This is a genomic window from Pseudomonas sp. PS01298, from assembly GCF_029959745.1.
Lineage (GTDB): Bacteria > Pseudomonadota > Gammaproteobacteria > Pseudomonadales > Pseudomonadaceae > Aquipseudomonas > Aquipseudomonas aylmerensis.
Map to the genome: position 1 here is coordinate 1 of NZ_JASCPP010000044.1, position 50,277 is coordinate 50,277.

A 50,277-nucleotide genomic window follows, 5' to 3' on the forward strand; every position below is an offset into this window, starting at 1 on the left:
GCGCAGCAGCCCCAAAACAGGCACCGCGTGATAACTGAAAAACCGCATTTTGCTTGATGGGGCTGCTGCGCAGCCCAACGCGGGGCAAGCCCGCTCGCCACAAGAGCCTGACCAGACACAAGAGACTGACCAGACACAAGAGACTGACCAACCACAAGAGGCTGACTTGCAACAAGAGCCTGACCTGCAACAAGAGGCTGACTTGCAACAAGAGCCTGACCTGCAACAAGAGGCTGACTTGAAACAAGAGCCTGACCAGCCACAAGAGGCTGACTTGAAACAAGAGGCTGACCAGCCACAAGAGGCTGACTTGAAACAAGAGGCTGACCAGCCACAAGAGACTGACCTGCAACAAGAGCCTGACTTGCCACAAGAGCCTGACTAGCAACAAGAACCAGGCCTGCCACGACGTCCTTCTGCCACAAGCGGTCAGCTGTTCACAGAAGGCCGATCTGCCACCTTGGATCTTTTCGCCACGACCAACCGTCGCCACAGCCATACCCACAACCACAGCACGGGGAACGCCAGGACTACGAAGGGCAGCACATAACTGGCGCGTTCCAGTGCATCGGCAGTGCCTTCGACCAGGTTGTCGCCCAGGTTGCTGAACATCCGGCTGAAGCGTGACGCCTGGTTCGCGCCGTCGGATGAGCGGAAGTTCAAGGTGACGCGGTTGGTATCGAGGCGGCGTTGCTGGCCCGCGGCGACTTGGGCCAGTGCCTGCAGTTCGTTTTCGATGCCGGCCTGCTCCTTGCTCAAGGCAATCAAGTCGCTGACGGTGATGTCCTTGCGCTTGGCCAATTCGTCGAGGCGTTGCTGCTGGACTTGGAGGCGGTCCTGGCGGCGTTGCACATCGGCGACAGCGTCGGCCAGGTCTTCGGCAGTGGTGATGCGTTGGCCGAGCTTTCCGCCTTCCGCGGCCAGGGCCACCATCGGTTCCACGCCGGTCGGCGCGATGCGCAGGATGATTTCGCCGCCGTTGCCGTCTTCGGTGATTCCGAGAATATTGCAGGCGCCAAAGCGAGCCGACTCACAGGCTTCGCGGGTGGCCTGCATGCGCGGAGCGAGCAGGGCGCCGGGCAGCGCCAGGGTCAACTCATGTTCATAGGCCAATTGTGCGCCGGCCCGGCCTTGCTCGCCGTTGATCACGTTGGCGCGGGAGTGATCCTTGGGCGAGCAGCCGACCAGGGCCAGGCCGGCCAGCAAGAGCCATAAAAGCGCGGGAGGTTTGCCGTCCAGATGGCGCATTGCAATTCCTTGGGGTGTGCGGGGAAATTGACCGCGATTAAAGCCGGTCTGGCGGATTAACGCAAAGCATCGCGAAGGATTTGCGTAGCTGATGGTGATGGCTGCTGCGCGGGCGCTGGCGTACACCTCAGGTCTTACTCCAAGGAAGAATCCGCCATGATCAGCCACGCCGTCCCCGAAGGTTTCGTCTCGTTGCCCCGCAGCAGCCCGCTGCTGGATTTGCTCGGCCCGGCATACTGCCGAGGTGAAGGCCTGCAGCTGGAAATCGGCCTGCGGGCCGACAATCGTCACGCCAATGGACGTGGCACCGTGCACGGCGGGGTGTTGGCGACCCTGGCGGATATCGGCATGGGCTACGCGATGGCATTCTCCAGTGAGCCGCCGCTGCCGCTGATTACCGCGAGCATGACCCTGGACTATCTGGGCGCGGTGCAGGTAGGGGAGTGGATTGTGGTGCGCTTGGAACATCACAAGCGTGGACGGCAGATGGCGTTTGCCACGGTGAGTCTGCAGGTTGGGGAGAAGGTGGTGGCACGGGCGAACGCGGTGTTTGCGGTGCCCCGTACGGACTGACAACCGGGGATGATGGGGAGCGCCGGCACGTCAGCGCCTACCCTTTGCATTAAAGAAAAGGCCGGGCTTTTCGTGGAGCCCGGCCGTTTCCGTGTTGCTCTTATCAGCGGGGGCTGCCGTGCAGCTCAATGGGAGCAAGCTCCCTCGCCACCGCGGGCGGTTTCCCCCGTTGCTGTTTGAATCAGCTGCGTTCGAGGGCGAGGGCTACGCCTTGGCCACCACCGATGCACAGCGTCGCCAGGCCTTTCTTGGCATCGCGCTTGATCATTTCATGCAGCAGGGTCACCAGCACGCGGCAGCCTGAGGCGCCGATCGGGTGGCCGATGGCAATGGCGCCGCCGTTGACGTTGACCTTGTCCGCGTCCCACTCCAGCTCTTTGCCCACTGCCAGCGATTGCGCGGCGAAGGCTTCGTTGGCTTCGATCAGGTCCAGGTCGCCCAGGCTCCAGCCGGCTTTGTCCAGGCAGCGGCGCGTGGCCGATACCGGGCCGATGCCCATGATCGCCGGATCGACGCCGGCATTCGCATAGCTGGCAATGCGCGCCAGCACGGGCAGGCCGAGGGCCTTGGCTTTGTCGGCACTCATCAGCAGCACCGCAGCGGCGCCGTCGTTGAGGCTGGAGGCGTTGCCGGCAGTGACGCTGCCGTCTTTCTTGAACGCCGGCTTGAGTTTGGCCAGGGACTCGGCGGTGGTACCGGCGCGCGGTTGCTCGTCCACGGCGAAGGCAATCGGGTCGCCTTTGCGCTGGGGAATCAGGATCGGCGTGATCTCATCGACAAAACGCCCGGCCTCGATGGCTGCCGCAGCTTTTTGCTGGGACGCGGCGGCAAAGGCATCCTGGGCTTCACGGCTGATGCCGTACTTGTCCACCAGGTTCTCGGCGGTGATGCCCATGTGGTAGTCGTTGAACGCATCCCACAGGCCGTCGGTGATCATGCTGTCGATCATCTTGGCGTGGCCCATGCGCAAACCGGTGCGCGCGGCAGGCAATACGTACGGGGCCAGGCTCATGTTCTCCATGCCGCCGGCGATGATCACCTCGGCATCGCCACAGCGGATAGCCTGGGCGCCCAAGTGCAGGGCCTTGAGGCCCGAACCGCAGACTTTGTTCAGGGTCAGGCTGGGTACAGCGTGTGGCAGGCCGGCGAGGATCGAGGCCTGGCGCGCCGGGTTCTGGCCGCTGCCTGCGGTGAGCACCTGGCCGAGAATCACTTCATCCACTTCTGCAGGATCCAGGCCGGTCTGCTCCAGCAGGCGACGGATCACGGCGGCGCCCAGTTCCGGAGCCGGGATGTTCGCAAGCGAACCTTGAAAGCTGCCCACGGCGGTGCGGGTGGCAGCAACAATCACGACGTCTTGCATGGAATCTGTCCTCACTGGAAGTGCATTTCTGGAACGTGGTCCGGGACGATCAGTTTACCGGCGGTCTTGCTCACAATCTCTTCAACGCTGACGCCAGGTGCGCGTTCCTTGAGGACAAAAGCGCCATTTTCGATTTCCAGGTAAGCAAGATCGGTGAGCACACGCTTGATGCAGTTGGCGCCGGTCAGCGGCAGGCTGCACTGGCTGAGCAACTTGGACTCGCCGTCCTTGGACGCGTGGGTCATGATCACGATGATGTTTTCCGCACCGGCCACCAGGTCCATGGCGCCGCCCATGCCCTTGACCAGCTTGCCGGGGATCATCCATGAGGCGATGTTGCCTTGTACGTCGACTTCAAACGCGCCAAGCACGGTGAGGTCGACGTGGCCGCCGCGGATCATGGCGAACGATTCGGCGGACGAGAAAATCGACGCGCCGATACGCGCGGTCACGGTTTGTTTGCCGGCGTTGATCATGTCGGCATCGATTGTTTCTTCGGTAGGAAACGGTCCCATGCCCAGCAGGCCGTTTTCCGATTGCAGCATCACTTCCATGCCTTCAGGAATGTAGTTAGCCACCAGGGTCGGAATGCCGATGCCCAGGTTGACGTAGAAACCGTCCTGCATTTCGCGGGCGACACGTTGAGCCATTTGTTCGCGGGTAAGTGCCATTTTCATGATTCCTTATTGTTCGGGCTGGGGCAGATTATTTGCGGACGGTGCGCTGTTCGATGCGCTTCTCGAAGGTGCCGCAGATGATCCGGTCGACGTAGATGCCAGGAGTGTGGATCTGCGCCGGGTCCAGCTCGCCCGGTTCGACGATTTCTTCCACTTCGACCACGGTGATCTTGCCGGCGGTGGCGGCCAGCGGGTTGAAGTTCTGGGCGGTGTGGCGATAGATGACGTTGCCGAAGTGGTCGGCTTTCCAGCCTTTGACGATAGCGAAGTCGCCGGTGATGGATTCTTCCATCAGGTACGGGCGGCCGTTGAATTCGCGGGTTTCCTTGCCTTCGGCAACCGGCGTGCCGACACCGGTGGCGGTGAAGAAGGCCGGGATGCCGGCACCGCCTGCGCGCATTTTTTCGGCGAGGGTGCCTTGGGGGGTCAGCACCACTTCGATTTCGCCGCTGAGCAATTGCTTCTCGAACAGCGCGTTTTCACCGACGTAGGAGGCGATGACCTTGCTGATCTGCTTTTCTTCCAGCAGTACGCCCAGGCCAAAACCATCGACGCCGCAGTTGTTGGAAACCACGGTGAGGTCGCGGGTGCCTTTGCGCTTGATCTCGGCGATGAGGTTTTCCGGAATGCCGCACAGGCCAAAACCACCGGAGAGCACGGTCATGCCGTCTTCCAGGCCTGCCAGTGCTTCCTCGTAGGACGCCACGCGTTTATCGAAACCTGCCATATGCACCTCTATTATTGTTTGTGGGCCAGCCAATGAACCGAGTGTTGCGCCGACGGATTGATTTGTTAAGTTGTTTTTTTAGGTTGATTGATTTAGAAAACAGCATAATAAGCTTCAGTCCGTAAGCTTCAAGCATAGTCAGCGGCCGCTTTCACTTGCAGCTTTCATCTCGTCACTTGGAACGTTCCTATGACCGTTAAACAAATGCGTGCGTTTCTCGCCGTGGCCCAGACCCTGAGTTTTGCCGCCGCCTGCGAGCGGTTGCACCTCTCCCAGTCGGCGCTGAGCCTGACCATCAAGGGGTTGGAAGAAGGGCTGGGCGGGCGATTGTTCAGCCGCAATACCCGTAACGTCGCGCTGACCCCGGAAGGTGAATCCCTGCTGCCCTTGGCCCGCCGATTGATTGCCGATTGGGACAATACCGAAGATGAATTGCGCCAACGCTTCACCTTGCAGCGCGGGCGCGTGACGGTGGCGGCGATGCCGTCGTTCGCCGGCAACCTGTTGCCGCCGATCCTGAAGATATTCCGCGCGCGTTACCCGCAGGTGAATGTGACGGTGCATGACCTGATCAACGAGCAGGTCCTGGAGATGGTGCGAGATCGCCAGGTGGAGTTGGGGGTGGCGTTCGAGCCTGCCGAAGAAACATCGCTGGCGTTCACGCCGTTGTACCTGGATCGCTTCATCGCCGTGGTGCCCGCCGATTCGCCCTTGGCGCATGTGGCTGACGTCGACTGGAAAACCCTTTTGCAACACCCGTTCATTACCTTGCAGCGCCCGTCCACAGTGCGCGTGATGCTGGAAGAACACTTGGGCGCCCTGCAGATGAAACTGCCCGTGGCGTTGGAAAGCCATCAACTGGCGACCGTAGGCAAGATGGTTGCCAATGGCCTGGGGGTCAGCGCCGTGCCTGCGTTATGCGCGCGGCAGATGGAAGAGGCGGGCGCCCATTGCATCACCTTGCACGGTCCGGTGATCGAGCGGCCGATTGGGGTGCTGACCAAACCGGGGCATGAACTGTCGGCGGCGGCGCAGGTGCTGTTTGATATTTTCTGCGATGAAGCGGCGAAAGGGCGATTTCCGCTATAGCCCCTGTAGCAACCGGCTTGCCGGCGGCGGTGTGATCAACAAAACATCGCCGGCACGCAGGTTCCCACAGTTAACAAGATAACGATGGCAATAAAAAAGTCCGCTCGGCGAACCGGGCGGACTTAATGTGTTAATTAGTTTTATCAGCAGTATTTATCAATCACTTTAACCTGCGATTGGCCTTTGAGGTGCTGCCATTCGGTATTAAGTGTATGGAACACTTGCTCGATAAAGTTGCGATCGGCCGCGGCTTTCTTGCCGACATAACCCTGGCCGCGGCGGTACATCTTCAGGCGCGCCGCCAGTTCACGGTTATTACGGTCGAACTCGGCTTCTTCGGTGTGGGGCGCCAGGCAGTCAATTTGCACTTCGCCCGATTTGCCAATCCACAGGATATGGTCGTCGAGTGTGTCTTTCTGCGCTGCGAACATCTCAGCCAATTCATCGATAGTTGGTTGGTTGTTCAGATTCATGTGTAAGCCCCTTGACCAGTTGGCGATCTATCAGTTGATTCCGTTAAAACTGCTTAGTTGTCTCCGGCTTCAAAAACCGGGCGTCAGTGACGGTCTGCCGAATACGGGCAGGGTCTTGAACCTGATGCATGTAGTCTTGCTGATGAACTGCTACGCAATGGTTTCATAACGAAGACAAGCAGCGTTTGAGCTCCTTGTACCGATCCTTCCGGGCCGGTCAGCTTCATCAATCTGCCTTGTGGGCAGTGCACATCCGGAAAAAACAGCTCGGCGGTCAGACGAGCTTGTTCAAAACACGTGTTACCAACGCTCCCGATCCGGGAGACGTCTAGATCATGCAAGGACAAAAACGTTACGTCAACGGTTATGTAGTGATTTTTTTAAAGCACTACATAAATCCCTGTGAGGACGGGAGAATCCCGGAAAACGTGACTTGGGCGTCATTTTTTGGAGGGGTGGGTCGTCGATCCGAGGGAATGAAATGGGTCCGCAGCCGTGTAGGTACGGGCTTGCCAGCATGGCGGTGTGTCAGCCAAGGCTTCGTACCTGACGCACCGCTTTCGCCGGCAAGCCAGCTCCTACATGTTTGATGCGGGCATAGGGGTTATCTCAAACGATCAGCCAGCAGAGGCAACAACTGCTCGCACGACGCCTCGATCTTCACCTGCAACAGCTCATCCCCACGGGTCTTGCCCAGGTTGATGGCAATCACGGGCTTGCCGTGTTCAACCATCGCCTTGCAGAGGCGAAATGCCGAATAGGCCATCAGTGACGAGCCCACTACCAGCAAGCCTTCTGCTTGCTCGACCGCCGCCATCGCCCTGGCTGCAGTTGCCGGGGCGACGTTTTCGCCAAAGAACACCACGTCCGGCTTCAGCCGTTCACCGGTGCAGTGAGGGCAGTGGGGCACCTGGAAGTGTTCTTCAAACGTCGGGTCGAGGAGGGTGTCACCGTCTGGCGCTTGTACCGCATGCACCTGCGCAAGGTAGGGGTTATCGATTTCCATCTGCCGCTGGATCACATCGCGCGTGCTGCGCAGTTGGCAATCCAGGCACAGCACCCGGTGCAGGCTGCCGTGCAGCTCGATCACGTCATGGCTGCCGGCCTGGTCATGCAGGGTGTCGACGTTTTGCGTGATCAGCCCGCTGATGCGCTGGCGTTGCTGCAGGTTCGCCAGTGCCAGGTGAGCCTTGTTCGGCTGCGCAATGCGCACCCTCGGCCAGCCCAGCATCGCCCGCGCCCAATAACGGCGTCGTGCCTGTGGGGTGGCGAGGAATTCCTGATACATCATTGGGGCCTTGCCCCGACGTACACCTTCACTGTCGCGGTAGTCGGGGATCCCCGATGAGGTGCTGATCCCCGCCCCGGTCAGTACCAGGAAACGCCGGTCGGCCATGGCCCGGTACAAGGTGTCGAGGTGGTCTTCTTGATGTTCCAGCGTGTCGAGCATGGGTTCCCCTATTCGCCGCGAATGTACTGCTCCAGCTGCTTGATCAGGTCGGCCTGTTCGGCGATGGCTTCCTTGACCAGGTCGCCGATGGACAGCAGGCCCAGCAGTTTGCCGCCTTCGACCACGGGCAGGTGGCGCAGGTGACTGTCGGTCATGATGTTCATGCATTCCTCGACACTTTTGTGGGTGTCGACCGTTATCACCGGGGAACTCATGACTTCATCGACCCGTGTGGTGACCGACGACAGGCCCTTGAGGATGAGTTTGCGTGCGTAATCGCGTTCGCTGATGATCCCGACCACCGCGCCTTCCTTGACGACCGGCAAGGCGCCGACGTTTTTCTCCGACATCCGCACCAGCGCTTCAAACACGGTGTGGTCCCATTGGATAGTGTGCACGTCCTGGTTTTTCTGATCCTTGGCTTTGAGCACTTGTGCGACGGTTTTCATGGCGGCCACTCCGGTGTTGTTGTTAGGAAGTCAGCGGGTCCCCTACAGAATCCTAGACCGCCTACGCCGGAGCAAGGTCCAAAGCGGCGTTAAACCCGTCGAAAAACGTCATTCGCCGGATTTTTTCGGTGTTTACCCGGTATTAGTCGACTTTTTGCTGCGCTTGGGGGCAGCCGTAGTCTTGCGAGGCGCGCTTTTTCGCTTCTTTTTCCACGGTGTAGCACCCCGGCCTGCCGGGCTGGCTGGCCCGGTTATGGTCATGCGCATGCCGTTGCAGCGTGCCACTTGCTTGCTCATCCAGGCCGCTTGCTTGGCAACGAATTCCTCCAGGCTCATTTCACCGCTTTGCACCATGTCCAGCGCCTGTTCCCAGATCGCGGTGGTACCAGGGTCGGCAATCGCCCGTGGCACCGCATCGATCAGGCTGAACGCAGCCGGGGTGGCAGATAGCGCCTTGCCGTTTTTCAGCAGATAACCCCGGTCCAGCAATCCCTGAATGATCCCGGCGCGGGTGGCCTCGGTGCCGATACCGGTGGTGTCCTTGAGCTTTTGCTTGAGCAGCGGGTCTTCCACCAGCTTGGCGACGTTTTTCATCGCCTTGATCAGGTCGCCTTCGGTAAAGGGCTTGGGCGGCTGGGTCCACAGGTCCTTGAGGTTGACCTTGGCCACCGCGTAGTCCTGCCCCTGCACCAGCGTCGGCAACGCCTGCGGTGCCGGTGCCTCGCGGCCCTTTGCCGGGGCCAGGGCTTCGGGCAGGGCGCGTTTCCAGCCTGGCTCGATCACCACTTTGCCCACCGCGCGTAGAGCCTGGCCGGCACAGTCAAAATCGGCCTGGGTGCGATCGTACTCATGGTTGGGCAGGAACTGCGCCAGGTAGCGCGCGCGAATCAGGGTGTAGACCGCACGGTGCTTGCCGGTCAGTTGGCCGGCATCCTTGCCCGCACCAGTGGGAATGATGCCGTGGTGCGCGCTGACCTTGGCATCGTTCCACGCCCGCGAACGGCGCTGCGGGTCGATATGCGGCATCAACGCATCCACCGCCGCATCGGCACGGCCCAGCGCGGCGAGAATCTTCGGTGCCTCGCTGTGCTGGCTGAGTGGCAGATAGCCGCAGTCGCTGCGCGGGTAGGTGATGGCCTTGTGGGTTTCGTAGAGCGACTGCGCGATATCCAGGGTTTCCTGGGCGCCGAGGCCGAGCTTCTTCGAGCAGATCTCCTGCAGGGTACCGAGGTCGAAGGGCAGGGGCGCGACCTCGCGCATGCGCTCGGTGCGCAGCTTCACCAGCCGCGCACTGGCGGCGTCGGTCATGGCGTCGGCGGCGTCGCGAGCCAATTGCGGGTTGAGGCAGCGGCCCTGGTCGTCACAGGCATCTTCGGCCGCGCGCCATTGGGCGGTGAAGGTCATGCGCTCATGGCGCAGGTCGACATCGATGGCCCAGTACGCCACCGGTACGAAGTCGGCGATGCTGCGGTCGCGGTCGACCACCAGGCGCAAGGTCGGCGTTTGCACACGGCCTACCGGCAACACACCTTGATAGCCGGACTGGCGCCCCAGCAGGGTAAACAGGCGACTCATGTTCATGCCGATCAACCAGTCGGCGCGCGAACGGCCCAGGGCCGAGTGGTACAGGCTGAAGGTTTCGGCCCCGGGCTTGAGCGCCGCCAACGCCTTGCGAATCGAGGCATCGTCGAGCGCCGACAGCCACAACCGCTGGATCGGCCCGCGATAGCGGCAATGCTCCACCAGTTCGCGGGCGATCATTTCACCCTCGCGGTCGGCGTCGGTAGCGATCACCAGTTCCTGGGCTTCCCCCAGCAGGCGCTTGACCGCCTTGAACTGGCTGGCGGTCTTGGGCTTGACCTGCATCTTCCATTTTTCCGGGACGATCGGCAGGTCAGCCAGCACCCAGCGCTTGTATTTGGCGTCGTAGGCGTCGGGCGGGGCGGTTTCCAGCAGGTGGCCGATGCACCAGGTGACTGTGACCCCGTTGCCCAGCCAGCACCCGTCGCCGCGCCGGCTGGCGCCGAGCACGGCCGCGATGTCCTTGGCCTGGGAAGGTTTTTCACAGAGGTAAAGCCGCATGCTCAGCCCATTCGTTACACAGTTGAATGGGGAGCAGGATGGGCAAAAGAAGGGATTTGATCAACTGTTATCTGGATGGATATACAGCAATTTGTGTGCGCCCCCGCCCGTCAAGGACGGGGGCACGGGTCAGTCAGTTGTTATTGATGTCCACATGCCGGGTTTCCTTGAGGCAGAACAGCCCGACAATCAAGCTCACGCCGGTCACTACCACCGGGTACCACAGCCCGTAGAAAATATCGCCGGTGTACACCACCAGCGCAAACGACACGGTTGGCAGGAACCCGCCAAACCAGCCGTTACCGATGTGGTAGGGCAGCGACATCGAGGTGTAGCGGATACGCGTCGGGAACAGCTCCACCATCAGCGCCGCCAGCGGGCCGTAGCACATGGCGGCAATCAGGATCAGCGCCACGATCAGCACCACCACCATCACTTTGTTGACCTGGGCAACATCCGCCGAAGTCGGGTAACCGGCCAGGGTCACGGCGCCACGCAGGGCCGCTTCGTCGTAACCGTCGATGCGCACTTCACCCACGCTCACCTGCACCGGGCTGCCCGCCGGGGCGGCGGCGCTGCTGTACGGCAGGCCCTGCTTGACCAGGAAGGTCTTGACCTTGTCGCACGGGCTGTCAAAACGCGCCTTGCCCACCGGGTCGAACTGGAAGGTGCAGGTGGCCGGGTCGGCCAAGACGGTGATCGGTGCCTGATGGCTGGCCTGGTCCATCGCCGGGTTGGTGTAGTGCGCCAGGCCTTTGAAGATCGGGAAATACAGCGCGGTGGCCAGCAGCAGGCCGAGCATCAGCACCGGCTTGCGCCCGACCTTGTCCGACAGCCAGCCAAACAGGATAAAGAACGGCGCGCCAATCACCACGCTGATGATCAGCAGCATGTTGGCCAGGGCCGGGTCCATTTTCAGGAATTGCGTGAGGAAGAACAGCACGTAGAACTGCGCGGCGTAGAAGGTCACGGCTTGGCCGCCGTTGATGCTGAACAGCGCAATCAGCACCACCTTGAGGTTTTCCCACTTGCCGAAGGATTCGCGGATCGGCGACTTGCTGGCCTTGCCTTCCTCTTTCATCTTCAGGAATGCCGGCGACTCGTGCAGGCTCATGCGGATCCAGGTCGAAATGCCCAGCAGCACGATGGAGAACAGGAACGGAATCCGCCAGCCCCAGACTTCAAATTGATCGCCGGTGAAGTAACGGCACGCCAGCACCACCAGCAGCGACAACAGCAGGCCGAGGGTGGCGGTGGACTGGATCCAGCTGGTGTGCAGGCCGCGTTTGCCGGCGGGCGCGTGCTCGGCCACATAGGTGGCTGCGCCGCCGTACTCGCCGCCCAGGGCCAGGCCTTGGAGCATGCGCAACACGATCAGGATGACCGGCGCCGCGATGCCGATGCTCGCATACGTCGGCAACAGGCCGACGCAGAAGGTCGCCACGCCCATCAGGATGATGGTGACGAGAAAGGTGTATTTGCGTCCGATCATGTCGCCCAGGCGGCCGAACACCAGCGCGCCGAACGGGCGCACCACGAAGCCGGCGGCAAAGGCCATCAAGGCAAAGATAAACGCGGTGGTGTCGTTGACCCCGGCAAAAAACTGCTTGCTGATCACCGCCGCCAGGGCGCCATAGAGGAAAAAGTCATACCACTCGAACACCGTCCCGAGGGACGAGGCGAAGATGACCTTTCTTGAATCGTTGCCGGCACTCGCGGTAATCGCCGAGCCCAGGGGTTGAGCATGTTCTGACATCGGGTAGCCCTCACAGTGATTATTTATTGTTGTTCCACTGTCGGCGCCAACCTTGGCGCCGGTTGTCCTTCCTGCCGGTGTTCGGCCGGGCGATGGCGTAAAGCCAGGTGCAAGTCCTGGATGCGCTATCGCCACGCCGGACGCCTGCTGGTCATGCGGGTGCGGTCATTTCTCTCTCGGGGGCAAGGTTCCTTGTGTTCGGCGAAAGGATTAGCTGCGCGGCTTTCTCCGCGATCATCAGCGTCGGTGAACAGGTATTGCCGGAGGTAATGCGCGGCATGATCGAGGCGTCGGCAATGCGCAGGCCCGGTACGCCATGCACGCGCAGTTGTGCGTCGACCACGGCGTCCTGGTCAGTGCCCATGCGGCAGGTGCCCACTGGATGGAAGATTGTAGTCCCGATTCGCGCGGCGGCCTCGTGCAGCTCCTCTTCGGTCTGCAGCGAATCACCGGGCAGGTATTCAACCGGCTTGAATTGGCTCAAGGCCGGCGCGGCGACGATGCGCCGGGTCAGGCGAATGGCATCTGCGGCCACGCGCAGATCTTCCGGATGGCTGAGGTAGTTGGGCCGGATCAGCGGCGCATCCGCCGGGTTGGCCGAGCGGATATCAATGCGGCCACGGCTCTGCGGGCGCAGGTCGCAGACTGACGCAGTAAAGGCGGGGAACGCGTGCAGCGGTTCGCCAAAACGCTCCAGCGACAGCGGCTGCACATGGTATTCAAGGTTGGCCGAAGTCTGTTCCGGGCCCGAGCGGGCAAACGCACCCAACTGGCTCGGCGCCATCGACAGCGGGCCGCTGCGGTCGTACAGGTAGCGCAGGCCCATGCCCATCTTGCCCCACACGCTGCCGGCGATCTGGTTGAGGGTTCGGGCTTTTTCCAGCTTGTAGATCAGCCGCAGTTGCAGGTGGTCCTGCAGGTTGCCACCGACGCCCGGCAGCTCGTGCAGCACCTCGATGCCCAGCGGCTTGAGGACGTTGGAGGGGCCGATGCCCGAGCGTTGCAGGATGCCCGGCGAGCCCACGGAGCCGGCGCACAGCACGATTTCCTTGCGCGCCCTCCAGCTCGACTGCTGGCCGTGTTGACGCCCGACGACTTGGGAGGCGCGGCCGTTTTCCAGGAGTACGCGGTCGACTTCCACGTCGGTCAGCACGGTGAGATTGGGGCGTTGACGGATGGGCTTGAGAAACGCCTTGGCCGCATTCCAGCGGACGCCGGCCTTCTGGTTGACCTGGAAGTAGCCGCAGCCTTCGTTATCGCCCTGGTTGAAGTCGCTGATGGAGGCGATGCCGCTTTGCGCCGCCGCATCCCGAAAGGCATCCAGAATCGGCCAGTGCAGGCGCTGTTGCTCGACTCGCCATTCGCCGCCATCGCTGTGGAACTCCGAGCTGCCGGCAAAATGGTTTTCGCTCTGCTTGAACAGCGGCAGCACGTCTTTCCAACCCCAGCCTGCATTGCCCGCTGCTGCCCAACCGTCGTAGTCCTGGGCCTGGCCACGCATGTAGATCATGCCGTTGATCGACGAGCAACCGCCGAGCACCTTGCCGCGTGGATAACTCAACGCACGGCCTTGCAGGCCTTCCTGGGCCTCGGTCTTGAAGCACCAGTCGGTGCGCGGGTTGCCGATGCAGAACAGGTAGCCGACGGGAATATGGATCCATGGATAGTTGTCGCGGCCACCGGCTTCGAGCAGCAGCACGCGGTGGGCCGGATTGGCGGAGAGTCGATTGGCCAGCAGGCAGCCTGCGGGGCCGGCGCCTACTACCACGTAATCGTATTCAGCAGTTGCAATGGACATCTGAGGTCTCGCTTGTTTTTCTTATTGGTTCCATCCTAGTTGTTAGTTTTCGTCTTAAAAATGTTAGTTTTTACCCAGCTGCTGTGCGTTTTTAAACAGTGCGACCGCTGTGGCGAGCGGGCAAGCTTGCTCGCCACAGGCACGGGGCCAGTCTTCGCGGTCGTGTAGTGAGTTATGCCCAAGGGAGGGAGGCTGAATGTTCGACTGGAATGACCTGCGGTATTTTCTCGAACTGCAGCGCAGCGGCCGCCTGCTCACCGCCGCGCAACGCTTGAAGACGACGCATGCCACGGTGGCCCGGCATATCGAGGCGATCGAAAAGAGCCTCGGCACCGCGCTGTTCGTGCAGCACGCCCAGGGCTATGAATTGACTCCGGCCGGCGAAGCCTTGCTCAAGCATGCCGAGGCCATGGAAAACGTGGCGCTGCTGGCCGAAGACGAACTCACCCATTCCGCCGCGCCCTTGGGCAAGATCCGTCTCGGCGTGGCCGAGGGCTTGGGCGTAATGTTCCTCGCCGGTCGCATGGGCGGGCTGTTCGAACGCTATCCCGGGTTGGAGGTGGAACTGCTTGCGGTGCCGCGTTTCGTCAGCATCCTTAACCGCGAAGCGGAAATCAGCATCCACCTCGAACGCCCCAGCGTCGATCAACTGGTCACGCGCAAACTCACCGACTATCGCCTCGCGCTCTACGCCAGCCGCGCCTACCTTGCGCGCAATCCGCCGATCGAAAAGCGCGAAGACCTCGCCGCCCATTCATGGATCGATTACGTCGACGATCTGTTGTTCAGCCAGGAACTGAAATTCCTCAGCAGCTTCTGTCGTAACCCCAAGGTGGTGTTCCACAGCACCAGCGTCATCGCCCAACACCAGGCTGCACGGTCAGGCTTGGGGATTGCCGTGCTGCCGTGCTTCATGGCCTCTGGCGACCCGGACCTGGTGCCGTTGCTGCCGGCAGAGAGCATCCAGCGCAGCTACTGGATCAGTTCGCGGCGTGAACTGCACAAATCGGTGCGACTGCGGGTGTTGTGGGATTACGTGGTGGAGTTGTGCGCGCGGGAGCAGGGGTTGTTGCTTGGCGAATCTGCCTGAAGAAACCGGCTCGAAAACGGCGGGCTTGCTCGCGATGGCGGAGTGTCAGTTGACGCAGTGGGTGCCTGATCTACCGCCTTCGCAGGCAAGCCAGCTCCCACATTTGATCTGCTTACACCCGGGAGCCCGAGGCATACCCGGATCCCCCTGTAGGAGCGGGCTTGCTCGCGAAGGCGGGCTGTCAGTTGATGCCGTGCATGCCTGACCCACCGCTTTCGCAGGCAAGCCAGCTCCCACATTTGATCTGCGTACACCCGGGAGGCCAAGCCATACCCGGATCCCCCTGTGGGAGCGGGCTTGCCCGCGATGGCGGCCTGTCAGTTGATGCATTCGGTGCCTGATCTACCGCTTTCGCAGGCAAGCCAGCTCCCACATTTGATCTGCTTACACCCGAGGCCCCGAGGCATACCCGGATCCTCCTGTGGGAGCGGGCTTGCTCGCGATGGCGGGCTGTCAGTTGATGCATTCGGTGCCTGATCTACCGCTTTCGCAGGCAAGCCAGCTCCCACATTTGATCTGCGTACACCCGGGAGCCCGAGGCATACCCGGATCCCCTGTGGGAGCGGGCTTGCCCGCGAAGGCGATCCGTCAGTGAACGCATTCGGCGGCTGACCCACCGCTTTCGCAGGCAAGCCAGTTCCCACATTTGATCTGCTTACACCCGGGAGCCCGAGGCATACCCGGATCCCCCTGTAGGAGCGGGCTTGCTCGCGAAGGCGGGCTGTCAGTTGATGCATTCGGTGCCTGATCTACCGCCTTCGCAGGCATGCCAGCTCCCACATTTGACCTGCGTACACCCGGGTGCCTAGGCCTACTCCAATCCCCCAGTGGACCTGGGGTGTTGCGCAACCTGCGTCAGTCGCGCAATACGAAGTCAGCACTGCCCAGGCGTTCACCATTCACCATCACGTGCACGGTATGCTTGCCCGGATAGTGCTTGCGGGTGGTCAATTCGCGGATGTGTTGCTCGCGGCTGATACGTTGCTGTTCACCCGCGCCCAGCGTGAATGCCTTGAGCTTGAAGACTTTGGCCGCGCTGTGCCCGGCGCTTTTGACGTAGTCGATGGCGTAGTCCACCACCAGTTTCTGCGCGGTGGTGGCGGTAGATTCCAGGCTGAATGACAGGGTGATGCGTTCGCCCAGCGTGATCACTGCCGGCGTGACGCTCAGGTGCTGAATCTTCACGTCGGCCTTGGCGCCGGCGCCCATGATGGTCAGCGCGCGGGTGTTGCCTTGCTTGATCAGGCTGCGCAGCGCGTGGCGGGCGATCCAGGCGGTGTGGGGATTGTCGAGGTTCCAGCCCTCGATCAGGTCGAGTACCCAGTCCGGGTGGTCCTTGGTGATGTCGTTGAGATGGTTGGCGACGGATTTGCGCACATACAGGCTGCTGTCGGCCTTGAGATTATTGAGGATCGACGCGCACAGCTCGGGGTTGGCCTGCACCTCGGCCAGGCGAAACGACCAGGGCAGGCGCGGGCGCGAGCCTTCGCTGGCGAGGCGGCGCACGTGTTCGTTGTCGTCCAGCGACCAGGCTTGCATCACCGCCAGCGTGCGCGCGAAATCATTCAGCAGAAAGTGGCGGATCGCGAATTCCGCCGAGCCAAACGAGGTGAAGTATTTGAGCGCGGCCATGGAACGCTTGAAGTCAGCCTGGCCGTAACTCGCCACGTAATGCGGCAGGAACAGGCTGACAAATGCGCTGTTCAGCCGCGGGGCCAGCGCGTAGAGCAGCTTGAGGGTCTGCGCATACTCCAGCGGGATCACCGCGTGCAGGCTCTCGCTGACCCGCGCCATGCGCTGCATCACCGACAACTGCGCCAGCCCGGCCTTGGCGTGCTTGAGAAAACCCTTGGCGTCGAACGCTGGGTACACCGCGCTCATCTCGCGGGCGATGTGCTGCAGGCGTTCGACGTTGAAAATTTCCTTCAGGGCCGGGGCGCTTTGGTCGGTCATCGGTTATCCATGGGGTCAGAGAAACCAGCGGTATTCGCGCGCATTGATCTCTTGTTGGAAGGCCAGGTGATCCTGGCGTTTGTTTTCGCAGTATACGTCGACAAATTCGGCGCCCAGCTTATCGCGCACGACCGGTTGATGCTGCATGGCGCGCACGGCGTCGAGCATTTCCAGGGGGAAGTCGGTGCCGCTGTTGCGGTCCTCGTTCAACGGCGCGATGGGTTCGCGCTTGGCCTCAAGGCCATGTTCCAGCCCGGCCAGGATGGCCGCCAGCACCAGGTACGGATTGGCGTCGGCGCTGGCCAGGCGGTGCTCGATGCGCAGGTTGCGCGGGTCGGATTCGGGAATGCGCACGCACGCATCGCGGTCCTCAAAGCCCCAGCTGGCGCGGGTCGCCGCGTTGACCGTGCCACCCAGGCGGCGGAAGGCGTTGTGGTTGGGCGAGAAGATCGGCATGCAGTGCGGCAGCAGTTCCAGGCAGCCGGCGACCGCATGGCGCAGCGGTTGCTGCTGATGGGCCGCCAGCAGGTTATTGCCGGCGCCGTCATACAGGCTCACATGCACATGCATGCCGCTGCCGGGGTATTGCAGGTAAGGCTTGGCCATGAAGCTGGCGCGATGGCCATGCTTCAACGCCACCCCTCGGGTGCTGCGGCAGAACAGGGCGGCCCAGTCGGCGGCGCGCAGGCCATCGTCGAGGTGGCCGAAATTGATCTCGAACTGGCCGGGACCGATCTCGGCCGTGATCACCGTGATGTCGATACCCTGGTCCTTGGCGGTCTGCGCCATATCGTCGAGCACTTCACTGAAGCGCGAGAGCCGGTCGATATGCAGGTTGGGCTGGTCGTCGGCATCCTCGCTCAGCGGGTCGCGGGCGAATTGCGGCAGGCCGTTGTCGAGTTTTTTGTCGAACAGGTAAAACTCCAGTTCGAACGCCACCACTGGGTGAATGCCTTTGTGCTGCAGGCGTTCCAGCACCTTGGCCAGGACTTCGCGGGGCTCGAATTCGATCGGGGCGTCGGTGCCGTCGGAGGTGATCAGCATCTGGCCCAACGGCTGCGATTCCCAACTCACCGGCTTGAGCGTGCCCGGCACCAGGCGGCGATTGGCGTCCGGATCGCCGTCATGGAAGCAATAGTCACCAATCTTGAACAGCCCGCCTTGAGTCCCCAGCAGCACGGCGTTCTGTGGCAGCTTCAGGGGGCTGCCGGCGGCGACCTTTTCGAGCATCTCTATTGGGTAGCGCTTACCGTAGAAATGCCCTGGGATATCCAGGGCGATCAGGTCCACATACCGCACGTCGGGGTGGTTCTGGCGAAAGGTCCGTACTTCGGCCAGCAACGTGGAAGATTGGCTTTTCACGGGTGTTGCTCCTAGTTGTAGACCCACAGCACGCGGGCGGGCAGATCGGTCAGGTTGGCGTAGCGGCAATGGGCAAAGCTGGCCAGGTGGAAGCTGTCACCAGGGCCGAGGGTGACCGAGTCAGCCTCACCCTCGACCCACAAGGTCAACTCGCCTTCAAGTACAAAACCGGCCTGTTCGGCACGGTCGCTCATGGTTTGCTCGCCGCTGTTGGCGCCAGGGGCCAACAGGCTGTCGAGCATCGAGAACGCGCCATTCATGCTCGGCGAGACGAGGATGTCGGTGATGCCGTTGGCGTAATACACCGTGCGCCGCTCATTGGGGCGGGTCACCCAGCTCACGGCCTTGGGTTTGGACAGGCTGTAGAAATATGTGGTGGGCACGTCGAGGGCGTGGCTGATCGCGGTCAGGTCGGCCACGGTAGGCCGCGACAAGCCGCGTTCCACTTGGGACAGGAAACCTACGGAACGCTCGATCTTCTGCGCCAATTGGGCGAGGGTGAGCTTCTTGTGTTTGCGCAGGTCGTGAATCAGGATCGCCAGGGCGTCGAGTTCTTCTTGTTGGTTCATGAAATTTATATCAAATAATTTCATGAAAAATTACAGGATTAATTTCATGGAGGCAATGGCGTCGCGCAAGTGTCTTTGAGTGATGGCGTCTGAAACCTTGCCGGCATCGGGCAGTCCAGAATGTTGGCAATCGCTCGCATCAGCTCTATTTCTTCATGGGTTATACGACCGTCGTGCTCAATACAGACAGCGATTGCGTCCATCAGGATGTCCTTATCCTGTTGCTTGAGTTCGGGCAGCCTTTTCAAGGCAATCTCTACCGCGTCCAGTTCTTCGCTGCCATCAACCCTATTCGTTGGGGGCACATGGAAGGGCAATACCTCACAGGCCCGGGAATAAGCCAGCTGCGCCTGCGCACCGCCTCTATGGCCGATGATCGCGAGTACCTTGAGCAATAGCGTGACATCCCTTTCCAACTGGCGCAGCAGATAGCGGCCTTTGGTTTTCGGTGCACCTAGAACCTGGGTATTGAGGATATGAAGCAGGGCCAGACCCATCAGATAGGTTCGGTAATCGGTTCGGATCAGTAGCGAAATATTGTGAGTAAACTGCTGGAACGAGTCGGTTTCGAGATGCTTGAGTGCGGGAATGCACAAGTCGAACAGTGGCAAGCGCAGGTAGCCATCCAGGCCGTTCATGGGTTCGCTCAAACCCTGCAAGAACTGAACGACTTCCGGGTCGGGAACCCCTTGCAAAAAGTTCAGTTGCTGCGCTCGAGCGTCCTCATTCGCGCAGAGCAGCAACCGGTAGATCAACGCCTGTGCACCGCTGGTGTGGCGTGCAGCTGCTCTCACCTCTGCAGGAATCTTGCTCAGGCTTACCTGGGTTTGGTACAGGTGCGCTGCGGTGGTTTCCTCGCCCTTTCGACGGACAGCCGTAGAGATTGCCCCGAGCTCCTGCCACCGGCGACGATTCTCGGCGGTAGCCTCATCGCTGCCTACCAGCGAGGCCAGCGATGGGACATACGGGTACTCGCCGTCCCAGCCCGGATCGAGGCGTTTGATGCGTTTTTCAAGTGAAGGATGGGGCGAGGCAAAATGATCTCTGAACGTTTCGAAGGGGGCTGCAAAGAACGTCGAAAGGAAAAGAGATGTCTCTTCGCCTCTGAGCAGTGACCCGTATTCATATCCTTCAATTTTCTTCAGCACACTCGCCACGCTCTGGGGGTTGCGAGTGAGCTGTGCTGCAGTGGCGTCGGCCAGGTATTTGCGCTGGCGAGCAATACGGGATGTGGCGAAAAGAACGAGTGCACACCAGCCGAATCCGAACAGTAAAAAACTACCGGCGGTTGATAGCGCCATCAGGAAAGCCAAGACCAATGCGCCCGTATCCAGCCCCACCATGCGTATATCCATGCGCATGTCGTTGTTATGAATCTGGCAGAACAAATGGGCAACCAGCGCTTGCATTTCTTCACGGTTAAGCAAAACCGTCGCGCCGTAGGTCACCGCAATGGCTGAATCCTGCGGTGTGAACCCGGGGGAAAAGGCATTGATGCCTTCTTGATCTAGAAGCACGTAAACCATGGGTACCTGGCTGCCGGAGGCAATGGCCATTTCCTCGACAATATCCAGCACCCAGCGATCACCTTCTTCTGGCTGCAGGCTGATAAGGTGCCCGCCAAAATCCATGGAAATGGAGTCGCTGCTATCACAGAACCTGTGGCTCTGGTACCAACAGGCTGCCGCCATGACGAAAATTATCACCAAGCAAAAAAACAGGGGGTCATACCAGTAGACCTTACCGAGCGATGGCACTGAATACGTCCAAAACACCGCCGGGCTTAGCACAATGGCGGCCATCAGCAGCATGCCATACCTGGCGCCGCGCCTGGCGCGGTCCTGGTTTTCGAAAAAATTCATACGGCCATCCGTGGCGGCTATCAGATAAAGGAGACGACCGGAGTATTTTGAATCTGCTCGCTGTCGGCAAACTCCAGCAAGGTGGCGTCTGCCCCATGGCCAAACGCTTCCGCCATCAGCACCGTGGGGAATTTCTGCCGGAAGGTGTTGTAGTTCATCACTGAGTCATTGAAGAACTGACGGGCGAAGGCGATACGGTTTTCGGTATTGGTCATTTCGTAGTTCAACTGCATCATGGTTTCCGATGCACGCAGGTCCGGATACGCTTCTAGCGAGATGTTCAGTTTATCCATGGCCCTGTTGAGTCGGCCCTCGGTCTGGCCCAAGTGCACTATTGACTGCGCGCTGCCAGGTTCTGCCGCTGCGACATTGAGGCAGGCTGCGGAAGCATTGCGCGCCTCGGTGACGGCCATCAGCGTGTCGCGCTCATGGCTCATATAAGTCTTGGCGGTCTCGACCAGGTTGGGAATCAAGTCATGGCGCCGCTTGAGTTGTACTTCTATCTGGCTGAACGCATTTTTGAAACGGTTGCGCAAACTCACCAGTTGGTTGTAGAGGCTGATCAAATAGAGCGTAATCACACTCGAGACGCAGATGAAAATGACCAGGAAAACAGTGAGGATCATTGTGATGTCCTTATCGCTACAAGAAAGCCGGCGATCTTAGCTGATAAATACCGGTCAGGCTTTTCTTGCATGAATGATTCCGTGCGCCCGTGGTCCGAACCTGGGTACGCGTCATTCATTGAAGGAGCACCTATGAAGTCCAAAACCCTCGCCGCCTGCCTGCTGGTCGCTGCCAGCCTGTCCACCGCCAGTTTTGTCGCACAGGCGGGTGATACCCCCCAGGAAACCGTGCAGCCTTCCAACATCAACGCCCGCGATCTCAAAGAGGGCGACCGTGCCCCGGACATCCTGATGCGCAAGGAGTCGGCGGTCAGCGACTGGAAAAAGCGCGGCCTCAAGCAACCTGAAGCCGACAGCCAATGGGCGCGGGTCGGCGACAAGTTCGTGCTGCTGAAAACCACCAACGGCACCATCCTCGAGATCACCCCAGTCAAAAAATAGCCCGGCTTTTTTGCTTCCTCCGCGTTAAGGTAACCGGCCATAAAACGTCGCGTTACCTTTGACCGAAAGAGAGCAGGATGCTTGCCACAATAAGAAACTACCCTCGCACCGTGAACCTGTTGCTGTCCGCCACGTTGATGCTGACGTTGGCCAAGGCCATCACCTTCCCCTACCTGGTCATTTACCTCACCAGCCACTTTGCCCTCGACATCAGTCAGGTCGGCCTGGTGATCGGCAGCTCGCTGATCGTCGGTTCGCTGCTCAGCGTGTACGGCGGCTTCCTGGTCGACCGCATCAACAGCTATCGGCTGCTGCTCGGCTTGAGCGTGGTGTTTGTGCTGGGTTTTATCGGCACGGTACTCGCGCAGAATATCTGGGCGTTCTACAGCTGCCTGATCCTGATCAACCTGGCTTATGCGGTGATCGACATTGCGGTCAAGGCGGGCTTTGCCAGCCTCTTGCCCGAAGAGGCGCGCAGCGAAGTGTTTTCAATCAAGTACACGCTGACCAACATCGGTTACGCCGTGGGGCCGTTCTTTGGCGCGATGGTGGCCAAGCTGGATATCAGCCTGCCGTTCATCCTTTCGGCGTTGCTGGGGTTGGGGTTTTTCCTGCTGTACTGGCGCTGGGGCGATCGCACCCTGGCCACCGCCGAGGTCGCGCAGAAGCCGGTGTCGTTCCTGGCCGTCGGCCGTGTGTTGCTGCGTGACCATCGATTGGTGTGCTTCACCCTCGGCGGCCTGCTCAGCGCCGTGGTGTTCGGCCAGTTCACGGCCTACCTGTCGCAATACCTGGTGACCACCACCAGCGCGGAATACACCTACACCGTGATCAGTGCGGTGCTGACCACCAACGCGGTGCTGGTGATTGCCTTGCAGTACGTGATTGGCCGGCGCATCTCGCACCGTTACCTCAGCCAATGGCTGATCTTCGGCCTGGGCATGTTCATGCTGGGGTTGATCGGGTTCGCGCTGTCCACCAGCGTGTTGTGGTGGGTGCTGGCGATGGCGGTGTTCACCGTGGGGGAAATTATCGTGTTCCCGGCCGAGTATATGTTTATCGACCGGATTGCCCCGGACCACCTGCGGGGCATGTACTACGGGGCGCAGAACCTGTCCAACCTGGGGGCAGCATTGGGGCCGGTGTTGTGCGGGCTGGTGCTGGCCAGCCTGCCGGCCCACTACATGTTCTACATGCTCGGGGCGTTCATCGTCGCGGGTGGGGTGTTCTACTTCATTGGTTCGTCGTTGAAGGCAAGTCATCCAGCGTGAGCTTGCCCATGTTGTTGCTTTGCAGTTCGTAGCGCAGTTCTTCCACCATTTTTTCCACTTCTTGCGGGGTCTGCAGCCGGTTGGTGCTGATCCCCGTCACCACCAGGTCCACCCGGCCGGTCTCGGCGTCATAGACCTTGAGGGTCAATGAGGCGTCCCGGCACAGGGTGAACTCGCATGTCAGCGGCGCCAGGCCTTCTTCGATGCAATTTCGCAGTTGAGAGAGCGTAAACATGAGGGTTCCTTCAAGGTGTCGTTTCACGACGGCACAGGTTCAAAGCCCTGTGCTCACCCCTTGAAGGTTAGGGATCGATACGCCATCCGATAAGGCGAATTCATACTAGCTGGACTAGTGCATTTGTATGTTCAGCGCTTGCTTTTAACCCTTAATTCACCGGCAAACAGCCCGCGTTCACGGGCCCAGACAATCGCCGCACTGCGGCTGTGCACCCCCAGTTTTGAGTACACCGTGGCCACATGGTTACGCACCGTATTGGGTGCCAGTTTCAGCCGCGAGGCGATTTCCTTGTCGGCCAGGCCTTCGCAGATCAGGCCCAGCACATCGCGCTCACGCGCGGTCAGGTCGGTGAAGGCCACATTGGGCAGGTTGGGGCTGTTGACGCTCTTGGCGTTGGCCAGTTTCTCGATCAGGGTCTGGCTGAACCACGAAGCGTCCTGCATCACTTCCTCGATGGCAGCCACCAGCTCCAGCTCCGAGCGCTTGCGCTCGGTGATGTTCATCATCACCAGCAGGTAGCACGGCACGTCCTGGATGACCACGGTGTCGGCGGAAAGCACGCAGTCGATCACTTCGTTGCCTTTCTTGCGCACCTTGAGGTCCTGGCCATCGAGGTTGCCGGCTTTCTCCAGGGTGGCGAACACCTGGGCGGCCGCCGGGGCGCTGTCGATGAAGTGGATCTCTTCGATAGCCTTGCCGATCAGCTCCTCACTGGTGTACCCGGTAATCGTCATGAAGGCTTCGTTGATGTCCACCACCTGCCGGTTGGCGGCGCTGCACACCAGGGTCGGCACAGGCGTCAGGCGGAACGACTTGGCGAAGCGCTCTTCACTCTGGCGCAGCGCAATCTCGGCCTTGCGGCGTGGCTCCAGGTCGGTGAAGGAAAACAGCATGCATTCCTCCTCGTTCATGTCCAGCGGCTGGCCGGCGACGATCACCAGTTTGCTGCCACCTTCGGGCAGCTTCAGCTCGGCTTGCATCTGCGGGATGGTCGCGCCTTCGCCCAGGCGCTGGATGGCCAGGTCCTTGCGATCGGCCTGCTCCAGAACGTCCAGCTCATACACCGAACGGCCGATGACCTGGTCGCGGTTGTAGCCGGTCATCTCCAGGAAACCCTGGTTCACCTTGATATAGCGCAGGTCGCTCAGGCGGCAGATCACCGCAGGCGCCGGGTTGGCGTTGAAGGTTTTCTCGAAGCGCTGCTCGGCGCTGGCCCACTCGGTGGCGTCGCTGAGGATCAGTACCAGCAACTCGGGCTCGCCGTGGGAATCGCTGATCACCAGGCTGCGCAGGCGGTGGACCCAGGTCTTGTGTTCGTCGGCGGTGGGGGTGACTTCCACCACCACATCGCTGAATTCATCACCCGCCGCCGCACGGGCGAGGGGGTAGTTTTCCAGCGGCAGGGGATGGTTATTGCGATAGCGCAGGCTGAAGCGTTCGGCGTATTCGCGGGTATCGGCGCCCAATGCCGCGACCTCATCCACCCCATGCATGGCCAGGGCGGCATCGTTGGCCCAGAGGATGGTCTGGTCGACCTCGGCGAGGATTATCCCGTCGGACAGCCCGGAGATGATCTGCTGCAGTTGGCGACGGTTGGTTTCTTTGGCAAGGACATCCTGGGTCATGGTTTCTCCGGGTTTTGGACGCATGAAAGTACGACACCCAGGCTTCAGGATAGTGCAGAGCAATTGCCTGCACCGGGGTGCGAATGCACCAGATGGCCTGGTGCATTTGCGCGGGGACGAGCGGGCACGTGGCTGGCCAGACTGAGACGGTCAATTACTGCAAAAGGATCAATCATGACCACTGTCTATGAAACCAACCGTTCGCCGTTTCGCGTGTCCTGGAGTTCTGTACTCGCGGGTAGTGCAATTGCCCTGGTGACCTACCTGGTGCTCAGTGTCCTCGGCACCGCCATTGGCGCCAGCGCCGTCAATCCGATGCAAGCGGGCAACCCGTTGAGCGGTTTCGGCACGGGCGCCGGCATCTGGCTATTTGTCTCGACGTTGATCGCCATCGCCGTGGGTGCCTTCGTGGCCGGGCGTACGGCACCGGATCGCGGCGGCCTGCATGGCGTGCTGACCTGGACCCTGACCACGTTATTCACCACCTGGCTGCTGGCAGGCCTGGCCGCGAGCGTGGTCGGTACCGCCGGCAATGTGGTGGGCAAAGGCCTGTCGGCAGCCGGTAGTGGCATCGCCGCCGCGGCGCCGGGCATCAGTGACAGCGTCAAGCAGCAACTGGACGAGCAGGGCATCCACCTGGACTGGAACAGCCTGCAAGCTCAGCTCGATACCCTGCTCAAGCAAAGCGGCAAGCCTGAATTGGACCCGGCCAATGTCGAGCAGAAAACCGATCAGGCCGCAGCGGATGGCAAGCAATCGGCGACGGCTGCCGCGACCAATCCAGCCCTGGCCGGTGATGCGCTCAAGCAGTGGTTCGACCGCGTCAAAGCCTCCGGTGAGCCTGCGCTGAACGCGGCCGATAAAGACGCGCTGGTCAACATCGTTGCCGCCCGTACCGGCAAGAGCAAAGAGGAAGCCACGCAGATCGTCGACAACTATGCCCAGGCCTACCAGCAAGCCATGCAGAAGGTCGATGAGCTCAAGCAACAGGCCGAGCAGAAAGCCCGTGAAGCAGGCGAAGTCGCGGCCAAGCAACTGTCCCGCGCAGCCTGGAGCACCTTGGCGATGTTGCTGCTGGGTGCGGCGTTGAGTTTCTTTGTGGGGCGTGTGGCGCTGACGACGCGTCGGGTGCCGTTGGCCTGACGGGCGTTTAAGTTAGGTTGTGGTTAGGGGGCATCCCCTAACCACACTTTTCATGCTGCGAGCCAACCGACGACTGGCACAATCATCAGCGTGCTCATCGCCATTGAAAGCACATTGCCAATGTAAGGGTGAAAATGACTGGGCATTCTCGCGGCAATGAAACACGCCAGCGGCGGGGCGACGAGTGCACCCAGCAGAGCACTTGATCCAATCACCATCCAACTGCCTCCATGGCTCAGTACGGCTGCAGGTACCACTGATACCAATGGAACATAGGTGGGGTACCAGCCTCGCTTTATCCATTGATGTCGCCAGATCACTACCCCGATAGCCGATGTCAGCGCCTGAGCCCCAATAATGTACAAGAGCAATCCGGAGCCATAAGCCGGGCTCATGGGGTTGAGACTATAAGCGAGCAATACCCCCGCCAATAACCCGAGACTGGCAAGTTCATTTCCGAAAAAAGGGGCTTCGGAAAAGTCTGCCAATATTCGGCGCAAACCCCAGATCACTCCGTAATTAGGCGGTATCGCAGGTACAGGTCTCTGCGGAGCGGCATAGTCTGAGCGCACCAGTGAGGGCACCCTACGACACAGTGCAAATGCGACCACACTTCCCGCAGCCATGCCCAGTACATTGCCGATAACGGCCGGCAACCCCAGCGGTATGCACACCAGATTGACGATCAGCAAGCACATCGGCGTAACCAACAGCGCCCCCAGCACTGCACCGTTGAGGGTGACCTTCCAACCGCCGCCAAATATGAGCACCATCGCTGCGGGCAAGGAAACAAAAGCCGCAAACGTAGGTTGCCAAGTTTCGGCAGTTACGCTCCAGCCCCAAAGCAGGTTGCTCAGCAAGAGACCGATCAATGAACTGGTCACCAACCAAGGCCACAATCCGGTGCCATAGCAAATGGAAAAGCCTTGCCAGGCCTTACCGTGCTTGCTCGCCCACCATGCCAGATAAGCGCCGCTTAATAGGCCCAGGGATGCGAGTTCATGCTTGTAAAAAGCTACCTCACTGATATCTCCCAGTATCCACCGCAACCATGCGATGGGGTTGGGCAGGGACATGACCAAATCACTGTAGCCCGGCCAGGCACCCTGATGGCTGAATACCACCCATAGCACCAGCAAGATCGCGACAAATCCCAGCACAGCCACGGTGATATCCACGGGTGAGAAGGTCGACGTTTTCTTGGTAAATGAAGTTTCCATAGTTTGCCCTCCTCTCAACGAGGCAGGGCAGGATGGAGGGAGTACCCGAGCATCTGGTCATACAGATCATGTCTGCGGTCTCGTTGCAGATCATTGAGGTCGTTCCAGATTGGCGCGCTGCGGGCACTGGTAATATCAATATCGGCAAAAAGAATTTCCTGGCGATTGGCCGAAGCCACTGCTCCAATCGGCCAGCCGTTTGTTCCTGCAATGAGGGAACACCCGAGGTAGCGTGCATCCCGTTCCTCACCAATTCGGCTGGCGGCAGCGATGAACACGTTGTTCACATGGGCTGCTGTCATCGTCAGGTAGGATGCCATGCACTTGCCTGCCTCATCGAACAGCGGCGGCGGCGTCCACACCCAATTGTTCAAGCTGCAGATGATATCGGCACCTTGCTGGCTGAGAATACGCGGCACTTCCGGGAACCAAATATCCCAGCAGATCAGCAGGCCAATGCGACCGATGGGGGTCTCAAATACCGGAAATCCACTATTGCCCGGGGTAAACCAGAGCTTTTCCAAATTCCATAAGTGAGCTTTGCGATACTTGCCGATGAATCCGTTGGGGCCTAGTAATACGGCAGTATTGAATAGTCGCATGCCGTCGATTTCGCTCAGACCCGCCACCAGATACACCTGGTGCTTGCAGGCAAAATCCATCCATTCGCGCACGCTGGGTCCGTTCGGCACCTCTTCAGCATGATCGAACGCATCCTGGCGACTACTGAAGAAATATCCACAGTTTGAAAGCTCCGGCAACACGATCAGATTGGCGCCACCGTTTGCGGCTTCAGTCGCCAGTAGAAGGCTTTGACGCAGGTTGTCGCTGCGATTGGAGACGCCTACCTGCGGATCGAATTGAATAACTGCGACGCGGGCGAAACTTGTTGGCTCACTCATGAGTGACCTCTTATTTTTATGCGACCGGTTTTGGTCGGGTGTTTATAAGAGGCGACAATATGTTTAAAGGATAGTCAGATGATTCCTATGGCGTTGTAGTAGATTTCTCTCGTGCGAATTTAACTTTCTAACTCGTACTCGGGGTAGTCTCGCAGGGTAAAACCGCCGTTGAAGTGTGCTTGAGTTTTGCTGCAAATATTGATCACCGTATCAATGGCACCTCTGAAGCACGGCTCTGTCCAGCCAGAATCCACAGAAAAAGACTCCCCGCAAAGATAAAGTCCGGACGTGTGAGAAAAGTCCCTGTTGTATTTCATCAGGCTGACGGCCTCGTAATAGGTACCAGGGCGATAGAGCTTTGCACAGCCGAGGGAGTGTTTGTCGTTCATCCAGCGCTGAACAACTGCATGTTCGCGTGCTATATAGGGAGAGATGCGCGCTTTGATATTGGTTGACTTCAATAAGATTCTATCCAGTTCTTCTATGCATTTGTCCACGAGCTCTGTGTCGCTGAAGAGTGATAGCTTCGTTGCGTCGTCCTCCCATGTGTAGCTTAAAAGTATGCAGTCGTAGGTGCTGTTTTCGTTGTAGCGGTAGGTGTACATGTCGTGTATGAAGCTGTCGGTCACGATGGCTTGAGGTATGGTTTTGTTACGTGAAATAAAGGATTTTTTGAGCGGGGCATACACTTTGCAGCTGGTTTCCCAATGCGCTGTTTTATAGGCTTCGATTGTTTCGAAGGGCAGCATGTCCTGAGTGAAGTCTTCGACAGATATTTGTGTCTCTATCAGCCACGAAGGGAGTGTCATCACCACGGAGTCAACGTCAATAAATTCTTTCCTCATTGCCTTTGGCTGAGCAGCATTCCAATCGTAGTAAACCCTTATTTTCTCATTTTTAAGGGCCTTTATTTTTGTCACTGAACTGTTGGTCAGTAATCCTGATGGGGTTTTTATTAAATGCTCATACAGTGACTCGGTGGGCTCACTCGCTTTTATAAATAGGAGCGACTCAGCCAGCGAGCCAAGACCCATATAGTTTGGTTTGTTGAAGCGAAGTCCTCTTGAGTCAGTCACCGTTGCAGCATTTAAATAAGGTGAGGCGATGGCCGCACCCTTTGAATCTACCCGGCCGTGAATTAACTGAAGATGACTACTGAAACCAAATATTGCTGTGCGTATTGGGTAGATTGAGCAGACGTCGTAGAAGGCTCCCCAGCTTCCGTCACCAATACCAATCGAATAGAAGATGGCAGACTCCTGCGCGGTCATGCCCATTCCGCCAAAATTGCCAGGATCACTCTGGCGCCAGCTATCGATGGTTGGCATTTTCACCAGATCACGAAATGAGGTGCCTTGGTATTTTTTTACGATAGCAGCCCACATTGATTCCCAGTGCTCCGCGCCATAATGCTCGGAAATGTGCACGGTCATGCGTTCGGCAAACTTCTTCCACTTAGCAAAGACGCGGCCTAACATTTCACCGGGGGGTGGCGTTTTTCCGTCTGCATTTTTCCAGATAAGCATGGTGGGTTCGTCGCCACTCTCCATGCTGCCTTCACGCAGGTAGACTCCCGTTGCACGGACCGCCGGGCTGCCAGGGTTCGGAAAGTCCGAATGGACCAACTCAAACTCTTTAGCGTAATAGGCCATGAGTGAGCGGCCCTCTTTGGGAGGGGTGTTTGATGTATTGAAGAAAGGCATTCTCATTGCGCCCATCTCAAAAGGGGGGCGACCCACAGTACGGGTATTGCGTCCCCCGAGGGCAGTGAGGTGTCGGCCGCCAATACGCTTGGATTTTTCGATTAATGTAATATTCTTGAAGCCACATCTGTGCAGTTCGCGTGCAGTGGTCAAGCCTGTTATGCCCGCCCCGATGATGCAAATCTTGTGCTCTGTGTTGGTCGCGTTGGCGATGCCGTTTTCTTGCTCTACCAAGGTGCGATAGTCAAAGCATAAGTCGGGTGGGTTAGGGAATGTGGCTCTCCATTTATTATTTGTCGCGCGTTTTTTTCTCTCTGACTGTTGATTAACATCTGCTGGGAAATTGAAGCTGGAGCCAATGGTCATTCTGATATTCCATGCGCTAGTTGATTCTCTCTACCTAGATTGGATGCAGGGACGGCGGTTAAAAATAAGAGACAGGTGATTTTGGGTTAGGGAACATCGTGTTCTTTTGTAGGGGGAGAGAGGTGCTTATTCGGCTTGGCTAAACTTGCAAATCCCCGCCAATTCTGGGAAAACCCCACCCCTCACGCCTTCAACGAGCCCCGCCATGAGCAACGACGAACTCCAGGTCACCGACATCCGCCCAGGCACCGGCAAAGCCGTGGTCAAGGGGGCGCTGATCACCACTCAATACACCGGCACCCTGGAAGACGGCACGGTGTTCGATTCGTCCTGGGAGCGGGGCAAGCCGTTCCAGTGTGTGATCGGCACCGGCCGCGTGATCAGGGGCTGGGACCAGGGCCTGATGGGCATGCAGGTCGGCGGCGTGCGCAGGCTGTTTGTCCCGGCGCACCTGGCGTATGGCGAGCGGTCGATGGGCGCGCATATCAAACCCAACAGCAATCTTTGCTTCGAGATTGAGTTGTTGGAAGTGCTGACGCGCGATGATTGAAGTGTTTGTGAACCGGGAGGCTGCATGCCGTTGATTCAAGCTATTCGCGACAGCTGGGGGTGGGTCGGCATTGATCCCGTCGAGGTCGTCGGGACGACCGCCTTTGGCAATGTGATGATCAAGGATACGCAGGGACGCTATTGGCGGCTGTGCCCTGAAGCGCTTTATTGCGAGGTCATTGCGCAGACGCGTGCCGTGCTGGACGAGGTTTCCAGGGATCAGGCATTTTTGCGCGACTGGTATCTGCAACCCATGGTGGAGCAGGCCGAGGAGGCCCTGGGGCCGTTGGCGCCTGGCCAGGTTTATCATTGGGTTATTTCGCCGGTATTGGGCGGCGAGTACGTCATCGACAATGTGCGATGCCTGGATCATGTTGAGCAGCTTCGGTTCTGCGGTGATCTGGCACGGGAGATAAAGGATTTGCCCGACGGTGCCCAGGTGAAGCTCAGGCTTGTCGACTAGTCATTGAAAAAAGGCAGCGTTCCATCGACGTCCAGGGTGTGGCTGAATGGCCCCTCGGCGGCTTGCTGAACCCTCCCTGAAGAATCCTCTTCTTCACCTTAAGGAAACTTTCCTACGGTTTACTCCCGCGTAAACGGGGCGTAAGCTTCGCGCGTTTTCATCAATAGCGGAGACCCTCAGTGGGTACTTGTTCGAGTGACAGTAGTCGGCCGGTTTCGGTAACCGGCACATACTTGGCAAGGTAACGCGCATTTTCCTGATGCCGTTGTCTCGCCAACAAAGCGAGAAGCGGCATCCCGACAGCAGCCAGTCCTGGCGCCTGTCCGATCCCTCTCATCGACGCTGACCAGCACCTGACTGACCTCGGGATGCTACGGACGCGCCTGCCTTTTTTGCGGCAGGCGGGCCGAGCTGACCGTGCCTGTAAACCGGGCAGGGTGCAGCCGGTCGTACCTGCCTGCAGGTTTCCTCGCGTAGGAGTTACACCATGAGCCTCATTCTGCTCAAAGCGTTGTTTGCCGGTTTCCTGCGGAATCGGCACATCGCCCGGCATTTCCGTCGCCTGGCGATGCTTGAAACCGTGACCGACACCAGCGACAGCCGCGAAGTGGCGCAGACCCTGCCGCCGACCCTGGTGGCTGCCGTCGCTGTACTTCGTGTTCGTACGGCTGATCCTGCTGGCGTATATGGCGCTGACCCAGGCGGTGAAAGGCTTCTACACCCGTAAATTTGGCTGGCAGTAACGGTGCTATCGCTGGCAAGCCGGCTCCTGCAGGCGCTGGCGTTCAAGGAGATTTTTTATGCAAGCAATCAACAACATCAACCTCAATTCGCTGATCGACACTTTGGTCAGCCTCACCGCCGCGTTCATCCTCGGCGGCCTGATCGGTTTCGAGCGTCAGTACCGCCAGCGCACGGCGGGCCTGCGCACCAACGTGCTGGTGGCGGTGGGCGCGGCGATTTTCGTCGACATGGCCAACCGCCTGGGCGGCGCAGAAGGCGCGGTGCGGGTGGTGGCGTACGTGGTCTCGGGGATCGGTTTTCTCGGCGCGGGCGTGATCATGCGCGAAGAAGGCAATGTGCGCGGGCTCAACACCGCCGCCACGCTCTGGGCATCGGCGGCGGTGGGGGCCTGTGCCGGCGCCGACCTGATCCTCGAAGCGCTGCTCGGCACGCTGTTTGTGCTGGCGGCCAATACCTTGCTGCGGCCGATCGTCAACAACATCAACCGCCAGCCGCTGGATGTGGTGTCGGCGGAGGTCACCAATATCCTCTATGTCATTGCCCGGCGTACCCAGCAGAAAGCCGTGCTCGCACTGCTGGAAGCCGAATTGGCGCGTTGCAACTACCCGGCCAGTGATGTCGATGTGCGGCCTTTCGGCACTGACGAAGTCGAAATCGAAGCCACCCTGGCGGTGACCTCGGTGGACGGTGACGAGCTGGATGCCCTGGTGGCACGCATTTCTCTGTCGACCCTGGTGGTGCAGGCCTTCTGGAGCCCAAGCACCACGGAGTAGTACGCGGACGTCAGGCTTTGCCTTGTTCAACACGGACTATGCTACTGAGAGGAAAAGTCCTACAAGCATTCGAGACTATCCCTTCATTTGAAACCACACGCCATTGTTAAGGTTGCGCGCTTGCGCCTATTTAGGAACCCAGGCGCAGCTTTACGTTTTCATCGTGTTTTTCAAAAGGAGAGGCCCGTACTGCCTGAAGTGTCACGCAGAGTACTCAGCACCGTTTGTCGGAACTGTTACTTTTCACAGGTAGATAGGACTCACGTGATATGTAAGCGTACTGATCCTCCCAGGGGAGTCTTATGAGCAACAAAGCTTTAATTGTGGATGATCACCCGTTTATACGCGCCACCGTCAAGCACCTGCTGAAGCAGGAGGGCTTCGACACCATCTTCGAAGCAGGTAACGGCGCGGATGCCATGCAGGTTGCCCGTGAGGAGCGTCCGGACCTTGTCATTCTCGACCTGGCAATGCCCAAGCTCGGTGGGTTGGAGGTGATCAGTCGGATTAAAGCCTTGGACCTGCCTTGCAAGATACTGGTACTGACTTCGTACCTGGCCGTGTTCTTTTCTACCCGTTGCATGCGTGCCGGTGCCATGGGGTTTGTCGCCAAGACCGGCGAACTCGACGAGCTGCAGAAGGCCATCAGGGCAATCAGGTCCGGCTACAGTTGCTTTCCGAGCCTGCCTACCAGTTCGGTGCGTCGCGACGACCTGCAATCCACCGAGCAGGAGTTGGTGGAGGCGCTGTCCGATCGCGAGCTGACGGTATTGCAAAAACTGGCCCTGGGCCTGGGTAACAAGGAGATTGCCGAGGACATGCTGTTGAGTCACAAAACCATCAGTACCTACAAGACGCGGCTCAAGGAGAAACTACGTATGTCCTCGGTGGTGCATCTGTCCAAGTTCGCGCAGCGCAATCACCTGATCTGAAATGAACCCCTCACGGTTGATCAAGCTCATGGTCATCCTGCTCGTGGGGATGTTGCCTGCGGCGGTGATGGCCGTGGATGCACCGCAAAGCCTGCGGCTACTCGGCCACTCAACCCTTGAACCCACCAGCGTGATGCTCGATGAAGCCGACTGGCGCTGGCTGCGCGAGCAGCGCACATTGATCATCGGGGTCTCGGCGCCGGATTACGCGCCCTTTGACCTGAGTAACAACAAGCAAGAACTGGAAGGCATCACCGCCGATTATGCGGCGCTGATCGGCCAGGCGCTGAATATCGCGGTCACGGTTCGACGCTACGACACGCGCGATGAAGTTATCGACGCCCTCAAGAGCGGCGCGGTGGATTTTCTCGGCTCGGCCAACGGTTATGAGTTCGCCGACCCGCAGTTGGTGCTATCGCGCTCCTACGCCAATGATCAACCCGTGCTGGTGACGCGCGCGGGTGACAACCTTGCATTGAATGCCGATCTGGCGGGCAGGCGCGTGGCGATGCTCTACCACTACATGCCGCCCGACGCCGTCCAGGCGTTCTACCCCCAAGCGCAGTTGCAGTTGTTTGGCTCGACCTTCGAGGCCATCGGCGCCGTCGCGTTCGGCCAGGCGGATGTGTACCTCGGGGATGCCATCAGCACCCGCTACCTGATCAACAAGAACCATCTCAATAATGTGCGCATGGCGGATTTTTCGGCCATGGAAGCCAACCCGTTCGGGTTCGCCCTGCGCAAGGAAAACACACGCCTGCTGAGGATCATCAACGCCGCGCTGGCCGCTGTTCCCGCCAACCAGCAAATGGAAATCCTGCGCCGTTGGAGTGCCGGTGGCATTGGTTTTCCCGAGGCCGACCGGCTGCGCTTGAGCATCAATGAGCAGCGCTGGCTGGAGAAGCATCCGCGGGTAAAAGTGGCGGTGGTCGACAAGTTCGTGCCGCTATCGTTTTTCAATGAGAAGGGCGAGTTCGAAGGCCTGAGCGCCGAGGTGTTGTCGCGGATCAGCCTGCGTACGGGCCTTAAGTTCGACATCGAGCAGGGCACTTCACTGCCGCGCCTGGTTGACGCGGTCAGCACCGGGCGCGTCGATATGCTGGCGGCCGTAACGCCGAGCATCGAGCGGTCGGAGAAGATCCGCTTTACCCGGCCCTACCTGTCAAACCCCTATGCCCTGGTGGTGTCCGCGGACAATGAGCGCGTGATCACCCTGGAGGACATGCCCGGCAAACGCCTGGCGGTGGTCAGCGGCAACAGCCTCGCGATGCAGATTGCCGAGGACTACCCAGGCGTGGTGTTTGTCGAAGTCGAGAACACCGAGCAGGCCATGGCGTTGGTGGCCAAGGGCACCGTGGAGGCGACCGCGGTGTCGTTGATCAGCGCGCGCTACATGATCGCGCGCAATTACCGTGAACGCCTGCGCATCACCAGCACCGTCGGCCGGGAGCCGGCGCGTTTTACCCTGGGGGTCAACCGCAGTGAACTGGAGTTGTATTCGATCCTCGACAAGGCATTGCTGAGCATTACCCCCGAAGAGATGGACGAGCTGACCAACCATTGGCGCAGTGAAATCATCCTCGAAGACAGCTACTGGCTGCGGCACCGCAACGTGATTATCCAAGGCTTCGCCCTTGCCGCGCTGCTGCTGTTGGTCGCCCTGGGCTGGGTGTTCTACCTGCGTAACCTGATTCGCAAGCGCGCCCAGGCGGAGCGGGCCTTGAGCGACCAGATGCGCTTTATGAGCGTGCTGATCGACGGCACTCCGCACCCGATCTACGTGCGCGATCGCCAAGGCCGCTTGATGGCGTGCAACAATGCCTACCTCGATGTCTTCGGCTTCAAGCTCGAAGACGTCATTGGCAAGACCGTGGTGGAGACCGATACCGGCAACCCTCCCCAGGCTCAGTCGTTCCATGCCGATTACCTGCGCTTGATGGAGCAGGGCGAACCGCAGATCCATGACCGCGTGTTGAAGATTCCCGGTGGCGGGGTGTTGACCATCTACCAGTGGATGCTGCCCTACCGGGATAGCAACGGCGGCGTCGTGGGCATGATTGCCGGCTGGGTCGATGTCAGCGAGCGCCAGCGCTTGCTGGGCCAATTGCAGGAAGCCAAGGAGGAGGCCGACGCAGCCAACCGCGCGAAGACCACCTTTCTGGCCACCATGAGCCATGAGATACGCACGCCCATGAACGCTGTGATCGGCATGATCGAGCTGGCCCTGGAAAACGCCCAGCAGGGGCGTGCCGACCGCGCCGCGCTGGAGGTGGCCTCGGTGGCGTCGCACAGCATGCTGGAGTTGATCGGCGATATTCTCGACATTGCGCGGATTGAATCCGGCCACCTGTCACTGGCCCTGGAGCCCGCCAATCCGCACGAGCTGCTGGCCTCGGTGGCGCGGGTATTTGAAGGGTTGGCGCGCGACAAGGGCCTGGTGTTGCAAGTGGAGCTTGACCCGCTGATCGACCATGCGGTGTTGATCGACCCGCTGCGCTTCAAGCAGGTGGTGTCCAATCTGTTGGGGAATGCGATCAAGTTCACCACCAACGGTCAGGTACGCGTGGGGGCCCAGGGGGCATTGGTCGGCGATCAACTGGACCTGCGGCTATGGGTGGAGGACACCGGCATTGGCATCAGCGCTGTCGATCAGCAGCGCTTGTTCAACCCCTTTATCCAGGGCAGCAATAACGAACAATCGGCACGCAGTGGTTCTGGCCTTGGACTGGTCATCAGCCGCAACCTGTGCGAGATGATGGGCGGGCAATTGCACTTGAGCAGCGTGCTGGGCAAGGGCACGCGGGTGGATGTGACGCTGTCGCTGGAAATGACCACCCGCGTGCCGGATGCATTGCCCGTCTTGCCCGTTCCGACGGCTCGGGCGTTGAGCATCCTGGTGGTGGATGACTACCCGGCCAACCGCCTGCTGCTGGCTCGCCAGTTGAGCTTCCTGGGGCACCGCATCACCACGGCCGAGGACGGTGCCCAAGGCTTTGCCCTGTGGCAGGCCGGGCAGTTCGACGGGGTGATCACCGATTGCAATATGCCCTTCAAGGATGGGTATACGTTGGCGCGGGATATTCGTGCCCAGGAGCGTCAGCGCGGGCTCACGCCGTGCCTGCTGCTGGGCTTCACCGCCAATGCGCAGCCACAAGAGACCGAACGCTGCCGACAAGCCGGCATGGATGGCTGCCTGTTCAAGCCCACCGGGCTTGAAGACTTGCGCGCGGCGTTGGCATCGCGCGCGGTCGGCGAGGTGATACAGGCGGTTGAGCCGACGTTTGATTTGAGCACGCTGATCGCGCTGACCGGTAGCGATAAGGTCGCGCTGAACGAGTTGCTGACGCCGTTACTCGACAGCCTGGAGGAAGATCGCGCCTGGCTGGGTGTTGAGCAAAATCGCACGGACTTCGCCAGGCTGCATGACCTGGCCCACCGCGTCAAAGGTGGCGCACGCTTGGTCAAGTCTCAGGCGTTGATCGCCAGTTGCGAGACCTTGGAAGACCTGTGCGAGCGGCGCGAAGGCGAGGCGTTGGACGCAGCAGTGCAGACGGTGGAGCGGGCTATCACTGGCTTGCAACACAGCCTCGGGCAGTACTGCAATCAGGCGTGACCGAGGTAGACAGCCATTCGGTGCATTTGGGACAACTCCTACATGAAGGGGGAACATGCCTGATTTTGTCTTCGGGATATGTCTGGAAAATGGGCGACGCTCACTGACGAGCGCTGCCAGCCCAGGGGTTTGCTATGCCGAACAAAGCACTGACCATCCTGATTGCCGATGAACAGCACCTGCAACGGTTGTACATCGAAAAAATGCTCAATCAGTTGGGGTACCACCGGATCGTGCCGGTACAGACCTTCGAAGAAGTCCAGATACTCACCGCCATTCCGGCCGAACCCTTTGACGTGCTGATCATCAATGCGGGGCTGACGCTGCACAGCTGCGGGCCCCAGCCCCAGGTACGCCACGTGCTGGTCTACGACCACCTCGACCTGGGCGCACCTGCCGGCGCAACACCGGCGGTGCTGGTACGGCTGCCCGGGGTACCGGACAACGTCAACCTCGAACATTTCATGGACATCATCGACCCACCCGCAGCCACGGCGGGCCTGCGGGTATTGCCCTGGTTGCGCGAGTTATCCCGCGCACGGGTGGCCGGCGCCTAGTCCCACTTCGGCGCGATGCCCTTGGGGCTGGTCAAGCGATGGCCGCGCTCCAGGCCGGCAATCTGTTCCATGTCGGCAGCACTCAAGGTCAGTTGCAGGGCCTTGAGGTTGCTTTCCAGGTTGGCGCGTTTGGTCGAGGAGGGGATCACGGCGTACCCGAGTTGCATGGCCCAGGCCAGCGTCACTTGGGCCGGGGTGGCTTGATGGCGCTCGGCGATCTGCTGGATCACCGGGTCCTTGAGCACTTCGCCGTAGGCCAGGGTCATGTATGAGGTGATCTGGATACCGTGGGCGCTGGCGAACTCCGCCACCTTGCGGTTTTGCAGGTAGGGGTGCAGTTCGATCTGGTTGGTCGCGATGTGCTCGGCGCCGACCGCTGCGATGGCCTGTTTCATCAGGTCAATGGTGAAGTTGGAAATACCGATCTGGCGCGTCAGGCCCTGGCGCTTGGCTTCCAGCAACTGGCTCATGAATTCGGCGACGGGGACCTGGTCTTCCGGCGACGGCCAGTGGATCAGGGTCAGGTCCAGGTAGTCGGTCTGGAGCTTGCGCAGGCTCTCCTTGAGGCTCGGGATCAACTGGCCTTCGGCGAAGTTGGCGATCCAGATCTTGCTGGTGATGAACAGCTCATCACGGGGCACACCGCTGTCGGCGATGGCCTGGCCGACGTCAGCTTCGTTCTCGTAGATCTGCGCCGTGTCGATGACGCGGTAGCCCAGTTCCAGGCCGGTGCTGACGGAGTCAATCACCACCTGGCCCTGCAGGCGGAAAGTGCCGAGGCCGAAGGCGGGTACGTTGGACGTGGGGATAGACATCAGTAACTCCTGAATAGGTGTGAACAATGGAGTCGAGTATCCGCCCGTCGTTCCTTCGGAAAAACCGTCGAATCCGAAAAGGACTCTTTACCGCAGGTCACGAATGCGCCTGGCCTAAAATGTCGGCGGCGTGATCACCCAGATCACCACCGTCTCCACTTTGCCGGGGTTGCCATACCGATGCGGTTCGCTGCTGGCAAAGCTGAAGCTGTCACCGGCCGCCAGCAGGAAGTGCCGCTCTCCCACCCACAGCTCGAACTGTCCACGCAACACATAGCCGGCTTCTTCGCCTTCATGGCTGTAGCTCTGCTGGCTGTAGGTGCCCGGTGGGAAACTCGATTGCAGCATTTCCAGTTGATGGTTGGGCAGGGGCGTCAGCAACTGGTCGACGATGCCGTCTTCATAGTGGATGCTCTGGCGATTGTCCTTGCGCACCACGTAGCCTGCGTCTGCCGGTGCGGGCGTGGTCTCGCTGGCGAAGAACCACTGGATCGTCACCCCCAGGCTGCGAGCGATGTTGAACAGTGCCGGAATCGACGGATACGCCAGGTTGCGTTCCAGCTGGCTGAGGTAGCCGGCGGTCAGTTCGCTGGCCTCTGCCAGGGCGGTCAAGGTCATGCCGCTGGCCTTGCGCAAACCACGGATGCGGGTGCCGAGAAACAGTTGCTGGGGTTGGTCGTTCACAGGTTCCATGCCACCTTGAGTCCTTCGTAGATCGCCTCTTCGGCGGTGCGCGGCGCCAGGCAGTCGCCGATCCGGTCAAACGGCACCAGGCCCTGCAACTGCGCGCCGAGAGTGTCCACCGGCTGATGGCCCTGGCACAACACCAGCGTGTCGATATTCTCCAGCAGCATGGGCTCGCCGCTGGCGGTGTGTTGCAGGTACACCGTGGTGTCGTCGCAGCCGTACAAGCGCGCATACGGGATGATCGGAATGCCCAGCCGGTGCAGCTCGCCGGCCAGTTGATCACGCACATACAGCGGCAGATTCTCGCCACAGTGCGTGCCATTCACCGCCAGTTGCACCTGATGCCCGGCGCGCACCAGGCGCTCGGCAATGCCGGGGCCGATCCAGTCGCAACGCCAGTCGACCACCACCACCGAACGCCCCAGGGGTACTGCGTCGCGCAGCACCTGCCAGGCATCCACCACCTGCAGTTCGCCGCCTTGCTCGAAGGCCGGCCAATAGGGTTCGGCGCCGGTGGCAATGATCACGTGGTCGGGTTGCTCGCGCTCCACCAGCGCGCGGTCGACGCGGGTGTTGCGCAGCACCTGCACCCCGGCCAGTTGCATCTCGCGCTGCAGGTTGGTGCTGGCGCCACCGAACTCACTGCGCCGTGGCAGCAATTGCGCCAGCAGCACTTGCCCGCCCAACTGGGCGCTGGCCTCGTAGAGCGTCACGGCATGCCCGCGTTGCGCCGCGACCGCTGCGGCTTTCATACCCGCCGGACCACCGCCCACGACCATGATGCGCTTGCGCTTGAGTGTCGCTTGCACCTTGCCGAATAGCAGCTCGCGGCCGGTCTCGGGATGCTGGATGCACGAGATCGGCAAGCCCTTGTGAAAGTGACCGATGCAGGCCTGGTTGCAGGCGATGCACGCGCGCACATCTTCGACGCGCCCGTCGAGAGTCTTGGCGGGCATCAGCGGGTCGCAGATCAATGCGCGGGTCATGCCGCACACATCGGCCTGGCCGCGCGCGAGGATCAATTCGGCTTCCTGGGGCTGGTTGATGCGCCCGGTGACGAACAGCTGAATCGACAGGCTGGCCTTGAACGTCGCGGCCTCATCGGCGAGGTACGCGGCGGCAATCGCCATGGGCGGCACGATGTGGATTGCACCGCCCAGCGAGGCCGACGTGCCTGCGACGATATGCACGTAGTCGAGCTGGGACTGAAGGCTCTGCACGGCTTCCAGGGATTCGCTTTCGGTGAGCCCTTCGGCATCGCGTTCATCGGCAGAAATGCGCAGGCCGATGATGAAGTCCGCGTCGGTAGCCGCGCGCACGGCGGCGAGGATTTCCGTCAGGAACCGCAGCCGTTGCTCAAGCGCCCCGTTGTAGCCATCGCTGCGCCGATTGACCCGTGGGTTGAGAAACTGCGCCGGCAGGTACCCATGGCTGGCGACCACTTCGACCCCGTCGATCCCGGCCTGGTGCAAGCGCCTGGCAGCGGCGGCGTAACCCGCGACAATCTCATCGATCATCGCTTGGTCCAGCGCACGCGGCATCACCCGGAAGCGTTCATTGGGCACCCCCGAGGCCGAGTAGGCCACCGCCAGCAGGCCATCCGCCGACTCCATGATTTCCCGCCCGGGATGAAAGATCTGCGACAGCACCACGGTGCCATGGGCATGGCAGGTTTCCGCCAGCTGGCGGTAGCCCTCGATGCACGCATCGTCGGTGGCCATCAACACATGGGAGGTGTACCGCGCGCTGTCATGCACCCCGGCCACCTGCAGCACAATCAGGCCGACACCGCCTTCGGCACGCGCACGGTGGTAGGCGATCAATGGCGGGTTGACCCGGTTATCGGTGGGCATCGAGGTGTCATGACCGCTGGACATGATGCGGTTTTTCAGGCGTTTGCCCCGCAGTGCCAGGGGCTCGAACAGGTGCGGGAAAGCAGAGGGCGACATGGTGCGGGTACTCCAGGCGCTGTTATTGTTATTTTTCTATAGGAGGCTGCCGCCAGTAAAAAATCAACTTGTTTTTTTACTGGCGTCTGGATTAGCGTCGCCTTCACCCACCCCGTGCCCGGAGAATAAAAATGCCTCACTCCACCGAACAGCACCTGCGCGAAGAGCTTGCGGCGTGTTATCGATTGATCGCGCACTACCGCATGAGCGACCTGATTTTCACGCATATCTCGGTGCGCATTCCCGGACCCGAGCATCACTTCCTGATCAATCCCTACGGGCTGATGTTCGATGAAATCACCGCCTCCAGCCTGGTGAAGATCGGCCTCGACGGGCGCGCGGTCGAGCCGTCGCCGCATGCGGTCAACCCGGCCGGCTTTGTGATTCACAGCGCGATCCATGGCGCCCGCGAAGATGCCCACTGTGTGTTGCACACCCACACCCGCGCGGGCTGCGCGGTGGCGGCGCTGGAGTGCGGGTTGTTGCCGGTGAACCAGATTTCCATGGAGTTCTACGGCAAGGTTGCCTACCACGACTACGAAGGCGTGGCCCTGGATCTGGACGAGCAGCAACGCCTGGTGCGCGACCTCGGCGACAAGCCGGTGCTGATGCTGCGCAACCACGGTTTGCTGACGGTAGGCGCAACCGTCAGCCAGGCATTCCTGCGCATGTACTACCTGGAAAAAGCCTGCGACATCCAGATCGCCGCCCAGGCCTGTGGCCCACTGGTGCTGCCATCCGCCGAGGTCTGCCAGTACACCGAGCAGCAATTCAACAACCCCGGCCGGCCGCTGGAGGAGGGCGAGTTGGTTGACCTGGATGCGATGCAACTGGCGTGGGCGGCGTTGCTGCGCATGCTGGATCGGGTGTCGCCGGGGTACCGCGACTGATGTAGAGTCGTGCAGCCGACTCAACCGAAGGACACCGCGCCATGACCCAGGAAACCCGTTTCTCCCGGATGGAGCCGGAATTGCGCAAGGCCAATCTGGTCCAGGCGACCCTGACTTGCCTCAAGCGTGACGGGTTCCAGGGCGCCTCGATCCGCAAGATCAGCGCCGAAGCCGGGGTCTCCGTAGGGCTGATCAGCCACCACTACTCGGGCAAGGATGAGTTGGTGGCCGAGGCCTATCGCACCATCACCGGCCAGGTCATGAGCCTGCTGCGCGAGACCATGGCCAAGGCGCCGCCCAACCCTCGGGAGCGTTTGTCGGCGCTGTTTCGGGGCTCGTTTTCCGCCGAGTTGCTCGACCCGCAGTTGCTGGACGCGTGGCTGGTGTTCTGGGGCGCGGTGAAGACGGCGCCGGCGATCAACCTGGCCCACGAACACTCCTACGGCGAATACCGCACCATCATGCGTTCGGCCCTGACCGACATGGCCCGCGAAGAAGGGTGGGAGCAGTTCGACGCCGACCTCGCGGCCATCGGCCTGAGCGCCTTGCTCGACGGGTTGTGGCTGGAGTCGGGGCTCAACCCCGGCACGTTCACCCCGGAGCAGGGGATCCAGATCTGCGAAGCCTGGGTCGACGGCCTGCAGTCCGGCGGTCGTAAGCGTTACCAGCTCAAGCCCTGAGCCTTCCTTGCCGCCCTGGACGCAAGGTCCGGGGCGGTTTTTCCGGCACTGAAAAAATTTAAGATTTGCCGATTGCCTCCTTACTGAACACTCGTTTAGTATCGCCCCATGTCGCACCCCTCACGCCAAATAAAATAATTCGAGGAAGCCATGACTACCGATTCGTCCGTGCTCACCCATGTGCAGGCAGGCGTTGCCTGGATCACCCTCAACCGAGGGCCGCAGCGCAATGCGCTGGACATCCCTACCCTCAAGCACCTGCACAGCCTGCTCGACGCGTTCAACCGCGACCCGGCCGTGCGTGTGGTAGTGTTGACCGGCAGCGGCCGCAGCTTCTGCGCTGGCGCGGACCTCGCGGAGTGGGCCGACGCCGAAGCACGCGGCGCCCTGGAAACCTACGGCTGGACCGAAACCGCCCACGCCCTCATGACCCGCCTGCACAGCCTCGACAAGCCCACGATTGCCGCGATCAACGGCACCGCCGTCGGCGCCGGCATGGACCTGACCCTGTGCTGCGACCTGCGCGTAGCCGCCCAGTCGGCGCGCTTCAAGGCCGGCTACACCAGCATGGCGTATGCCCCGGACGCCGGTGCCAGCTGGCACTTGCCACGCCTGATCGGCAGCGAACAGGCCAAGCGCCTGCTGTTCCTTGATGAGCTGTGGAGCGCCGACCGCGCCCTGGCAGCCGGCCTGGTCGGTGAGGTGGTCGCCGATGAGCAACTGCATGCCCACACCCTCGAACTGGCGACCCGCCTGGCCAACGGCCCGACCTTCGCCTTCGCCCAGACCAAAACCCTGATCCGCGATGGCGCCGACCGCAGCCTGCCCGAGCAACTGCAAGCCGAACTGGCCGCCGGCCTGTTATGCGGACGCAGTGCCGATGGCGCCGAAGCCCTGCGCGCGTCCATGGAAAAACGCCTCCCGACATTCTGCGGCAAATAACAACAACGACACCCTCGAGCAGGTAGCGCCATGAATTTCCAACTCAGCCAAGAACAAGACATGTTGGTGGACGCGGTACGCAGTTTTGTTGCCAAGGAATTGTTGCCCCACGAGGAGGCGGTGGACCGCGCCGACGAGGTTTCACCAGAGCTGGCCGCGCAGATCCGCGACAAGGCCATCGCTGCCGGCTTCTATGCCTTCAACATGCCGGAAGAGGTCGGTGGTGGTGGCCTCGACTACTTGTCGCAGGCGTTGATCGAACGGGAATTGTCCAAGGTGTCGTGGGCCCTGCATGTGTTTGTCGCGCGCCCGTCGAAAATCCTCATGGCCTGCACCGGCGCGCAGATCGGCGACTATCTGCTGCCGTGCGTGCAGGGCAAGAAAATCGACTGCTTCGCGCTGACCGAACCCGGTGCCGGTTCGGACGCCAACGCGATCAAGACCCGCGCCGTGCGCCACGGCGACGACTTCGTGATCAACGGCAGCAAGCACTTCATCAGCCATGCCGGGCACGCCGATTTCGCCATCGTGTTTGCCGTCACCGACACCTACGAGCACAACGGCCGCCAGCGCAATGCGGTGACTTCATTCCTGGTCGACCGTGGCACGCCGGGCATGACCATTCGCCGGGGCCCCAAGTGTGTGAGCAACCGCGGTTACCACACCTACGAAATGTTCTTCGACGACTGCCGCGTGCCAGCCTCCAAGGTACTCGGTGAAGTGGGCAAAGGCTGGGACGTGGCCAACGCCTGGCTCACCGCCGGGCGCGTGATGGTCGCCGCCAACTGCGTCGGCCAGGCCCAGCGTGCGCTGGAGGTGTCGCTGCAATGGGCAGCGGATCGCAAGCAGTTTGGCCAGCCCATCGGCACCTATCAGGGCGTGAGCTTCAAACTCGCCGACATGGCCACGCAGATACGCGCGGCTGAACTGCTGACCCTGCACACCGCCTGGAAAATGGATCAGGGCAGCATGACCGACGGTGAGGCCGGCATGGCCAAGCTGTTTGCCAGCGAAACCCTGGGCAAGGTCGCCGACGAGGCCGTGCAGATTTTCGGTGGCATGGGCTTGATGGATGAAGGGCCGGTGGAGCGCATCTGGCGCAACGCGCGGATCGAACGGATCTGGGAAGGCACTTCGGAAATCCAGCGCCATATCATCGCCCGTGAACTGTTGCGGCCGCTGTTGCGCTGATCGGCGCGGAGAACGCTTATGTCCCAGGCTATTCGCGACAATCTCAAGCGCCTGCTGGCGCCCCGGCACCTGGCTTTTGTCGGCGGGCGCAGCATGGCCCGCGCCCTCAAGCGCTGTGCCGACGGCGGGTTTACCGGGCCGATGTGGCTGGTCAACCCGCAGCATGACAGCCTCGACGGCATCCCCTGTGTGCGCCGCGTCGCCGACCTGCCGTGCGGCCCGGATGCGGTATTCATTGCCACCAACCGTGAACTGACATTGACCTGCGTTGCTGAACTGGCCGCCATCGGCACCGGCGGCGCGATCTGCTACGCCTCCGGCTTTGCCGAAACCGGCGCCAGTGGTGCCGCGTTGCAGCAGCAGTTGTTGCACGCCGCCGGCGAGATGGCCTTGCTCGGTCCCAACTGCTACGGCCTGCTCGACTACCTGCACAGCGCCGCCCTGTGGCCGGTGGCCCACGGCGGCAAAGCGGTGGAGAAGGGCGTGGCGGTGCTGACCCAGAGCGGCAACTTCGCCTACAACCTGTCGATGAGCGACCGCTCGTTGCCGGTGGCCTACATGGCCTCGGTCGGCAACCAGGCGCAATTGGGCGTGGCCGAATTGATGGACGTATTGCTCGATGAGCCGCGCGTGACCGCCATCGGTCTGCACCTGGAAGGTTTGAAGAATGTCCCGGGGTTCGCCCGCGCCGCGCACAAGGCGCTGGAAAAGGGCATCCCGATCATCGCGTTGAAAACCGGCGTGTCGCAGATCGGGGCCGAGCTGGCGCTGAGTCATACCAGTTCGCTGTCCGGCTCCGACACACTGTACGACAGTCTGTTCGCCCGGCTCGGGGTGATCCGCGTGAGTGGGCCGGTGAGTTTTGTCGAGACCTTGAAAGCCGCAGCGTGCGGCAATCTGCCGGCTGGCAACCGCCTGATCGCGCTGGCCTGTTCCGGTGGCGACGCCGGGCTGATCGCCGACTACGCCGAGCGCAACCAACTGGCCTTGCCGACACTCGACGAAGACCAGCGCGCAGAGCTGGCGCAGGTGCTGCCCAGCTACGCCAACCTGGTCAACCCGCTGGACTTTACCACTGCCATCTGGGGTGACCGCGAAGCCCTCGACACGATGCTCGATACCGCCCTGCGCACGGAGGCCGATGCCGCCATGCTGGTGCTGGACTACCCGGCCGAATTCACCGGCGAACGCAAGGAATGCGACCTGCTGCTCGGGCTGTTTTGCGACGCGCTCGACCGGCATGGCAAGACCGGCTTTGTCACCTCGGCGTTTCCCGAATTGCTGCCGGCCCATGCCCGCGAGCGCTTGCATGCCCACGGCATTGCCGCGCTGCAAGGCGTGGAGGATGCACTCGCGGCCTGGGGGCGGATTGCCGAGTATCAGCATAATCGACGGACCTTGCTGGCGCGCGGCGAGTCGAGCCTCGTGCCGTTGTGCCCGCAACCCCTGCAAGGCCAGGGCCTGGCCCTGGATGAGTGGGCGTCCAAGCAAGCCTTGCGCGTGTTCGGCCTGAACACGCCGGCGGCGGTATTGAGTACACCGGGACGCGCGATTGCCGATGCCGATGTGCTGGGCTACCCGTTGGTGCTCAAGGCGGTCAGCACGCAGTTGCCGCATAAAACCGAGGCCGGTGCCGTCGCCTTGAACCTGCAGGATGGTGTGGCGCTGACGTCTGCGTTGGCGCTGATGCGCGGGCAGATCGCCGCGTATGCGCCCGGTGTAGCGTTTGACCAACTGCTGCTGGAGTCCATGGCGACCCCGCCGTTGGCCGAGCTGATCGTGGGTATCAAGCGCGAGAATGACTTTGGCCTGGCCTTGGTGATCGGCGCTGGTGGCATCCTCGTGGAACTGCTCAAGGACAGTCGCAGCCTGCTGCTGCCGACCACTGACGATGCGATCCGCCACGCCGTGCTCAGCTTGCGCAGCGCCGCGTTGCTGCAGGGCTTTCGCGGACGCGAAGTGGCGGATCTCGACGCGCTGGTCGCGGCCATCCGTGCGGTGGCCGACTACGCCTGCGCCAACGCCGCGCAATTGCTGGAGTTGGATGTGAACCCATTGCTGGTCAACGCCCACGGCGCCACGGCGGTCGACGCGTTGATTCGTCTAGGAGATCAACATGCATGATAAAACCTTGACCGGCGGCCAGGCCCTGGTGCGGTTGCTGGCCAACTATGGCGTCGATACCGTCTTCGGGATTCCCGGAGTGCACACCCTGGAGTTGTACCGCGGCTTGCCCGGCAGCGGCATTCGCCATGTACTCACCCGCCATGAACAGGGCGCGGGCTTTATGGCCGATGGTTATGCGCGTGTCAGCGGCAAGCCGGGCGTGTGCTTTGTGATCACCGGGCCCGGCGTGACCAACGCCGCAACCGCCATCGGCCAGGCCTACGCCGACTCGATCCCGCTGCTGGTGATTTCCAGCGTCAACCACACTGCCAGCCTCGGCAAGGGCTGGGGCATCTTGCATGAGACCCAGGACCAGCGCGCGATCACGGCGCCGATCACGGCGTTTTCCGCCGTGGCCTTGAGCACCGAGGATTTGCCCGAACTGGTGGCGCGTGCTTATGCGGTGTTCGACAGTGAGCGGCCACGGCCGGTGCACATTTCGGTGCCGCTCGACGTGTTGGCTGCGCCGATCCAGAGAGACTGGAGCAACGAGGTCGTACGCCGCCCAGGGCGCGGTTTGCCCTCGGCGGAAGACCTGGATCAAGCGGCGGCAAAACTGTCGGTGGCCAAGCGCCCGATGATCATCGCCGGCGGCGGCGCGCTGGCCGCCGGCGAGGCGTTGCAGCGCTTGAGCACACAACTGGCGGCGCCGTTTTTCAGCAGTGTCGCGGGTAAGGGCCTGTTGCCGATCGAGCATCCGCTGAATGCCGGCTCGACCTTGTGCGTCGAACCTGGTTGGCAATTGATCAGCGAGGCCGACGTGGTGCTCGCGGTCGGCACGGAAATGGCCGACACCGACTATTGGCGCGAGCGTTTGCCGCTGAACGGCGAGCTAGTGCGCGTGGACATCGACCCGCGCAAATTCAATGATTTCTACCCGTGCGCCGTCGCGCTGAAAGGCGATGCCCAACAGACGGTGCAAGCCCTGCTGCAACGGTTACCGCCGGCACCGCGCGACGCTGCAGCGGCGGCCAGATCAGTGGCGGCAGTGCTGCAGGCCATCGAGTCCGGACACGGTCCTTTGCAATCGATCCACCAGGCGATTCTCGAGCGCATCGAGGCCGAATTGCCGGCGAATGCGGTGATCAGCAGTGACATGACCCAACTGGCCTACACCGGCAACTACGCCTACCGCAGCCGGGCCCCGCGCAGTTGGCTGCACCCCACCGGCTACGGCACCTTGGGCTACGGCTTGCCGGCCGGCATCGGCGCCAAGTTTGGCGCGCCGCAGCGGCCCGGCCTGGTGCTGGTGGGTGATGGCGGCTTTCTCTATACCGCGCAGGAACTGGCGACGGCGGTGGAAGAACTGGACAGCCCGCTGGTGGTGTTGTTGTGGAACAACGATGCCCTCGGCCAGATCCGTGACGACATGCTCGACCTGGCGATCGAACCGATCGGCGTGCTGCCGCGCAACCCGGATTTTGCCTTGTTCGCCCAGGCGTTCGGCTGCACGGTGAACCAGCCCCAGAACCTGGATGCATTGCAGACGGACTTGCGCAACGCCTTCAAACGCAACGGCGTGACCTTGATCGAGCTGAAACATGCCTGTGCCTGTTGATCTTTAGAGGAGCAAGACCATGAGCGAAAACAACAACAAAATGACTCAAGCGATGCACCGACGGGACTTCCTCAAACACAGCGCCGTGGCCGGTGCGGTGGCGGCGGCGTTTTCCCTGGGTCTGCCGCTGCACGCGTTGGCCCAGGACGCGACGCCCAAGCCCGGCGGCGTGCTGCGCCTGGGCCTGGCCGGAGGCAGCACCACTGACTCGCGCGACCCCGGTTCCTGGGTCGACACCTTCACCTTTGTCGGCTTCTCGGCGGTGTACAACACGCTGACCGAAATCGCCGTCGACGGCAGCGCGATTCCCGAACTCGCCGAGCGCTTTGAATCGACCCCGGATGCGCGCGTGTGGACCTTTCACCTGCGCCCCGGCGTGACCTTCCATAACGGCAAAAGCCTGAGCGCCGAAGACGTGGTGGTGTCGATCAATCATCACCTGAGCAAGGACTCCACGTCGGCCGCCAAGACCGTACTCGGCGACGTCGCCAGCGTCAGCGCCCAGGGCAATGATGCGGTGGTGTTCGAGCTGCATTCGGGCAACGCCGACTTTGCCTACGTGGTTGCCGATTATCACCTGGTGATCATGCCCGCCAAGGATGGCGCCGCCGACTGGAAGGCCGGCGTCGGCACCAGCGGCTACCGCCTGAAAAGCTTCGAGCCGGGTGTGCGCATGGACCTGGAGCGCAACCCCGACTACTGGAAGCCCGGTCGCGCACATTTCGCCAGCGCCGAGTTGCTGGCCATCGCCGACGGTGCCGCGCGGGTCAATGCGCTGGTCACCGGGCAGGTCGATGTGATCAACAAGGTCGACCTGAAAACCGTGGCCCTGCTCAAGCGCAACGCCAACCTGGTGATCGAAGAAACCAAGGGCGCGCAGCACTACACCTTCCCGATGCTGTGCGACAGCAACGAATTCAAGAACAACGACATTCGCATGGCGATGAAGCACGCGATCAATCGCGAAACCTTGCTCGCCTCGGTGCTGTACGGCTACGGCCTGGTGGGCAACGACCACCCGATCCAGCCCGGCAGCCGCTTTATCAACGCCGCCCTGGAGCAACGCACCTACGATCCGGACAAGTCGCGCTTCTACCTGCGCAAGGCCGGGGTGGAGTCGCTCAAGGTCCGCCTGCAGGCGTCGGACGCCGCCTACACCGGCGCAGTGGACGCCTCGGTGTTGTTCAAGGAGCAGGCGCGCCAGGCCGGTATCGACATCGACGTGGTGCGCGAACCGGCCGACGGGTTCTTTTCCAACGTGTGGATGAAGCAGCCGTTCACCACTTCGTTCTGGTACAGCAGCCTGACCGCCGACCGCATGTTCAGCATCGGCTACGCCAAGGGTGCGGCGTGGAACGAGACCCACTGGGACAACCCGCGCTTCAACCAACTGCTGACCGCCGCCCGTGGCGAGATGAACGCCCCGTTGCGCCAGGAGATGTACAACGAAATGCAGGCCCTGTGCCGGGATGATGGCGGGGCCATCGTGCCGTTGTTTGCCAGTTCGGTGGCGGCGCGTTCGAACCGCGTGGCGCACGGTGCGCAGACCGCGCCGTATGGCGAGTTGGATGGGCTGAGGCTGATCGAGCGGTGGTGGCAGGCGTGAATACTTCAGAAACGCCACAAACCAAATGTGGGAGCGGGCTTGCTCGCGAAAGCGGTGTGTCAGCCAATACAGATAGAGCCTGACCCACCGCATTCGCGAGCAAGCC

Annotated in this window: 44 protein-coding genes; 20 read left to right on the forward strand and 24 right to left on the reverse strand. The window is 61.0% G+C overall.

Features of this window, described 5'->3' with window-relative positions; translation table 11 throughout:
• Positions 1-355 (reverse strand): hypothetical protein (locus QMX97_RS16625; protein WP_282397280.1); only part of this gene is annotated, 355 nt, incomplete at its 3' end.
• Between the two features lie 74 nt (positions 356-429).
• The gene (locus QMX97_RS16630; RefSeq protein WP_282397281.1) at positions 430-1,248 is read right to left on the reverse strand and encodes a DUF4349 domain-containing protein; all 819 of its coding nucleotides are present in this window, start codon (positions 1,246-1,248) and stop codon (positions 430-432) included.
• A 156-nt stretch (positions 1,249-1,404) separates the two neighbouring features.
• On the opposite strand from QMX97_RS16630, the gene QMX97_RS16635 reads away from it, so the two are divergent.
• A complete protein-coding gene (locus tag QMX97_RS16635; protein WP_065905546.1) occupies positions 1,405-1,821 on the forward strand; it encodes a PaaI family thioesterase in 417 nt (138 codons plus the stop codon).
• Positions 1,822-2,002: 181 nt separating this feature from the next.
• Here the strand turns inward: QMX97_RS16635 and QMX97_RS16640 are convergent, their stop codons facing one another.
• Genes QMX97_RS16640 through QMX97_RS16650 form a run of 3 tightly spaced genes read right to left on the reverse strand, consistent with a single transcriptional unit; the run spans position 2,003 to position 4,588 of the window.
• Entirely contained in the window at positions 2,003-3,184 is a 1,182-nt protein-coding gene (locus QMX97_RS16640) for an acetyl-CoA C-acetyltransferase (protein ID WP_065905547.1), read from the reverse strand.
• Between the two features lie 11 nt (positions 3,185-3,195).
• Entirely contained in the window at positions 3,196-3,855 is a 660-nt protein-coding gene (locus tag QMX97_RS16645) for a CoA transferase subunit B (RefSeq protein WP_003211625.1), read from the reverse strand.
• Between the two features lie 34 nt (positions 3,856-3,889).
• Positions 3,890-4,588 (reverse strand): CoA transferase subunit A, encoded by a 699-nt coding sequence (locus QMX97_RS16650; RefSeq protein ID WP_010211319.1) that lies wholly within the window; start codon positions 4,586-4,588, stop codon positions 3,890-3,892.
• 189 nt (positions 4,589-4,777) lie between these two features.
• Between QMX97_RS16650 and QMX97_RS16655 the strand changes: the two genes are divergently transcribed.
• Positions 4,778-5,677 carry a LysR family transcriptional regulator gene (locus tag QMX97_RS16655; RefSeq protein WP_106804493.1) on the forward strand — a complete coding sequence of 300 codons (900 nt, stop codon included), beginning with the start codon at positions 4,778-4,780 and terminating at the stop codon, positions 5,675-5,677.
• A 143-nt stretch (positions 5,678-5,820) separates the two neighbouring features.
• On the opposite strand, the gene QMX97_RS16660 is transcribed toward QMX97_RS16655, so the two are convergent.
• From QMX97_RS16660 to QMX97_RS16685, 6 genes are all read right to left on the reverse strand, one after another.
• On the reverse strand, positions 5,821-6,150 hold the full coding sequence (locus QMX97_RS16660) for a hypothetical protein (protein ID WP_201143926.1): 330 nt from the start codon (positions 6,148-6,150) through the stop codon (positions 5,821-5,823).
• A 604-nt stretch (positions 6,151-6,754) separates the two neighbouring features.
• Positions 6,755-7,600, reverse strand: coding sequence for an NAD-dependent protein deacetylase (locus tag QMX97_RS16665; protein ID WP_282397282.1), 846 nt, complete (start codon positions 7,598-7,600; stop codon positions 6,755-6,757).
• An 8-nt stretch (positions 7,601-7,608) separates the two neighbouring features.
• Positions 7,609-8,049 carry a CBS domain-containing protein gene (locus QMX97_RS16670; protein ID WP_065905552.1) on the reverse strand — a complete coding sequence of 147 codons (441 nt, stop codon included), beginning with the start codon at positions 8,047-8,049 and terminating at the stop codon, positions 7,609-7,611.
• Between the two features lie 132 nt (positions 8,050-8,181).
• Positions 8,182-10,131 carry a DNA topoisomerase III gene (locus QMX97_RS16675; protein ID WP_201143927.1) on the reverse strand — a complete coding sequence of 650 codons (1,950 nt, stop codon included), beginning with the start codon at positions 10,129-10,131 and terminating at the stop codon, positions 8,182-8,184.
• Positions 10,132-10,264: 133 nt separating this feature from the next.
• Entirely contained in the window at positions 10,265-11,887 is a 1,623-nt protein-coding gene (locus tag QMX97_RS16680; RefSeq protein WP_106804489.1) for an MFS transporter, read from the reverse strand.
• A 151-nt stretch (positions 11,888-12,038) separates the two neighbouring features.
• On the reverse strand, positions 12,039-13,685 hold the full coding sequence (locus QMX97_RS16685; protein ID WP_120448094.1) for a GMC family oxidoreductase N-terminal domain-containing protein: 1,647 nt from the start codon (positions 13,683-13,685) through the stop codon (positions 12,039-12,041).
• A 196-nt stretch (positions 13,686-13,881) separates the two neighbouring features.
• On the opposite strand from QMX97_RS16685, the gene QMX97_RS16690 reads away from it, so the two are divergent.
• Positions 13,882-14,775 carry a LysR family transcriptional regulator gene (locus QMX97_RS16690; protein ID WP_065905556.1) on the forward strand — a complete coding sequence of 298 codons (894 nt, stop codon included), beginning with the start codon at positions 13,882-13,884 and terminating at the stop codon, positions 14,773-14,775.
• 855 nt (positions 14,776-15,630) lie between these two features.
• Here the strand turns inward: QMX97_RS16690 and QMX97_RS16695 are convergent.
• From QMX97_RS16695 to QMX97_RS16715, 5 genes are read right to left on the reverse strand one after another with little or no spacing between them, the layout of a single operon-like run.
• Positions 15,631-16,728 (reverse strand): DNA alkylation repair protein, encoded by a 1,098-nt coding sequence (locus QMX97_RS16695; protein WP_282397283.1) that lies wholly within the window; start codon positions 16,726-16,728, stop codon positions 15,631-15,633.
• A gap of 15 nt (positions 16,729-16,743) precedes the next feature.
• The gene (locus QMX97_RS16700; protein ID WP_065905558.1) at positions 16,744-18,090 is read right to left on the reverse strand and encodes a glutamine synthetase family protein; all 1,347 of its coding nucleotides are present in this window, start codon (positions 18,088-18,090) and stop codon (positions 16,744-16,746) included.
• Between the two features lie 11 nt (positions 18,091-18,101).
• Positions 18,102-18,659, reverse strand: a complete 558-nt coding sequence (locus QMX97_RS16705; protein ID WP_065905559.1) for an XRE family transcriptional regulator — start codon at positions 18,657-18,659, stop codon at positions 18,102-18,104.
• Positions 18,660-18,703: 44 nt separating this feature from the next.
• Entirely contained in the window at positions 18,704-20,521 is a 1,818-nt protein-coding gene (locus QMX97_RS16710; RefSeq protein ID WP_282397284.1) for a M48 family metalloprotease, read from the reverse strand.
• Positions 20,522-20,541: 20 nt separating this feature from the next.
• Positions 20,542-21,147 (reverse strand): LemA family protein, encoded by a 606-nt coding sequence (locus QMX97_RS16715; RefSeq protein WP_120448100.1) that lies wholly within the window; start codon positions 21,145-21,147, stop codon positions 20,542-20,544.
• Between the two features lie 132 nt (positions 21,148-21,279).
• Between QMX97_RS16715 and QMX97_RS16720 the strand changes: the two genes are divergently transcribed.
• Together QMX97_RS16720 and QMX97_RS16725 are read left to right on the forward strand one after the other, a co-directional pair.
• The gene (locus QMX97_RS16720; protein WP_065905562.1) at positions 21,280-21,588 is read left to right on the forward strand and encodes an RcnB family protein; all 309 of its coding nucleotides are present in this window, start codon (positions 21,280-21,282) and stop codon (positions 21,586-21,588) included.
• A gap of 77 nt (positions 21,589-21,665) precedes the next feature.
• Complete coding sequence (locus QMX97_RS16725) at positions 21,666-22,859, forward strand: MFS transporter (protein WP_065905563.1); 1,194 nt, start codon at positions 21,666-21,668, stop codon at positions 22,857-22,859.
• On the opposite strand, the gene QMX97_RS16730 is transcribed toward QMX97_RS16725, so the two are convergent.
• Positions 22,822-23,094: a DUF1652 domain-containing protein gene (locus QMX97_RS16730; protein ID WP_065905564.1), complete on the reverse strand. Its 273-nt coding sequence runs from the start codon at positions 23,092-23,094 to the stop codon at positions 22,822-22,824. The two genes, QMX97_RS16725 and QMX97_RS16730, sit on opposite strands and share 38 nt — an antisense overlap.
• A gap of 131 nt (positions 23,095-23,225) precedes the next feature.
• Positions 23,226-24,722 (reverse strand): helix-turn-helix transcriptional regulator, encoded by a 1,497-nt coding sequence (locus QMX97_RS16735; RefSeq protein ID WP_106804483.1) that lies wholly within the window; start codon positions 24,720-24,722, stop codon positions 23,226-23,228.
• A gap of 174 nt (positions 24,723-24,896) precedes the next feature.
• On the opposite strand from QMX97_RS16735, the gene QMX97_RS16740 reads away from it, so the two are divergent.
• A complete protein-coding gene (locus QMX97_RS16740; RefSeq protein ID WP_065905566.1) occupies positions 24,897-25,865 on the forward strand; it encodes a hypothetical protein in 969 nt (322 codons plus the stop codon).
• 50 nt (positions 25,866-25,915) lie between these two features.
• Here QMX97_RS16740 and QMX97_RS16745 read toward each other — a convergent pair whose 3' ends face one another.
• The 3 genes from QMX97_RS16745 to QMX97_RS16755 form a co-directional block, all read right to left on the reverse strand.
• Positions 25,916-27,085: a hypothetical protein gene (locus QMX97_RS16745; protein WP_282397285.1), complete on the reverse strand. Its 1,170-nt coding sequence runs from the start codon at positions 27,083-27,085 to the stop codon at positions 25,916-25,918.
• Between the two features lie 14 nt (positions 27,086-27,099).
• Positions 27,100-27,987: a nitrilase family protein gene (locus QMX97_RS16750; protein ID WP_262134722.1), complete on the reverse strand. Its 888-nt coding sequence runs from the start codon at positions 27,985-27,987 to the stop codon at positions 27,100-27,102.
• A gap of 119 nt (positions 27,988-28,106) precedes the next feature.
• Entirely contained in the window at positions 28,107-30,056 is a 1,950-nt protein-coding gene (locus QMX97_RS16755) for an FAD-dependent oxidoreductase (RefSeq protein ID WP_282397286.1), read from the reverse strand.
• Positions 30,057-30,261: 205 nt separating this feature from the next.
• Here QMX97_RS16755 and QMX97_RS16760 point away from each other — a divergent pair, with 205 nt between their 5' ends.
• The 7 genes from QMX97_RS16760 (at position 30,262) to QMX97_RS16790 (ending at position 37,687) form a co-directional block, all read left to right on the forward strand.
• Positions 30,262-30,606: an FKBP-type peptidyl-prolyl cis-trans isomerase gene (locus QMX97_RS16760; RefSeq protein WP_282397287.1), complete on the forward strand. Its 345-nt coding sequence runs from the start codon at positions 30,262-30,264 to the stop codon at positions 30,604-30,606.
• Positions 30,607-30,630: 24 nt separating this feature from the next.
• The gene (locus QMX97_RS16765; protein WP_106804480.1) at positions 30,631-31,068 is read left to right on the forward strand and encodes a T6SS immunity protein Tdi1 domain-containing protein; all 438 of its coding nucleotides are present in this window, start codon (positions 30,631-30,633) and stop codon (positions 31,066-31,068) included.
• 487 nt (positions 31,069-31,555) lie between these two features.
• Complete coding sequence (locus QMX97_RS16770; protein WP_213552336.1) at positions 31,556-31,795, forward strand: hypothetical protein; 240 nt, start codon at positions 31,556-31,558, stop codon at positions 31,793-31,795.
• Between the two features lie 73 nt (positions 31,796-31,868).
• Complete coding sequence (locus tag QMX97_RS16775) at positions 31,869-32,585, forward strand: MgtC/SapB family protein (RefSeq protein WP_065905570.1); 717 nt, start codon at positions 31,869-31,871, stop codon at positions 32,583-32,585.
• Positions 32,586-32,887: 302 nt separating this feature from the next.
• Positions 32,888-33,517 (forward strand): response regulator transcription factor, encoded by a 630-nt coding sequence (locus QMX97_RS16780; protein WP_065905571.1) that lies wholly within the window; start codon positions 32,888-32,890, stop codon positions 33,515-33,517.
• A gap of 1 nt (position 33,518) precedes the next feature.
• Positions 33,519-37,130, forward strand: a complete 3,612-nt coding sequence (locus tag QMX97_RS16785; protein ID WP_282397288.1) for a transporter substrate-binding domain-containing protein — start codon at positions 33,519-33,521, stop codon at positions 37,128-37,130.
• 134 nt (positions 37,131-37,264) lie between these two features.
• Complete coding sequence (locus QMX97_RS16790; protein WP_065905573.1) at positions 37,265-37,687, forward strand: chemotaxis protein CheY; 423 nt, start codon at positions 37,265-37,267, stop codon at positions 37,685-37,687.
• Here QMX97_RS16790 and dkgB read toward each other — a convergent pair.
• The 3 genes from dkgB to QMX97_RS16805 all read right to left on the reverse strand — a co-directional run bounded on the left by dkgB (position 37,684) and on the right by QMX97_RS16805 (position 41,138).
• Positions 37,684-38,502 carry a 2,5-didehydrogluconate reductase DkgB gene (dkgB, locus tag QMX97_RS16795; RefSeq protein ID WP_106804478.1) on the reverse strand — a complete coding sequence of 273 codons (819 nt, stop codon included), beginning with the start codon at positions 38,500-38,502 and terminating at the stop codon, positions 37,684-37,686. The genes QMX97_RS16790 and dkgB overlap by 4 nt on opposite strands.
• 114 nt (positions 38,503-38,616) lie before the next feature.
• Entirely contained in the window at positions 38,617-39,195 is a 579-nt protein-coding gene (locus QMX97_RS16800) for a cupin domain-containing protein (RefSeq protein ID WP_065905575.1), read from the reverse strand.
• A complete protein-coding gene (locus tag QMX97_RS16805; RefSeq protein ID WP_282397289.1) occupies positions 39,183-41,138 on the reverse strand; it encodes an FAD-dependent oxidoreductase in 1,956 nt (651 codons plus the stop codon). The genes QMX97_RS16800 and QMX97_RS16805 overlap by 13 nt, the downstream gene beginning before the upstream one ends.
• A gap of 131 nt (positions 41,139-41,269) precedes the next feature.
• Here QMX97_RS16805 and QMX97_RS16810 point away from each other — a divergent pair, with 131 nt between their 5' ends.
• The 7 genes from QMX97_RS16810 (at position 41,270) to QMX97_RS16840 (ending at position 50,171) form a co-directional block, all read left to right on the forward strand.
• Complete coding sequence (locus QMX97_RS16810; protein WP_065905577.1) at positions 41,270-42,028, forward strand: class II aldolase/adducin family protein; 759 nt, start codon at positions 41,270-41,272, stop codon at positions 42,026-42,028.
• A gap of 41 nt (positions 42,029-42,069) precedes the next feature.
• On the forward strand, positions 42,070-42,708 hold the full coding sequence (locus QMX97_RS16815; RefSeq protein ID WP_065905578.1) for a TetR family transcriptional regulator C-terminal domain-containing protein: 639 nt from the start codon (positions 42,070-42,072) through the stop codon (positions 42,706-42,708).
• Between the two features lie 150 nt (positions 42,709-42,858).
• A complete protein-coding gene (locus QMX97_RS16820; protein ID WP_262134731.1) occupies positions 42,859-43,650 on the forward strand; it encodes an enoyl-CoA hydratase/isomerase family protein in 792 nt (263 codons plus the stop codon).
• Positions 43,651-43,680: 30 nt separating this feature from the next.
• On the forward strand, positions 43,681-44,841 hold the full coding sequence (locus tag QMX97_RS16825) for an acyl-CoA dehydrogenase family protein (protein ID WP_065905580.1): 1,161 nt from the start codon (positions 43,681-43,683) through the stop codon (positions 44,839-44,841).
• Between the two features lie 18 nt (positions 44,842-44,859).
• A complete protein-coding gene (locus tag QMX97_RS16830) occupies positions 44,860-46,965 on the forward strand; it encodes an acetate--CoA ligase family protein (protein ID WP_282397290.1) in 2,106 nt (701 codons plus the stop codon).
• Positions 46,958-48,565, forward strand: coding sequence for a 5-guanidino-2-oxopentanoate decarboxylase (locus tag QMX97_RS16835; protein WP_282397291.1), 1,608 nt, complete (start codon positions 46,958-46,960; stop codon positions 48,563-48,565). The genes QMX97_RS16830 and QMX97_RS16835 overlap by 8 nt, the downstream gene beginning before the upstream one ends.
• A 19-nt stretch (positions 48,566-48,584) precedes the next feature.
• Positions 48,585-50,171: an ABC transporter substrate-binding protein gene (locus QMX97_RS16840; protein ID WP_106804472.1), complete on the forward strand. Its 1,587-nt coding sequence runs from the start codon at positions 48,585-48,587 to the stop codon at positions 50,169-50,171.
• Positions 50,172-50,277 lie beyond the last annotated feature (106 nt).

Bases quoted from the DNA above. Each gene is read 5' to 3' on its own strand.
- QMX97_RS16770 (WP_213552336.1), top strand. From the start codon at position 31,556: ATGAGCCTCATTCTGCTCAAAGCGTTGTTTGCCGGTTTCCTGCGGAAT.
- QMX97_RS16735 (WP_106804483.1), bottom strand. From the start codon at position 24,722: ATGACCCAGGATGTCCTTGCCAAAGAAACCAACCGTCGCCAACTGCAG.
- QMX97_RS16785 (WP_282397288.1), top strand. From the start codon at position 33,519: ATGAACCCCTCACGGTTGATCAAGCTCATGGTCATCCTGCTCGTGGGG.
- QMX97_RS16780 (WP_065905571.1), top strand. From the start codon at position 32,888: ATGAGCAACAAAGCTTTAATTGTGGATGATCACCCGTTTATACGCGCC.
- QMX97_RS16725 (WP_065905563.1), top strand. From the start codon at position 21,666: ATGCTTGCCACAATAAGAAACTACCCTCGCACCGTGAACCTGTTGCTG.
- QMX97_RS16690 (WP_065905556.1), top strand. From the start codon at position 13,882: ATGTTCGACTGGAATGACCTGCGGTATTTTCTCGAACTGCAGCGCAGC.
- dkgB (WP_106804478.1), bottom strand. From the start codon at position 38,502: ATGTCTATCCCCACGTCCAACGTACCCGCCTTCGGCCTCGGCACTTTC.
- QMX97_RS16775 (WP_065905570.1), top strand. From the start codon at position 31,869: ATGCAAGCAATCAACAACATCAACCTCAATTCGCTGATCGACACTTTG.
- QMX97_RS16805 (WP_282397289.1), bottom strand. From the start codon at position 41,138: ATGTCGCCCTCTGCTTTCCCGCACCTGTTCGAGCCCCTGGCACTGCGG.
- QMX97_RS16660 (WP_201143926.1), bottom strand. From the start codon at position 6,150: ATGAATCTGAACAACCAACCAACTATCGATGAATTGGCTGAGATGTTC.
- QMX97_RS16695 (WP_282397283.1), bottom strand. From the start codon at position 16,728: ATGACCGACCAAAGCGCCCCGGCCCTGAAGGAAATTTTCAACGTCGAA.
- QMX97_RS16655 (WP_106804493.1), top strand. From the start codon at position 4,778: ATGACCGTTAAACAAATGCGTGCGTTTCTCGCCGTGGCCCAGACCCTG.
- QMX97_RS16665 (WP_282397282.1), bottom strand. From the start codon at position 7,600: ATGCTCGACACGCTGGAACATCAAGAAGACCACCTCGACACCTTGTAC.
- QMX97_RS16630 (WP_282397281.1), bottom strand. From the start codon at position 1,248: ATGCGCCATCTGGACGGCAAACCTCCCGCGCTTTTATGGCTCTTGCTG.
- QMX97_RS16680 (WP_106804489.1), bottom strand. From the start codon at position 11,887: ATGTCAGAACATGCTCAACCCCTGGGCTCGGCGATTACCGCGAGTGCC.
- QMX97_RS16650 (WP_010211319.1), bottom strand. From the start codon at position 4,588: ATGGCAGGTTTCGATAAACGCGTGGCGTCCTACGAGGAAGCACTGGCA.
- QMX97_RS16800 (WP_065905575.1), bottom strand. From the start codon at position 39,195: ATGGAACCTGTGAACGACCAACCCCAGCAACTGTTTCTCGGCACCCGC.
- QMX97_RS16640 (WP_065905547.1), bottom strand. From the start codon at position 3,184: ATGCAAGACGTCGTGATTGTTGCTGCCACCCGCACCGCCGTGGGCAGC.
- QMX97_RS16830 (WP_282397290.1), top strand. From the start codon at position 44,860: ATGTCCCAGGCTATTCGCGACAATCTCAAGCGCCTGCTGGCGCCCCGG.
- QMX97_RS16810 (WP_065905577.1), top strand. From the start codon at position 41,270: ATGCCTCACTCCACCGAACAGCACCTGCGCGAAGAGCTTGCGGCGTGT.
- QMX97_RS16730 (WP_065905564.1), bottom strand. From the start codon at position 23,094: ATGTTTACGCTCTCTCAACTGCGAAATTGCATCGAAGAAGGCCTGGCG.
- QMX97_RS16715 (WP_120448100.1), bottom strand. From the start codon at position 21,147: ATGATCCTCACTGTTTTCCTGGTCATTTTCATCTGCGTCTCGAGTGTG.
- QMX97_RS16740 (WP_065905566.1), top strand. From the start codon at position 24,897: ATGACCACTGTCTATGAAACCAACCGTTCGCCGTTTCGCGTGTCCTGG.
- QMX97_RS16645 (WP_003211625.1), bottom strand. From the start codon at position 3,855: ATGGCACTTACCCGCGAACAAATGGCTCAACGTGTCGCCCGCGAAATG.
- QMX97_RS16755 (WP_282397286.1), bottom strand. From the start codon at position 30,056: ATGACCATTGGCTCCAGCTTCAATTTCCCAGCAGATGTTAATCAACAG.
- QMX97_RS16825 (WP_065905580.1), top strand. From the start codon at position 43,681: ATGAATTTCCAACTCAGCCAAGAACAAGACATGTTGGTGGACGCGGTA.
- QMX97_RS16815 (WP_065905578.1), top strand. From the start codon at position 42,070: ATGACCCAGGAAACCCGTTTCTCCCGGATGGAGCCGGAATTGCGCAAG.
- QMX97_RS16720 (WP_065905562.1), top strand. From the start codon at position 21,280: ATGAAGTCCAAAACCCTCGCCGCCTGCCTGCTGGTCGCTGCCAGCCTG.
- QMX97_RS16760 (WP_282397287.1), top strand. From the start codon at position 30,262: ATGAGCAACGACGAACTCCAGGTCACCGACATCCGCCCAGGCACCGGC.
- QMX97_RS16745 (WP_282397285.1), bottom strand. From the start codon at position 27,085: ATGGAAACTTCATTTACCAAGAAAACGTCGACCTTCTCACCCGTGGAT.
- QMX97_RS16705 (WP_065905559.1), bottom strand. From the start codon at position 18,659: ATGAACCAACAAGAAGAACTCGACGCCCTGGCGATCCTGATTCACGAC.
- QMX97_RS16790 (WP_065905573.1), top strand. From the start codon at position 37,265: ATGCCGAACAAAGCACTGACCATCCTGATTGCCGATGAACAGCACCTG.
- QMX97_RS16820 (WP_262134731.1), top strand. From the start codon at position 42,859: ATGACTACCGATTCGTCCGTGCTCACCCATGTGCAGGCAGGCGTTGCC.
- QMX97_RS16685 (WP_120448094.1), bottom strand. From the start codon at position 13,685: ATGTCCATTGCAACTGCTGAATACGATTACGTGGTAGTAGGCGCCGGC.
- QMX97_RS16710 (WP_282397284.1), bottom strand. From the start codon at position 20,521: ATGAATTTTTTCGAAAACCAGGACCGCGCCAGGCGCGGCGCCAGGTAT.
- QMX97_RS16675 (WP_201143927.1), bottom strand. From the start codon at position 10,131: ATGCGGCTTTACCTCTGTGAAAAACCTTCCCAGGCCAAGGACATCGCG.
- QMX97_RS16750 (WP_262134722.1), bottom strand. From the start codon at position 27,987: ATGAGTGAGCCAACAAGTTTCGCCCGCGTCGCAGTTATTCAATTCGAT.
- QMX97_RS16840 (WP_106804472.1), top strand. From the start codon at position 48,585: ATGAGCGAAAACAACAACAAAATGACTCAAGCGATGCACCGACGGGAC.
- QMX97_RS16635 (WP_065905546.1), top strand. From the start codon at position 1,405: ATGATCAGCCACGCCGTCCCCGAAGGTTTCGTCTCGTTGCCCCGCAGC.
- QMX97_RS16765 (WP_106804480.1), top strand. From the start codon at position 30,631: ATGCCGTTGATTCAAGCTATTCGCGACAGCTGGGGGTGGGTCGGCATT.
- QMX97_RS16670 (WP_065905552.1), bottom strand. From the start codon at position 8,049: ATGAAAACCGTCGCACAAGTGCTCAAAGCCAAGGATCAGAAAAACCAG.
- QMX97_RS16835 (WP_282397291.1), top strand. From the start codon at position 46,958: ATGCATGATAAAACCTTGACCGGCGGCCAGGCCCTGGTGCGGTTGCTG.